This window comes from Viridibacillus sp. FSL R5-0888 (assembly GCF_038009105.1).
Classification (GTDB): Bacteria; Bacillota; Bacilli; order Bacillales_A; family Planococcaceae; genus Viridibacillus; species Viridibacillus arenosi.
The window spans coordinates 3979335-4037005 of sequence record NZ_JBBPAU010000001.1 but is presented as its reverse complement, the minus strand read 5'-3'; the positions used below and the strand labels follow the sequence as shown (position 1 = coordinate 4037005).

Below are 57671 nucleotides of genomic sequence, written 5' to 3'. Positions count from 1 at the left end.
GTCAAAGTATCGAATGATATAAGAAAGTCTTGCTTCTTCGATATGGGCGTTGAAGTTCATTAGATGAATGAATCCTTCATGACCAGATGTTTTTTCGGGTACTTCATCTGCAGGCATATAAGATTGGAATTTAATAGCCATTGTAATAGCGTTGACCATTTTATCTTTGGCAGAGCCTGGGTGTACACTTACGCCGAAAGTTTTAACTTTTACTCCAGCTGCGTTGAAGCTCTCATATTGTAATTCACCTAAAGGACCACCATCCATTGTATAAGCGAAATCAGCATTAAATGCTTCAACATCAAATTTATGTGGCCCACGGCCGATTTCTTCATCAGGTGTGAAGGCAACTCGGATTTTACCGTGTTTAATATCTGGATTAGAAATTAAATATTCCATAGCTGTCATGATTTCAACAATACCTGCTTTATCATCAGCACCAAGTAAAGTAGTACCATCAGTAGTAATCAATGTTTGCCCTACATAATTGGCAAGCTCTGGTGAATTTTTCGGAGATAGAACTGTATTTTCATTTAATTGAATATCTCCACCGTCGTAATTGTCATGACGCTGTGGTTTAACATTTGTACCAGTATAGTCTGTAGTAGTATCAACGTGCGCTAGAAAACCAATTGTTGGTAATTGTTTATCTGAATTAGCTGGTAGTGTAGCAAATAGGTAGCCATTTTCATCAAGAGAGATTTCAGTCATACCGATTTCGGCTAATTCTTTCTCAAGTACATGTAGTAAATCCCATTGTTTTTCAGTTGATGGAGTTGTTTCGCTTTCAGCATCAGATTGTGTATCAATTTGTGCATAACGTACTAGTCTTTCAATCACTGTTTCTTTCATATTGGAATATCCCCCTTATTGTAAAAGCATTGTCACTATTCTAACACTTTCTTTCGGATGACGGAATAATAAGAAATACTAATAGCAAACAATAGCTGTGCACCGTAATAGCTCATCATAATAAGTGCATGAGAAAAAGGTACATCAGTAATGAACATATTAATCGATAATATTGAATCTGAGAAAATAAATGATAGTGCCCCTATTGTAGCAAGCTTCGAGTTTGTCTGAATAGCTGTCCATCCCATTGTTAAAATAACAGTGATATATGCGATAACAGCAACACCTAATATGATGTCTCCAGATTTAAAGACAGTCCCAGCAATCCAAATAACCATAAACCCTCCATAAAGTAATAAAAGGGTAGCTGCAGGTCTAGCAATTATTTTTTCTTTAAGTTGTACAAATGCAACGATGTAGCAAATGTGACCGATTAAAAAACTAGTTAAACCAAATAAAAACCATTGGAGTGTTGCGTCACCAATCATACAAAAGAGTAATCCAAGTAGTAACCATTTTTTATAACTTGTATTAGGCGATGCTTTTTGAAACGAAGCTAACCAAATAATTAGAAGCATTGGAACTACTTTAAAGCTTAGTTTCACTGTAACAGGCTCAGCAGGTATAAAGAAAATATAAATGATGCCTAATAGAATGATTAAGCTAATGAGAATTTTTTGTTTCATATTCTCACCTCCCTTCATTAAAGAGTATTCTTGCTTAAAATAAATAAAACCTTTCTAATATAAAATATAACTGAAACTTTCTGAAGATTGTATCGTAAAATAGATATGTGAAAGGATGATCAAAATGATTGCTACATTAATAATGTCGGCGATAGTTGCAGCAGTAGCTGGACTATTAATCGTACCGATAACAAGTAAAACAAAAGATGGAGATTTGAAAGCTAAATTCAAAATCCAATTCTTTATTTTCGTATTCATAGTTGCATTTATAGCGACAGCAACAATTTACTATGTTCTAATAATTGATCAAAATTGGACGCTTTTATGGCCAGTGATAATTGTTTTAACAGCGCTTGGAGCTTGGTCTGCAAGTGGTATGGAGCGTAATTTAAAAGGTATTCTGTTTTTAGGAAGCTTAGGTTTTGGTGTATATATTTTGGCAGCGCCATTATTTAATGCGAATGAAAAATACACATCAGCTGAAATGACACAAAAAGTGGAACTGAAGGCATTTGATGAAACAAAAACACCTGCAAGCGTACCGCCAAAATTTGCTCGTAATAAAATGAAAAAGGCTTTTAGCCAAGTACCAAATACAAGCTACTATGAATTAGGTAGTTTGCAAATTCAGAAGGTTAACGGCGAATTTGTGTATATTGCGCCTGTTGAATTCTCAGGCTTCTTTAAATGGACGAAAGGGAAAGTGACACCAGGTTATTTTAAAATGAGTGCTACAGATTCTTCAGATAATCCAAAGTTCATCAAATCAGAAATGAAATATACGACTTCTTCATTTTTAAACAATAATGTTGAGCGTCATATTCGTTTAGAAAATCCAACGAAAATTTTCTACGGTGAGCCTCAACTTGAAGTTGATGATAATGGTAAACCATATTATATTCGTTCATATGGGAAATTCATCACAGCGCGTAACGGCTTTGATGCAGAAGGTATTATTATGGTTGATGCAAAAACAGGTAAATCTCAGACATTTGCTTTAAAAGATGTTCCAACATTTATCGACGGTGCAGTTTCACCGGAAGCAGTTAGCCTTCAAAATAGCTATTTTGGTAACTATGTTCACGGTTTCTGGAATAGTAAATTTGGAAAAAAAGATGTGAAATTACCTTCGGATGAAGGAACGGAAGCTAATGTTAGCCCAATCTTTGATGAAAATGGTGATATGTACTACTTCACAGATTTTACAAGTCCTAAAGAAGGTGTCGATTCAATGCTCGGTTATTCATTAACAAATGGCCGCACTGGAGAGGCAACGTATTACACGGGCAACCAAGAGGAAGCGTACATGGATTCTCAAGGAGCATTACAAATAATCGAAAAGAAATTTATCGAGAAAAAGTGGCATGGTCAAATGCCAATCATCTACAACTTCTATGGTGAAGCAAGCTGGTTAACACCAGTGCTCGATTCAAACGGTTTCTTACAAAATTATTTCATCGTCTCAGCTGCTAATCCTGAGCTTTCAGTTTCAGGAGCTACTCCAAATGAGGCATTAAGACAATATAAAGCTATCCTAAGTCGTGGAGGCAGTTCTGTAAATGGTAGCTCTAAACAAGAGCAAGCAACCATTAAAGGGAAAATTGTCCGCGTTTATAAAGAGAAAAGTGGCGACTTCACAACAGTATCGTTTATGTTAGATAACAAAGACAACTATAGCGTGAGCTCAGAAGTTGTACCATTAGCTATTTATCTACAAGAAGGTGACACAGTCGAAGTGAAATATATCAACTCAGGCGAAGTTTTCCTACCTGTAAAAGAGCTAGTAATCGAAGGTTTAGTCAAAGAATAAAATGAAATGCCTACCTGTCACTAAATAGTGGCAGGTTTTTTAATGGGATTATGAATAGTAATTTATCAAAGTGAAGGAGAAGAGGCGTAGTAAAACAACTTATAATAGGTTGAACTCATGCAAAAAAACTCTAAAACTAGGTATCCCTAATTTTAGAGTTTTCTTTATTACTTCCAAGTGAAGCCTTTCTGTGCTAAAAATTCATTGATATGTGGTCGACGCTGTTCTATTAAGAAATCCGCCATTTGTTTTGTCCAATTGGCCATTTTACGATTAGACCCGCGGCTTGCATAGTAGTCTTCCATTGTTGCATCATACTCATCTAACAATGTATCATATCGATCTACATCATAATTGTTTTCATGTAGTATAGCTTGAACTGGTAATCGAGGTTTTGTTTCATTACGCTTTGTAGGTACACCAATCGTCATAGCAAATAACGGGAATACATATTCAGGAAGACCAAATAATTCACTAATTTCTTTTGGATTATTACGCGCTCCACCAATATAACAGATACCGTAACCTTGGTCTTCAGCTGCAATAACGAAGTTTTGAGCGAAAAGAGCAACATCTGCTACACCTACAAGTACGTTCTCTGCAGAATCAGCAATAATTTCTACACCATTTTTTTGGCCCGCAACTTGCAGTCGTTTAAAATCTACACAAAATAAAAACGAAGCACCCGCTGTTCCAAATTGGAATTCATTATTCGAAAGTTCTCCAAGTTTTTTCTTTTTATCTTCATCTGTAACCCAAATGACACTATATGCTTGTACAAAATGAGAGCTCGCTGCCATTTGTGCTGTTTCAATTAAATCGACAACTACTTCTTTAGAAATAAGTTCTCCTGTATATTTACGCACAGAAGCGTGACTACGTAGTAATTCTCTTGTCATTATCCGAAACCCCTTTGCCAAATAATATATATTTACTGTCTATCTTTAGGCTAACATATTTTAAAGTCTACTTAAATTAAATTCATCTATCTAAAAATTGTATCTATTAAATTTAATGTTCAGAAAAAACAAATAAAAGTATTGACATTAGTTTGATTTATCTTCTATACTTGTCAACAAGATGGAACTGAATCAAATACTCTTATCAAGAGCGGCGGAGGGATAGGCCCTGCGATGCCCAGCAACCGGTGAGTGACGAACTCACAATGGTGCTAATTCCTACAGATTTTTAATCGGATCTGACAGATAAGGGGAGGAAAAATTGCTTATGCAACCCTCTTCTTAGCGAAGAGGGTTTTTATTTTTCCAAAAAATCCTCCTCACACCTCCGATTTGCCATCTCAAAAATACATTTAGGAGGAATGAATGATGACAAATTTACGTCCAGAAACTTTATTATTACACGGTGGCCAAGTAGCAGATCCAACAACAGGTGCTCGTGCTGTACCAATTTATCGTACAACTGCTTATGCTTTTAATAGTACGGAGCATGCTCAAAAACTATTTGCACTTGAAGAACCCGGTAATATTTATTCTCGTATTATGAACCCAACTGTCGATGTATTTGAAAAACGTGTTGCACTATTAGAAGGTGGAACAGCGGCAGTAGCACTATCTTCAGGAATGGCTGCTATTTCATTTTCAATTTTAAATATTGCACGCGCAGGCGATCATATTGTTGCTTCAGGTAGTTTATATGGCGGTACATATAATTTGTTAGCCAATACTTTACCACGCTATGGTATTACAGCCTCATTTGTAGATGAAAGAGATCCAGAAAACTTCCGTACAGCGATTCAAGAAAATACAAAAGCGATTTATGTGGAAACAATAGGTAATCCAAGTTTAACTGTAGTGGATATTGAAGCTTTGGCAAATATCGCACATGAAAATGAGATTCCACTAATTGTTGATAATACATTCCCATCACCATATGGTTCAAATCCAATAGAGTTCGGTGCTGATATTGTAGTGCACTCTGCAACAAAATGGATTGGTGGCCACGGTACAGTAATCGGTGGTGTCGCTGTCGATGCTGGTAAATTTGATTGGACGCAAGGGAAATTCCCTGACTATACAGAACCAGATGCATCTTACCATGGTATTCGCTACGGTGTTGATGCTGCAAGTGCTGCATTCGCAACTCGATTACGCGTTCAATTGCTACGTGATTTTGGTCCAACATTAAGTCCTGACAATGCATTCCAGTTAATTCAAGGTCTTGAAACATTACATTTACGTGTACCACGACATAATGAGAATGCTAAAAAAGTAGCTGAATACTTGCGTGGTCATGAAAATGTTGAGTGGGTTAGTTTCAATGGATTTGAAGACAGTGCAACTCACGAAAATGCGAAAAAGTATTTAAAAAATGGGTTCGGATCAGTATTAACATTCGGTATTAAAGGTGGCCGTGAAGCTGGTCGCCAGTTAATTGATAACATTGAGTTATTCTCGCATGTAGCAAATGTAGGTGATGCGCGTTCATTAATTATCCATCCAGCATCTACAACACACCAACAGTTAAGTGCAGTAGAATTAGTATTAGCGGGTGTTTCTGAAGAGCTTGTACGATTATCAATTGGTTTAGAAGCAATTGAGGATATTATAGAAGCACTAGATAACGCCTTCGCAAAAGTAACAGAAGCTGTTGTTACAAAGTAAGTATTTATTAATGAAGAAAAGGCTAATTCAAGGGATGACGAGGGGCATTATGTCGTCCTTTTTTCTTTTCAAATCGTTATTTTTAAACTAGTAACATTTAATCTGAAATTCCAAAATACAGTTAAAGTGTTGTTATTCTTGGCTTGTGTGACCTTCTGAGAAAAACAATTGTCCTTTCCGGAAAGATTTTTCTTGTAATCTGTTCATTTATAGTCTAGAATCATCAATAAGTAAAAAAATTGAAGTACAGTGTATTAGTAATTGATAAAATTGCTAAACGCTATTTGAAAAACTATTCGTAAGGGGATTATGGGGGATATACGCTGTAAAGGGGTTAAATACAGTTGTACAGCAACATAATTAGTAAATATCTTTTCTCTGAATTATTTAGAAGTCAATATCATATGGTGTTGTGCTAGAAAACAAACAGAATTGGAACTACAAAATGATGTTTAACATCTGGCTTTGAAGTCATCAATACTAGATGGAGTTTGAACACAATTTGGAGATTGAATGTAAGATTGCAATTTTATTTTTGGAGGCGATCGTATGGCGGCAGTAAAAGTAGCGATTCTAGGATTTGGTACTGTAGGGCAAGGTATTTATCATATCATTAATGAAAAGCGTGAACAGTTTAAAGAGACATTAGGAGTAGATATTGAAATCGCTAAAATTTTAGTACGTGACGTAACTAAACCACGTTCAAATGCACCACAAGATTTAATAACAGATAACTTTGAAGATATTTTAGCTATTCCAGATTTACAAGTTGTATTTGAAGCAATAGTTGGGGAAGAACCAGCATTTAAATATTCAGCACTTGCAATCGAAAATGGTTGTAACGTAATTACTGCTAACAAAGTAATGTTCTCTAAACATGGTTTAGCTTTGCAAGAAAAAGCGAAGCAATATGGCGTACAAGTGGGCTACGAAGCAACAACTGCTGGTGGCGTTCCTGTTATTAAAACGATGCAAAATATCTTACGTGTAAATGATGTACACCATATTCAAGGAATCTTGAATGGTACATCAAACTACATCTTAACTCAAATGCGTAGTGAAGGATTAGCGTTCGATGATGTATTAAAAGATGCACAAAGCCTAGGTTACGCTGAAGCGGATCCTTATAACGATATTTCTGGTCAAGATGCATTCCGAAAACTTATGATTCTTAGTGCGTTAGCATTTGGTAAACAGCCAAGGTGGGAAGATGTTGATGTAATTGGTATTACAGAAATCACATCTGAGCAAGTAGATGAAGCTTCTGCTAAAGGTTTACGTTACCGTCATGTAGCAGATGTACAGTTAGGTGAAAACGGAGAGTTAATTGCTAAAGTAGGACCTGAACTAGTTGGTCCAGAACATCCACTTTACTCAATCGAGGGTGTTAATAATGCTGTTGCTCTTGATACAAACTACATTGGGACCCTAACTCTTGTAGGGCCAGGAGCAGGAATGTTCCCAACTGCAAGTGTGATGGTTGAAGATTACGCAGACATGTTAGCTAAACAAACAGCACCTGTTACAATCTAAATATAAATTGGAGCTGCAATCAGTTGCTAGCTTCTACATATCGCAAACACCAGTGGCTATTGTAAAAGCCATTGGTGTTTTAATTTTCTTTCAATATAATGCAAAACAAAAAGACAGCTCTTGGCTGTCTTTTAGTCCTCATCTTTAATATCAATGTCTTCTGGAATCGGCGTGTTCTTCCAAATCTCAATTTCTTCTTTGATACGTTCAAGTTGTTCATGGAAACGCTCAAATTGGTCACTGCTGATTAAAAATTGTTCGCCATCGTGAACCGCATGAATGCGACCTTCTAGGATGTAACGCATCACTTGTTGCTCTGGCATTGAGATATCTTTCGCTGTATCTGTAACAGTTTTGTACATAGATCAATGCCTCCTTTTGCCTTCATTATAATAGAAGAAACCGTCTGCCTCAACTTTCAGAATTTATGGTATATTTATGAAAAGATACATAAGGAGTGAGCAGTTAAGTGAGTATATTACCCTATGCTTTTGTATTATTGGCAGCTGTTTTATGGGGGACAGTTGGTACTACACAGACATTTTTAACAGATGGTATTAATCCTCTTACTGTTGCTATGATGCGATCAGCAGTTGGTGGCGGCACTTTACTGATCATAGCTACTTTAATGAGAAAGATAAAATTTCGTCATTGGGCTTGGAAGTATACTTTTTTTGCAGCACTATCGATGGCTCTATTTCAACCGCTATTTTTTTCATCGGTACGTTTGACAGGTGTAGCCATTGGAACTGTCGTAACGATTGGAAGTTCGCCAGTATTTGCAGGTTTAATTGATTGGCTTTATTTCAAAAATAAGCCGACGCGCACATGGGGAGTAGCTACATTACTTGCTATAGTTGGATGTGTATTATTGTTTGTGAACAAAGGAGAGGCAACTATCAATCCGATTGGTATTGCCATGGCTCTATGTGCAGGAACAGCTTTTGCAATTTATACACATGTGAGCAAGGCATTAATGGAAAAAGAAGAAGCGATGCCAGCAGTGGCTATGACATTCTCAATCAGTGCGTTATTATTGTGTCCAATCTCATTAATATATGGAATTGAATGGGTCGGACAAGGCGCAAACTGGCTACCATTAGCATTCATGGGCGTTTTCGGTACTAGTATCGCGTATTTGTTATTCTTAACGGGCTTGCAAAAAATATCATCATCTTCAGCGGTGACACTGTCACTTGGAGAACCATTAACGGCTACTATACTCGGTGTATTTCTAGTAGGTGAGTATCTAAGTGTAACGTCATGGTTTGGTGTTGCGATGCTACTCGGTGGTATTTTAGTTATTACATTTGGTGGTCGTGTTAAAAAGGTTAATAAAATTTTAGCTACTTAGTTAAGGCTAAGTAGCTTTTTTGTGGGGAAAATGAAGTATAGATATGAGTAGCATGAGCTATTTTCGGTATTATGGTAGCGGATTAGGACGTGAATATTCTGCTAAATAACAAAGGGCCGAGTTAGCGCAACAAACAATCGAGTTAATGCAACAAACAGCTGAGTTAGTGCAACAAACAATCGAGTTAGTGCAACAAACAATCGAGATAGTACAACAAACAACTGAGTTAGTGCAACAAACAAGTGTTTATCAAGATATCCAGCTTCAGGCGCTAGCTGCTCGGGTCGTTTCAGTCGGGCGCTCAAAGTCTAAGAGCGACTTTGGCTTTCGCCTTCTAACGACCGCGCAGCTGAACGAGCGCCTTCAGCATTTAGATAGATATCCAGCTTCAGGCGCTAGCTGCTCGGGTCGTTTCAGTCGGGCGCTCAAAGTCTAAGAGCGACTTTGGCTTCCGCCTTCTAACGACCTCGCAGCTGAACGAGCGCCTTCAGCATTTAATATAAACCTTAAGAATTTCTTCATTTTTGTGATAAGGTGGTCTTAAGATTTGATGTGTATTATAAATGTTATAGAACTACGAGATTAATGAATGAGTAAAATATATCTTTGAATTTGTTGAGGGATGAGGTGCGAGAGATGGCTGAGTATACGGTACTTGTGACGGATGATGACCAGGATATTCGTGATGGGATTGAGATTTATTTGAAAAATGAGGGCTACAACGTAATAAAGGCAGCGGACGGACTTGAGGCGTTGGAGATACTTTCAGAAAATGAAGTACATTTAATAATTTTAGATATTATGATGCCTAAAATGGATGGGATAACTGCGACATTTAAAATTCGCGAGGAGCGTAACATTCCTATTATTATGTTGAGTGCAAAGGTGGAGGATTCGGATAAAATACATGGTTTGTCCGTCGGGGCCGATGATTATGTGACGAAGCCATTTCATCCGATGGAGCTTGTGGCGCGTGTGAAATCGCAAATGCGTCGTTATGTGAAACTTGGAACGTATAATGAGCAACAATCGAAAATTGCTGTGCAAGGTTTAGTGCTGGATCAGGAATCGAAAGAAGTAACACTTGATGGGGAGTCAGTAAAACTAACCCCAATTGAGTTTAAGATAACTGAACTATTAATGACGAATGCCGGTCGTGTATTTTCGATTCAGGAAATTTACGAGCGCGTTTGGAACGAGCCTGCATACAATGCGGAAAACATAGTGGCCGTGCATATTCGGAAGATAAGAGAAAAAATTGAAGTGGATCCAAAAAATCCGCGTTTTTTAAAGGTGGTGTGGGGCATTGGCTACAAAATCGAGAAATAATAATGCGTTTTTATGGTCAATCCTTGCAATATTTATAGCAGTCATTAGCTTGACGTATTGCTTATCATTTATTTTAGATTTAGTAGATTTAAGCTTTGCAAGAACGACAAGAACATTTGCTCAGCTAACAAGATGGATGGGAGGGGAGTAATAATGAAAAACAATTCTAGAAGGCTTTTTAGTTTGTTTCTACTAACAATTGTTGCGTTCAGTGTTTATTCATTAGTCCAGAAGGGTCAGGAGTATATAGGAAAGGATTATTTTGATTCTGAAACTTTCCAATCTAAGTTATATGAGTTTACAAACAATATCGGCCCTCTTTTGTTAAACCCTATTGATGCTGATGAGGCGAAAAAGGCAATTACTGTGACAGATAATGAAATCGAGGAACATCGCACAAGATATGGTAGTTTAAGCGAACAAATTGAGAATATTAATAGCCAATACGAAGACCGTATTTCTGCAGCAATCGATTCTAAGTCAACAAAAGTGAAAACAGCTTTGATTAAAGAACGCGATGCTAAAATAGATGATATTACGAAAAATTTTGAAGACGATGAGTATATTAAAGCTAAAATTATTGACAGTAAGAAAAGAGCCATAGATGATTACGTGGCAAATGTAAGTAATGAAAAAAGGGATTTATTGAATAACTATCGCTTTTTTGCTTTTAAATTTACTGATGTGGATACACAGAAAACAACTACATTTGGTGATGTAGATAGTCCTGCTGCATTTAGTATTAAATATGGAAAAGGAAGAGAATTACTTAAGTCGAATAGTATTAATAGCAATTATTCAAATTATGATGGAAATCCTTGGTATGATGATTCTGATATTGTATCGACAAGGCTAGAGCCAAGTGATATCGACCAAGCACTTATTGATAAAACGTACCAATACGAAGGGCTAATCACAATTCCAAAGAATGCACTACAATATGCAGAATTTGCTACAGACTATAAAGCATTTAAAACAAATCAAATTTGGTACTCTATTATTTGGGGATTAGGTTTAATAAGCTTAATACTATTAATAGCTTCTTGGAAATCACATAAGAAAGCTATTCTAGAAAGTAATAATGCAACTCACTGGATTCACAAATGGTCGATTGATGTACGAATTATAAGTCTACTTGTTACGATTTGGGCTCTGTTTATAGGTTTGTTATTAGTAGAAGATGGGATTGAATATAGTTATTATCGTATTAGCGTATATCAGTTACTCAGATTTGGCTTTGCTTTTGTAATTTTATATTTAATTATTTGGATATTCCTTGCACAGTTAGTATCTGTTTTAGAAGATCTAAATAGCGAAGAGAAACTTATGAAAGCATATCAGAATAGTTTAGCAAGAAAAACTTTTGAGAAGTTACAGGATTTATTTTTAAATCGTAGCATCGGTTTCCAATCAGTTATTCTACTAGGGATTATTTTCTTAGGGGGATTAGGTCTTGCTGGAGCATTAGTGGCGTGGCACCTATTCCTCATATACATCCCGCTGTTTCTATTCATCCTACTACCAGCGACGCTTCTATTCTTAACACGAATGAGCTATTTAAATCGTATTATGAAAGAAACAGAGCAAATGGCTGCGGGTCGCTTGAGCAATGAAATTAAAATACAAGGTAAGTCAGCACTTGCTTCACATGCCAAAAATTTGAATGATTTACGTGATGGTGTTCGCACGTCGATTTCTGAGCAGGCAAAAAGTGAGCGTCTAAAAACAGAACTAATTACTAATGTTAGTCATGATTTGCGTACACCATTAACATCGATTATTACGTACACTGATTTATTAAAAAAACCAAATGTCACAGAAGAAGAACGCAATTCATATATTGCAATTTTAGATAAAAAATCACAGCGTTTAAAAACACTTATCGAAGATTTGTTTGAAGTATCTAAAATGGCTTCAGGCAACATTGAGCTTCATAAACAACGGGTCGATTTGAATCAGTTGTTACAACAAGCTCTAGCTGAACATGAAGAGGATATAACAAAATCCGCGTTAGATTTCCGTGTGAATACGCCAGATGGGCCGTTACATGCGTACGTTGATGGTCAAAAGTGGTGGAGAGTACTGGATAATTTAATCGTCAACACATTGAAATATGCACTGGAAGGTACACGTGTTTATGTGACACTTCGTCAGCACAATGGAGAAGCAGAATTTGTTATAAAAAATGTAACGAAATATGAGATTGGTGAAAATGTTGAGGAATTATATGAACGATTCAAGCGAGCAGATGCTTCTCGTCATACAGATGGATCAGGTCTTGGCTTAGCTATTGCACAATCGATTGTAGATTTACACGGAGCTCGTATGAAAATTGAAGTAGATGGTGACTTATTTAAAGTTACAGTAAATGTAGTATCCGTTTATTAATAAGAAAACCCAGATTGCAACGACGCAATTTGGGTTTTTACTGTTATGTGAGGTCTTCCCACTTATTAATATACTTTAATTGATACATAGCTTCAGTTGATCTTTGGAAGTAGGAAGCAGCTTTTTTATATTCATGATGCTCATAGAGAATATTGCCTAAAAGAATGGCGTATTTTTGGACGTTTTTAATGTCATTGATTTTTTGGAAATGATCAATTGCATTGGCGATTAGCTTTTCGTCAAAGGAAATTAACTGATGTTTCATTTTAAAAATTTCAAAGTGATACAAATAGGTAGTTGTACTAGTGGTTAATTCATTCTCTTTAATAAGGTCTAGCCCTTTTTCGCACCATATTCGCACATAATCTTCTTGTTTTAATTTTGAGTATTCTTTAATGATTGAATGGATAGTAATGAGAATACTAAGAGGCTCTGTTTTAGCTTTATAACTTTTCTTGTAATAAGTAATAGCTTTTTTTGCATGGCCTTGTAGAGCAAAAATAAAGCCCATATTCTGCGACAGTAGACTATCAAATTGGTGAAGCTGGTGCCTATGGCAGAAGAGAGAAGTATCTTCTAAAATTTGCTCGGCACTAGCATAGTGACCGTTTTGAATGAATGTTGCGGCAATTAATGTTTTACAATCGACAGAGCGGGCAAAGTACCCTAGTGATTCGTAAATAGCACTAGACTTCTTTGCGTAATTAAGCGCGTTTAAGTTTTGGTTTAAGGAATAATAATTTAAAGCTAATGTATAATAATAATCTGCTCTTTCCCAATCTTCTAACTGGATATTAGGTAGTAAATTTATAGATGATTCCAAATAGGAAAGTGCCTTTATATAATTGCTCTTTCTAAAATGATAAATATTGGCATTGACGTTATAGATAAAACTTTGGCGTTCATCCAAATTTTCTTCCATGGCATAAAAGGCTGTTAAAAAGTGTTCTATTTCATTTAGAGGTTGCTTAGAGACTAAAAAAAGTCTAAACAAATACAGATTGTAGTAGTAAAAGTTTTTTGGTTCATCAAACCTAATTTCAAAATTCATATAATGGTTAACTTTTTCCTTAGCAGCTTGCTCGTTACGAGTTAGTACTATAGATTTATAATTTTCATAGAGATTATCCATAATTTGCTCTTCGTTTTCTTCTGAAAAGTAGTTTAAATCGAGCTGTAAGCGCTCAATTAAGCCATTCATTACTTCGGGAGAGGGAGATTTGTTACCATTTTCAATCTTACTTAAATAAGATGTAGAACAAATATCTTCAGCAAGTACTTTTTGTTTCATGTTTTGTTTTATACGTTCGGATTTAATAATTCGCCCAATATTTTGCATATATATACCTTCCATAAATTATACTATTTTGGATATTACACTAATAAAATAATTTTAGAATCGGTAAAAAGAGTGATTTTGTGTGACGAAAATTATGACTTGTAGAGACTATATTCATAAGCGTAGGAAAATTTAGATAATTCCACAAAAAACATAGTATTAAAATATCATATTCTTACTTATTTTCACAAAACAGGGTATTTATTAGATGGATTATTGTGGCCAATATCATTTACTTTACTAAATGATGTTGGAACGCGTATACGACTGCTTGAGTACGATCTTGTACTTCAAGTTTAGCTAATATATTACTGACATGTGTTTTTACTGTTTTTATAGCAATGAAAAGTTCATTTGCAATATCTTGATTTGCCTTTCCTTGAGCAATTAACAGAAGGATTTCGCGCTCACGTTCTGTTAAATCTTCATGAAGAGGACGATCGGTTTGACGTAAACGCTTCATCATTTTGCTCGTTACTTCAGGTTCTAAAACAGGGGTGCCACTTGCAGTTTGGCGGATGGCATCTGCGATTTGCTTTGCATTAGTAGTTTTGAGCAAGTAGCTAATGGCACCAGCTTCTAAAGCTGGGTATACTTTATCGTCATCTAAGAAGCTTGTCACTATCATGATTTTGGCTTGTGGCCACTCTTTAATAATTGCAGCAGTAGCTTCTGCACCTGTCATAATGGGCATGACCATATCCATTAAAATAATATCAGGACGATGTTTTAACGACAGGTCAAACGCCTCTTGACCATTTGTAGCTTCTGCAACTACCTCCATATCAGGTTGTGCTTGAAGATAGGCTGATACACCAATCCGTACCATTTCGTGGTCATCCGCTAATAATATTCGAATCATCTGGTTCATACTCCTTCTCTACTGGAATCTTAACTTCTATTACTGTTCCTTGATTTGGAACGGAAACAATTTTACAAGTACCACCAATTTCGATGGCACGTTCTTCAATGTTTTTTAAACCGTATGAGCCGGCTTTCTCATCAAACTCTTGGAAGCCAACCCCATTGTCTTGTACACGGAAAATAGCAAGATTATCACGTTCTACTAGTAGAATGTCAACTTCAGTTGCTTTTGCATGTCGTAAAGTGTTGGATAGGGTTTCTTGAGCAATTCTAAATAAATGGTCTTCTGCACCTTTTTGTAAAGAAACTTCTTCTAAACGATGATGTATGTTAAAGAAAACCTTTTGTTTTAATTCAAACAGTAAATCTTCAAGACCTTGAGCCAGTGATTTGTTATGCAGGGCGGCTGGTCGTAAATGTAATAATAATGCGCGCATTTCAAGTTGAGCTTGTTGTACAATTGTCTCTGTTTGTTTTAATGGTTTTGTGAAATGTAATGGTAAATCTTCAGGTGCTGTTTCATTGACCGTTGATAACAACATAGAGGCTGCAAATAATTGTTGAGATACAGAATCATGCAATTCCCGAGCAAGTCTTTGTCTTTCTTGGATGATCCGCTCTTGAATTAATTTATCTTCTGCCTCCGCACGTTCATTAGTAATACGCTGAAGACTTTTTCGTTGTGTAATAATTAGGTCTTCAACAGACACAATCGATTTACGAATAATTTTAGATAAATATTTTGTTGAGACAGGTGTTTTCTTCTCCGTTTGTATTAAGGTTTGTAGTACATCTGCTAATTCTTTATCTTTACTTTGAGTCAATGAAATTGACCAAATAGCAACACTAATACTGAATGCACCGAGTAGTGTTAAAATCCACAAACCAAGTGGTAATTCCAAGTAATATAACTTCCATAGAGGGGACCAAGTATCTATTTCAGGTAGCCCCCATAAAATGAAGAGAATAAAAAAAACAATCGCAATTTCGATAAGGAAAATGGATAGAAATCTTGGGAAAAGTGATCTCATTTACGAATCACCTCAACATCACCGAATAGAGTGGATACAGTAATAATCAGCTCAACAGTATGTTCAATCTCTTGATTATAGCCATCCTTCATCGAAATTGTTTTATTCCACAAACGTGGCATTCTGTTTCCGAAAAGCTGAACATCACCAACCATAGTATTAAAATGAATTCGAACGGGAACTTCATATGGTACGGCAATTCTCACTTTTCCAAAGCCTTGACGGACTGATATAAGTGAAGTACCTTTCGGCAAAAGTGTTTGTGTTGTATCAATTGTTAAATCTCCAACGATTCCTTGCACGTGTATATCTTGCCATTCATAAGCATTTGTTGGAGTCTTTTGAAAGGAAAATGCTTTATTTTGAATTATCGGTTGAGCTTCTACTGAATTATAATCAAATTGCTTTGGTAGTGATATTGTGATGGGAGAGCCTTTTTTTAGCTGCCATAAAATATAAATAAGTGTTGCTACGACAAGTAAGCGTAAACTCCACATAGAAAATAATGAAATGATACTAATAATGGTTCCCATCCAAAATAACCATTTTCGACGTTTACTAATACTCATATAAATCATTACGATGCCAAGAAGGGCGAAAATAATGCTGCCATTACCGAAAAACGTCACTTCGATAAAGACAAGCAATAGTGAAATGATAAGTAACATCGTCAGTTTATTTGTTGTAATTTGATTCATATTGTTCCTCCTTCTTCGCATCATAATGTTTATTTAATAGAAAAACTCAAAGGAGAAGGGCATCTGCCTTTCTCCTTTTTAGTATAACTGGCCTTCCAAAGAAGTCTAGTATTAGCTTAATTTTTCTTCATTAATTGCAATCGGTTGTGGCGCATTTTTTTCTAACATTGCTAGTCGTTGCTCCATAGATGAGATTTCGTGCTCTTGATCAATTTTTTGCCCTAGACGCTCAATATAAGCTTCCATAGATTCGAAAGTTTCTAAACGTTTACCGACTTGACCGTTTGTTTCTGGATTTAGAACACGATCCATCTGATTATGGGCACGCGTGACATTTTCTTTCCCCATTAATTGGAGCTGACGGACTTTCATATCTTTAATTTTATGTTTCATTTCTTCGTATTTGCGTTCCAAGCCAAATAATTCTTCAGTTGCTTTGTTAATGCTGTCTTTTAATACGATTTGTCGGTTTGCATAAGCAGACATTTCTTGTTCTGCAAAGCCGATTAAATCTTCTTCGCCACTTAGCTTCGCCAGTTCGGCTTGCTTTTGGCGCTTAATGAACATTTCGATTGCTACTGCTAGTTCGTTTTCAAGTTCTTTTTTTAGAGATGCTTGGCGTTCTAACCATTTACCAGTTTGCTCTGTTTGCTTTTCTGCTTCACGGATATACTGATTTAGCATAGCAATAGGGTTTTTAGCTTCCTTTTTATCAAATACTGAATGTAAGTCGGCCTCAAGAGTATATTTTAAACGTTGTAGTAAGTTTGCCATTTTTAATTTCCTCCTTATTTCGTTAATTCATCCCATTGGTTTTCAAAATTTGTGAATGGATCATCTGTTTTTGCAGTGATGATTTGTGTTGTTTCTTTACCGTCCCATTTTCGAATAATATACCAAAGTGCAACGATTGCGATTAAACCGATAAAGCTAGGGATATTCGCTACAGCTGTTAGTAAACCTGCGATTGCAACAAGAGCCCAGATGATTTTTGCGAATGTTGATTCACTCTTTAAGTAGAAGTGAATACCTGCATATAGGATGGCTGCTGAAATAGCCAATCCTGCCATAGCTCCAAGTGAACATAAAATGGTGATAGCGGCGATGACGCCGATGATAAATAACCCGACTTTTTTCATAAGTTAGTGCCTCCCTTCGTTTGTACCTTTATATTACGCTAGGATTGTTTTTGGACAAACGGCCTTGAAATGCATTTTCAACTAAGACCAGAGACGTAGAAATTACTAGTTATGCTTCTAACAAGTCGTTTCTAGAGTGAAATGCTATACTAACAGGAATAAGGAGGGGTTTTATGGGTAAAAGAATTGGGTTTGGCTTAATCGCGTTTCTACTATATAATTCAATAGTTTTTTATTTAGGCTGGAATGTCTATACATGGCTCCATGTGACTTTTTCTTTTGAGGGACCAGTCGTTTTTGGAGTGATTTGGGCAATAATGGCTTATAGCATTATGATTGAACGCATTCATCATAAACTACGTATATTTAAAATTATTGGGAGCTATTGGATGATTGTTATTCAGTATGGTTTGTTGTTATTCCCAATCGCGAATTTACTTGTATGGCTTTTGCCAGGCACACTAAAATGGGTGGGTTATGTTGTTGCCGTATTATTACTCATCATTGTAGCTTTCGGTAGCTATATGGCGTACTCACCAGTTGTAAGAAATCTTACGATTAAAATTCAAAAAGCTAATCCAGTACAAAAGCCATTAAGAATGGTTATAGGCTCAGACTTTCACTTAGGCATTTTATCGAATAAAACCCATTTAGAACGTTTTGTGAAATTGTCTAATGAAGCAAAACCAGATGTTGTCTTTCTAGTTGGAGATTTAGTTGATGATGATCCCATTTGGTATGTGGAGTATGGGATGAGTGAAGTGATGAAGCAATTGAAAAGTACATATGGTGTATATGGCGTTTTAGGTAATCATGAATATTATGGACGTAAAATTCCATTATTTGTTCATGAAATGGCTGAATCTGGCGTAAACATTTTACAAGATGAAACAATTCTAGTGGCAGATTCGTTTTATGTTACAGGAAGAGAAGACAAAACTAATGCGGATCGAGCTTCGCTAGAAACGTTAGCAACAACCGTTGATCACAAGTTACCTTGGATTGTAATGGACCATACGCCTACGGATATTGAAACACCAAGTAAGCTTGGTGTAGATGTACATTTATCTGGACATACACATTTAGGACAAATGTGGCCGAATCAATACATTACACGAAAAACATTCGAACACGATTATGGTTATAAACTGAAGGTAGCAACGCATACAATCGTGTCATCAGGGTTCGGATTTTGGGGACCACCAATTCGGACGAATAGTCGTTCAGAAATGTGGGTTGTAGACGTAGAGTTTTGTAAGTGATTTTTAACATAATGGTAAAAGTTAAACGAGGTATATTGTGGTATGATAGTTTAGCTAGAAATGGCGTGAGGATTCGGCATTTCAATTATTAAAAGAATAAGGAGATACTATGGACTTTATTGAATTATTAAAGGCTCTTATACTGGGCTTAGTAGAAGGTATGACGGAGTTTGCACCAGTGTCATCTACAGGACATATGATCATTGTAGATGATATGTGGTTAAAAACCGAAGAATTTTTAGGAATGTATTCTGCTAATACATTTAAAATCGTCGTACAGTTAGGCTCTATTTTAGCGGTCGTCGTAGTCATGTGGAAACGATTATTAAGTTTAGTAGGACTTTATAAAATTAAAGGTCAACCAGCAAATCGTAAATTTAACTTAATACATGTTATTGTAGGAATGTTACCTGCAGTTATTTTAGGATTTGCGTTCAAAGATTATATCGATGACTATCTATTTGGAGTAAAACCGGTTATTTTCAGCTTAGTAGCTGGCGCGATTTTAATGATTGTTGCAGATAAATTCGGGCCGAAAAGACCGACAGTTACTACTTTAGATAAAATTTCATATGGTCAAGCATTAAAGATTGGTTTAGTACAATGTTTATCATTATGGCCAGGATTTTCACGCTCAGGTGCGACCATTTCAGGTGGGGTATTATTAGGGTTAGATCATAAAACGGCAGCGGATTTTACATTTATCATGGCAGTGCCAATTATGGCAGGGGCTAGCTTAGTATCTGTTTTGAAAAACTGGGAGTACATGTCGATGGACCATATTGGATTTTACGCAGTAGGATTCGTTAGTGCCTTTGTTTTTGCACTATTATCGATTAAATTCTTCTTAAAACTTATCGACAAAATAAAATTAACACCATTTGCCATCTATCGAATTATTTTAGCGATTGTATTAGCAATTATCGTGTTTTAATGAAAAGTGAGTCTACCTTTTAAAAAAGGTAGGCTCTTTTTATTTGGGAAATTTGTATAACGTATAGTCCTTCTCATGGAATTTTCATAATGACATGATACTATGGAAATAAAAAACGGTTGGTGAGAATAATGGCTGAGCGCATATTAATCATAGAAGATGAGGAAAAAATTGCACGAGTGTTACAACTGGAATTAGAATTTGAAGGTTATGAAACGGGAATTGCCCATACAGGAACAGATGGACTTATTTTATACCGTGAACAGCAATGGGATCTCCTACTACTGGATATTATGCTTCCAGGTTTGAACGGGCTGGATGTATTGAAGCGAATTCGTGCAACAGAATTTAATACACCTGTTATTATGCTTACTGCAAAAGGTGATGTTGAAGATAAAGTGGCTGGACTGGATCTTGGCGCTAACGATTACATGACAAAACCTTTTGAAATAGATGAATTACTAGCACGAATTCGAGCGGCACTCCGTTTTAAACCTCAGCAAATGGAAGTTACTGTAGAACAAGATGAGTTTTTCCATGAGTATGCAGACTTGTCTATACATGAACAGACGCGTGAAGTAAAAAGAAATGGGAAATTAATTGATTTAACACCCAGGGAGTATGAATTACTACTCTATTTAATTAAAAATCCAAAACAAGTTCTTTCACGAGAGCAAATTTTAGATGCTGTATGGGGGTTTGATTATTACGGGGATACGAATGTCGTAGATGTTTATATTCGTTACATTCGTCAGAAGGTGGATAAAGGCAGTAAACAACCACTTATTCAAACAGTCCGTGGTGTCGGTTATGTATTAAAGGAGCAGGTGAATGAAGCTTAAGACTAAAATTCATGTTTTCTCGTCGCTTGTTATGTTGATTATCCTTGTACTTACGATGGTTGGAATTTACTTCTTATATGAAAAAATGGCCTATGACACAGAGTATAATCAACTATTATCTGAGTCAACAGAACTTGTAACGTCTATTAGCCAGACAAGTAAAGTAAATGACCCAGCTACTATATTACGCGCATATATCCCTCCAAGAGGTGCAATAAGAGCCGTTGATAATAATGGTAAATCACTCGTTACGGTACAATCTACTGAAGGTATTGAGGATTATCATCCCAATATTGATGGGCATAAACGATATTCAGTGGAAAAATACGAAGGTATCCCAGTGTTATCAATGAGTATGCCTGCAATTTGGGTTGACGGTTCTGTTGTACACATACAAATGCTACAGTCCATGAAGGATGTAGCGCGAAATTTAGAGTTGTTACGTCTTGTCTTACTTGGTGTAACAATTATTGCGACAATTCCTATTGTGCTCTCAAGTATGACGCTAGGGCGTATCGTTACTAAACCAATTCATCGGCTAATTGCAACGATGCAGGAAAGCCAAAAGTCAGGAACCTTCGAAAAAATAAATGTAGAAAATGAAGGCAGAGATGAAATGGCTGAAATGAGTCGTACATTTAATGAGATGATGTGCCAGTTGGAGCAAAACTTTCGTAAGCAAGAGCATTTCGTTTCGAATGCATCTCATGAATTAAAGACACCTTTAACTGTAGTTGAGAGTTATGCTCGTCTATTGAAGAGACGTGGTTTTGATAATAAAGAAGTTGCAAATGAAGCGGTACAAGCAATTTTAAGTGAATCCATTCGTATGAATGAAATGATTCAACAAATGCTTGAATTAGCCAAAAATAAAGAACAATCACCATTATCCATTGAATCAGTTGATATTTATAAAGTATTAGAGGATACATTACATCAAATGCATCAAGCTTATGGCAGAGAATTTAACTTACTAGGTAAAGGTCCAGTTATATCGAAAACGGATGAACAAAAAATTAAACAGCTATTCTTTATTTTCTTAGAAAATGCACGCCATTATAGTGAACGTGAAATTAATGTAAGCATAGCAAAAGAGGGATCGCAATTAGTCGTTCGCATTCAAGATTTTGGTCAAGGCATTGCCCAAGAGAATATTCCACATTTATTTGATCGTTTTTATCGTGTTAGTGAGGATCGCAATCGCAAAACCGGTGGTACGGGTTTAGGACTAGCTATTGCACATGAGCTTGCTGAGCGTTTAGCAATTAATATTACTGTATTAAGTACGCTAGGTGAAGGAACTACAATCGTCTTGCGATTTGAAAATAGTAATGAGGGGGAACGATGATATGCGCATTCGCGAAAAGCTATCAATACTATTCATTGTGACACTCATCATTATTGCGACGATTCTTAGTATCATGATTTGGAATAAACTAACGAAAGAAACACCTCTTACAACTGAGGAAATTTATAATAATATTGAAACGATGTATGGAGGGGAAATTATCTCTTTCCTTACTATAAACGATCAATATCGAGTGCAGCTTCAAAGAAATAGCAAGCTTTATCAACTCGAAGTTGATGCTGAATCAGGCAAAATCTTATTGATGAAGCAGAAAAAAACAGCTGTTAAAGAAAAAATAAAATATCTACCAGAAACTGAAATACGAAAAATTATAAAAGAACAATATGACGGGAATATAAAAAAAATCTCACTCAATACAAATAAGGAAGACCCCGTATTCCAAATAGAAGTAGTAAATGGTAAAGAGCATATTAACTTATTAATAGATGCAATTAATGGGGAAGTTTTATCAGAAATTCAAGCAGATGCAGAGCAAGATTCTTCACTTTTATCTAAGGAACAAGTGATTACTATTGCTAAGAAAAAACTGAATGGAACTGTAGAAGAAATTTCTTTTTACGATACGAGTGATGGCGGATATTATTTAGTGGAGATTGAAGGTAACGACAAAGATGCAGTATTTCAAATCCATGCTATTTCCGGCAAAGTGTTATCCATTACGTGGGATTAATAATTTCTCATCAAATTCTAATCTTATTCTCCTTATTCTTTCATTTTCATTGTGTAAAGTATAAGTATCAACAAAGAGGAGGAACTTAATTATGAAAAAAATGATTACAGCATTAGCAATTACGGGGTCACTTGCAGTATCTGGAGTAGTTGCGGCAGCGGGCATTCAAACTAACTCAGGTAAAATTTTATCGTCAGAAGAAATTACGAAAAAAGCACTTAGCTACGTAAAAGGTACAGTATACAAAGTAGAGTTGGACAAAGAAAAAGGTGTTCAAGTATATGAAATTGATGTGCGAGGCAAAAGTAAAGAATACGAATTAACATTAGATGCTAAAACGGGAAAGTTACTAGAGAAGAAAACAGAGACTACAAAAGTTTCTAATTCAGTAAATAATAAAAAAGTAATTGGTTTAGCAAAAGCGAAAGAAATAGCATTGAAATCGGTTAAGGGCTCTGTAAAAAAAGCGAAGTTAGATCGTGAAGATGGTATTTACGAAATTGAAATCATTAGAGCTGGATATGAATACGATTTTGATATCAATGCGTACACAGGGAAAATTGTGAAAAAAGAAAAAGAGAGAATTTCAAAAAAAGTAGTAACTGGAAAAGTGATTGGTTTAGAGAAAGCGAAGCAAATAGCTTTAAATAATGTTGGTGGTACTGTACAAAAAGCCAAACTAGATAAAAGTGATGGCGTATACGAAATCGAAATTATTAATGGTACAACAGAATATGATTTTGAAATCGATGCAAAAACAGGGAAAATCCTTAAAAAAGAATCAGAAGTAGCTGACGATGTAATCACAACTACTAAACCAAATACTCCTAACACTGGCGATTCAGCAAATCCTTCAACACCTGCAAAAGTAATAGGCATTACAAAAGCCAAAGAAATTGCTTTACAAAATGTTAATGGTACAGTAAAAAAAGCAGGATATGACCGTGAAGATGGCGTATATGAATTTGAGATTTTAACTGCTGATTATGAATATGATATCGATGTCGATGCAGTAACTGGGAAAGCTATGATTACAGATAAAGAAAGAATTACAAAAGTACCAAATCCAACAACAACTTTCATCGGTGAGCAAAAAGCTTCTCAAATTGCTTTAACAAAAGCAAAAGGAACAATTACTAAAATTGAATTAGATGAAGAAGATGGCGTTTATGAAATTGAAGTAAAAGATGGCATGTATGAATACGAATTAGAAATTGACGCTAAGACTGGTGCCATTCTTGATTTCGAAAAAGAGTATGAAGACGACTAATCTTTAATAAAATAGTTCTTTGGCTACCTAAAATATAATTTTGGGTAGTTTTTTATTATTTTCATACTTAAAAACAATCCTAACCTACTGTTTTGTAAAAATAAAATAGACTTTATAGGAAATTATAAAACATTTTTCGTAGGTCTTTTGCTTTCATTTACTTTAATTTTACGATTCTACTTGTCTGATAGGAACACAATATGTTAGATTAGATTAATCAATAAAACACAATATATAGTATGTGAGCGAAAAAAGGTACCATATACGGTTTAAAAGGGAATTCGGAAGAGAAACCGAAGCTGTCCCCGCAACTGTGAATGCGGACAACTGTCAATTAACCACTGAGCAATGCTTGGGAAGGATGACAATTGGATGATGCATGAGCCAGTAGACCTGCCTTTTTCGCATGACGACACTTTCTTCGGGGGTTGAGGAGTTGAAGCGAGAGACTTTACATTGAACAATTTACTTTTGATTACAAAAGTATTTTTTTGTTGTGATTTCGCCTGCTTCCAATTTTAAAACCTAGAGCGATGGCTCTGCCGAAGAAGGCAGATTCATCGCTTTTTATATTTGTAAAAAAGGAGACGACAATATGGTCCAATTAATGACATATGAAAGAGCAATATTATTATCTCAATTAGAGGAAGAGTTTGGTAGAGAAGAAATTAGCCAGCTTATTAGAAAGTCTGAACGCTGGGAAAATAAGAATCCAGAAGGAACTGACGCTGAATGGACAAAGGCGATGAGCTTAGAAGCGTTAAGCTTTTTAGATGAAGAAGACACATATTGGACATTCGTTGCAGCTCGCTTATTATTGGCGGGTGTTTATAGAGAAGCATCTACAGTACGCCAATTAGAAGTAGGACAGGTATACACAGCATTTGCTATACAAGTTGAGAAGCTTGTCGAAAAAGGTTTATATGATCCAGCTTTAACAAAATCATATACAAAACAGGAACTTGAAGAAATTGGTCTAATGCTTGAACCTAAACGAGATGAAATCTTTACATATATCGGATTGAAAACATTATTGGACCGTTATGTTACGCGAGATTATGACAAAACACCAATTGAATTGCCCCAAGAGCGTTGGATGATTATAGCGATGACACTTATGCAAAATGAAAAAACAGATCGCCTTGCGAAAATTAAAGAGTCTTACTGGGCAATGAGTAATTTATATATGACGACTGCTACTCCTACATTATCAAATGCAGGTAAAACGCATGGTCAATTATCAAGTTGCTTTATCGATACAGTAGATGACAGTTTACAAAGTATTTATGATTCAAATACTGATGTTGCGACACTTTCGAAATTTGGCGGTGGTATCGGTGTCTATATGGGGAAAGTACGTAGTCGTGGATCATCTATTCGTGGCTTCAAAGGAGCTTCAAGTGGTGTTGTTCCTTGGATTAAACAATTGAATAATACAGCAGTATCAGTAGATCAATTAGGTCAACGCCAAGGCGCGATTGCTATTTATCTTGATATTTGGCATAAAGATATATTCCCATTCCTTGATTTGAAATTAAATAACGGTGATGAACGTATGCGCGCACATGATATTTTCACAGGCGTTAGTTTACCTGATATTTTCATGGAGGCTGTTGAAGCACGTGAAGATTGGTACTTATTTGACCCGCATGAAATTCGCGAAGTAATGGGCTTTAATCTAGAAGATTACTATGACGAAAAACGTGGACAAGGATCATTCCGAGAGAAATACGAAGCTTGCTTAGCGAACCCAATATTAACGCGTGAAGCTGTACCAGCAATTGATATCATGAAACGTATTATGCGTAGCCAATTAGAAACTGGTGTGCCGTTCATGTTCTACCGTGATGAAGTAAACCGTAAAAACCCAAATAAGCATGAAGGTATGATTTACTCAAGTAATTTATGTACGGAAATTTTCCAAAACATGAGCGCTACTAAGTTCGAATCAATTACATTAGAAGATGATGTTATTGTAACGCGCCGCAAACCTGGAGATTTCGTTGTATGTAACTTATCATCTATCAATCTTGGACGAGCTGTACCTGCTGAAGCTTTAGAAAGATTAATCCCAATTCAAGTGCGTATGTTAGATAATGTTATCGACTTAAATCGTATTCCTGTTCCTCAGGCAGAACGTACAAATGCACGTTATCGTGGTATTGGTCTTGGTACATTCGGTTGGCATCACTTATTGGCACTGAAGAGTATTGCATGGGAATCTGAAGAGTCTGTAGAATTTGCGGACAAGCTTTACGAGCAAATTGCTTATTTAACAATACAAGCATCAATGGAATTAGCAAAAGAAAAAGGTCAATATCCATTATTTGAAGGTTCGGACTGGCAAACAGGAGAATACTTCACAAAGCGCCAATATAAAGGCGAAAAGTGGGCTACATTACAACAAGCAGTTGCTGAAAATGGTATGCGTAACGGCTATGTAATGGCTATTGCGCCGAACTCATCAACATCAATTATTGCAGGAAGTACGGCGAGTATCGATCCAATTTTCCAAAAATCGTATTCTGAAGAGAAAAAGGATTATAAGATCCCGGTAACTGTTCCTGATTTGAACCAAGAAACAACTTGGTATTACAAATCTGCTTACTTTATTGATCAAAATTGGACTTTAAAACAAAACGCAGCACGTGCTCGTCATATTGACCAAGGTATTTCGTTGAATATATATGTACAAAACACGGTAAAGGCTAAAGAATTATTAGAATTGCACTTAAATGCTTGGAAACTAGGCATTAAAACGACATACTACGTTCGCTCAACGTCGGTTGAATTATTAGAATGTGAATCATGTGCAAGCTAGGAGGAACTAACGATGACAAAACTAGAAAAACGAAAATTAATGGATAAAACAGCTCCAAACCGTTCGACAGGTATTGTAAACGGGAGCTCTTCAAATATATTAAACTGGGATGATGTTCGTTTTAGCTGGGCATATCCAAAATATAAAAAGATGCTAGGTAACTTTTGGACTCCTTTCGAAATCAATATGGGGAACGACATTAAAGAGTTCCCAACATTAACAGCGAATGAAAAAGAAGCATTTATGAAAACAATTGGATTACTTGCAATGTTAGACAGCGTTCAAACAGACTATGCAGGAAAAGTGGCAGATTATTTAACAGATTCTAGCTTAAATGCTTTAATGATTATCCTTGCACAGCAGGAAGTAATTCATAATCATTCTTATTCATATATTCTTTCAAGTTTAGTATCAAAAGATGAGCAAGATAAAGTATTTGATTTCTGGCGTACAGAACCAGTCCTTGAAAAACGAAATGACTTTGTTATTAAAGGATATAAAACATTTTCTGAAGAGCCTAATATCGACCATATGTTAAATTCCATCGTCTATGACGTCATTTTAGAAGGTTTATTCTTCTATTCTGGCTTTGCATTCTTCTATCATTTAGCACGAAACCAAAAGATGGTAGCAACGAGTACGATGATTAATTATATAAACCGTGACGAACAACTTCATGTTGACCTATTCGTTAAAATCTATAAAGAATTGTTGGAAGAATATCCTGAATACGATACGCCAGAGCGTGCTAAGCAAGTGGAAGATATTTTCCGTGAAGCAGCTGCACTTGAAATTGAATGGGCACATGAAGTCATTGGAGACAAAATTGATGGCTTAGATGTAGATGATGTAGAAGATTATATTTATTTTTATACGAATGTACGCTGTTCACAATTAGGCTATGAAAGACCTTTCGAAGGCTACCGCAAAAATCCAATGAAATGGATCAAAGCTTATGAAGATGTTGATTTAGGGAAAACTGACTTCTTCGAACAACGTTCTCGTCAATATGTGAAGGTAAATGTTCAAGATAATGGTTTTGATGAACTATAAAAAGTGAAATAATAATATGAAGATGGGCGCTTTAGACAGCGCTCATTTTTTTGTTGTACACATAGTCTTTAGACCTATCTATAATTATGATAGAAAAAACTTATTAAATAAATATCGTAATAATAGATATAAAGGTGTGTTTTTTGATATAGTTTAGTAAAAAGTATAGATATTTTAGGGGTGGGCTAAGTTTATGTTGTCGTTCAAACGTAATAAGGTAAATAAGATGATTCTTCCGGAAGTGGACATAACGAAAACTGGGGTTTTTATAAGCGATCAGGAACGTCTACACCAAATAGATTTATTAAACTTAACAAATGAAGATTTACGTATCGCACGTCAATTGAAACCTACAGTGGAGAAACATATAGTCGAAGTTGTAGAGCAATTCTATGCATCAATTGAAACCGTCGCTTCTATGAAGGAACTTATTCAGCAACATAGCTCTGGTGAAAGGTTACGTCAAACATTACGACAACATGTAATTGAAATGTTCGATGGGATTATTGATGATACATTTATCGAAAAACGCACTCGTGTAGCGAAAGTGCATGTTCGAATTGGATTATATCCAAAATGGTATTTAGCTGCATTCCAAAAATTAGAACATAATTTAATCGAGAAAATATATGGCTTAGAGTTGGAGACTACCTTAGAACGTAATGTTATTGATTCTGTGAAAAAATTAATTAGCTTTGAACAACAAATCGTCCTTGAAGAATACGATCAATTTTCAAATCAATTATTAGAACAACAACAAGAAAAAACGCGTATGTATGTAAAAAATGTTATGGGTAGTATTTCTAGTAACTTAGAATCGCATTCTTTACATACTTCAGAGTCTGTTGAGACATTAATTGCAAGTACTAGTGAAGTGAATAAACATGTGAAGAGCAGTATTCAAGATGCAAAAGGTACTCGAGAAGCATCCGAAAAAGGATACGAGCAAATGCTTCTACTAAAAAAACATACAAATGAAATTAATGAAAAAACGAATGAAATGTCAAAAATGATTCATGCGCTAGACGCATCTTCATCTGAAATTCAAGCAGTAATCGAGATTGTAAAAAATATTGCAGGACAAACAAATTTGCTGGCATTAAATTCAGCTATTGAAGCTGCTAGAGCTGGTGAGCATGGTAAAGGATTTGCTGTTGTGGCTGATGAAGTACGTAAACTTGCAGATCAAACGAAGAAATCTGTCGAACAAATTGCAAGTTTAATCGGTGTATCCAGTGGTGTAACCAGTCAAGTAGTTACAGCTATTCAAGATATACAAAACCTTGTAACTAATGGTATTGAAGAAAATGAAAGATCGATGCAAGAATTTGAGAACATCGGTAAGGCTGTAAATATAACCATCCAAGATTTTCAAGAGGTAGAACAACGAATGGATATTCTATCGAATGTCGTAACAACTATAGGTGAAACTTCAGAACAATTAAAACAAGCTGCTACAGAATTAGAAACAACGGTGAGAAAGTTTTAATGAATATTACTGTATTAATAGAAATGTTAAATTTATCTATTAAGATAGTTTTTTTATGCTTTTTAATCGGAGCACTTTGAGAATATGATAAGCTTTCACTAAGTTCTTTAAAGGAGGCAATTTAGATGAAACCGTTAGTTTGGATTACTAGACAATTACCAGAGGAGAGCATATCACCACTCCGTGAAATAGCTGAAGTGAAGATGTGGTCATCTGCGGATCAACCGATGCCCGCTGAAGAATTGAAACAAGCAGCTGGTGAAGCGGATGCAATGTGGGTCATGATATCTGATCAAATAACGCGTGAAGTTATTGAAGTGGCGCCAAAGTTAAAAATAATCGCTAACCTAGCAGTTGGCTATAATAATATTGATATTAAAGCTGCAAAGGAAAAAGGTGTTATTGTAACGAATACACCCGATGTCTTAACAGGAACTACAGCGGATTTAGCATTTGCTCTAATGCTAGCAACAGCTCGTAGAATCCCAGAAGCAGAGCGTGAAGTACGAAATGGTAAATGGACAGGTTGGTCTGTTAACCAATTAACAGGGATGGACATTCATGGTGCAACTTTAGGTGTCGTAGGAATGGGGCGTATCGGAGAGGCGGTAGCAAGACGCGGAATGGGTTTTGATATGAGAATTTTATATCATAATCGTACAAGAAAGCCTGAAGCTGAAGAGAAGTATGGTTTTGAGTATGCGGAGCTAGATACATTACTGAAAGAATCGGATTTTGTTGTGCTATTAACTCCGTTAACACCTGAAACAAAGGGCTTAATCGGTAAAAGTGAAATAGCATTGATGAAAAACAGCGCAATTCTTATTAATGTTGCACGTGGTGGAGTTGTAGATGAGCAAGCGTTATATGAGGCGTTATTAAATAAAGAAATTTGGGCAGCAGGACTTGATGTTTTTGAAACAGAGCCTGTCCCAACTGATCATCCTTTATTAACATTACCAAATGTTGTAGTGCTTCCTCATATAGGTAGTGCTTCAATTCGTACTAGAAATAATATGATGGCAAAAAATACAGAGTCAATTGCAGCCTGTTTACAAGGAAAAGAAATAAAGAATCCAGTGAAATAAAGCAAAAATGTGCCTAGAAGGATATTGGAATCCTCGGCACATTTTTTTGCGAAAAACATCTAACTAAAATTGTTAATCTTTCTTTGCATCAGTACTAAGAAGAATAAAATCGGTAAAATAAATACCACAGTAGATGCGATACCACTAGCGATTGTTGTATAAAGTGCTAATAGTCCAATAATAGGTCCCCCAGCAATTTGTCCAATAGCATCAAGTTGTCCGAACATAGATAAAGCAGTTGCTCGACCCTTTGCTTCCAATCTTTCATTCGTCATTACACTCATTAACGGATAGTTAACATCACGTAGCGTACCTGCTATCCAGAAAGTTATAAGAGCCAGCAAAAAGTTTGAACTAAAGGCAAATGCAAGCATTGCAAAAATTAATAAACCATTGCTAATCAAAAGAATTACAGGGTAATTTTTATTAAAACGACGCTCTACAAATCTTAAAACAACAATGTTTAATAAAAATGCTACTGCATAGAAAGCACCAAACCAGTAGATAGATTCAGCCTCAGGTATATGGAAGTCTTCAATAAAATGAGCACCCCATAGTCGATCGAATCCTTCACTCGCCAATCCCAAAAGTATAGTTATAATCGCGATACTCACGAGCATTGTATTTCCTTTAATTTGACGCGCACCATGTCGAATTGTTGTTATTAGATGATGTATGGCGGAAATATCTTTTTTTCGTGAGATTTTGACGAACTTTGTCTCCGGCATTGTGAATAATGCACCAAAAGCTAGTAGTACTAATAAAATTCCAGCAATAATTATTGTTACTTGCACTGAAAATAAAGTAGCAATACAAACACTAAGCAAAATACCAAAAAATCGACCTAAAGATCTAAATTGAGCGCCCTTAAGAAATACTGAATCTAAATTTCTACCTTCTAATTCATCAGCAATCCAAGCCTCTTCAGCACCGCTAATAAATGTCCAGCCTAACCCCCACAAACCCGAAGCGATGGCAATTGACCAAAATGCTGGGAAAATTCCTTCAAGTAAGTGTGCTATGCCAATTATAAAAGTCCCGATGAATAGAGAACGTTTTCGTCCAAAATGATCGGCAACTAAACCAGTAGGCATTTCACAAAGAAATACAGCTACCTCCATAATCGTTCCAATAAGTACTAGCTGTAATGGATTTAATCCTGCATTTATAACGTAATAAATTGCGTTCAGTGTGAATACCATTTGTATAAGCAATGAGCGTGAACTAGTGATTGCATAATAAGTATTTTGTATTTTCATTTTTTTCCCTCCGCGTTAGTAAAATAACGGAGGCCAAACTCTCGTTATTAAGACAGCATGCCCTCCGAGTTGTCTTTGAAAGTCATTAAAGTGCTTTTCATATTCGTTCACTCCTTTTTTGAAATTATTGTAAGTTTATCATAAGGGAAAGAGGAAAAGAAGAATTTTTAAATAGAGTAATAGAAGTGAAGAGTGACTAATAGATTATTAGGTACAGTATTGATGGAGAGCTGTAATATGGTAAAAAACACTGCGTTAAAGAAAAAACCTACTCTTAGAAAGAGTAGGTTGAGTTATAAGAATTGGATACGAGTAATAAAGATGGACGAGCGCTTAAAGTAAAATGTCGACTCTAGCTTCTGTCCTGCAAAGTGTTTCGTAATTAGTTTGCCGTCCTTATTTGTTGAAAATATCAAATAGGCCGCCGATTCCGCCTTCGCCTACGGATTTGTTACCTGGTACTTGAGGCGCTGCTGCGAATACACGACTCGCTAAACGGCTGAATGGAAGTGATTGGATCCATACTGTTCCTGGTCCTCGTAGAGTAGCGAAGAATAGACCTTCGCCACCAAATAGGGCAGTTTTTACACCTTTGACCATTTCAATATTGTAATCAACGTCTGCTGTCATAGCTACAAGACAACCTGTATCTACACGTAATGTCTCACCGACTTGTAGATTCTTTTGAATAATTGTACCGCCTGCGTGAACGAACGCCATGCCATCACCTTCTAGTTTTTGCATGATGAAACCTTCACCACCGAAAAATCCCGTTCCTAATTTACGTTGGAATTCGATGCCGATCGAAACCCCCTTAGCAGCTGCTAAGAATGCGTCTTTTTGGCAAATGATTTTTCCGTTATATCTACTTAGATCCATAGGAATGATTTTCCCAGGGTAGGGAGAAGCAAAAGAAACATGTTTTTTTCCATAACCTTCATTTGTGAATGTTGTGATGAATAAACTTTCACCTGTTACAAGTCGTTTACCAGCGCCCATTAATTTACCCATGAAACCGCCACCGCCGCTTGAAGTATCACCAAAAACAGTTTCCATGCGAATGCCGTCTTCCATCATCATTAATGCACCAGCTTCTGCAATGACTGTTTCTTGTGGATCTAATTCTACCTCTACAAACTGCATGTCATCGCCGAATAATTTGTAATCAATTTCATGATTATTCATCTTTTTTCCTCCCAATTGTTATAGCCTAGTATTTAATATTAATACGATTTGAGATTTTAAAAGGTTTCGTCAATTTTCAGGAAAAAATAAATTGACTGCAATTTTAATAAAAATAAAGGATATTTAGGTATTTTGTAGAAAATATATACAGAGAAAGCGTTTTCATTTAAAAGGGGGAGTAGCAGTGAAGTTGCAAAATTTTATCGGAGGTCAATGGGGAACCTCTGAAGATTTGAAATTCGTACCCGTTATTAATCCTGCAAATGGTGAGGAATTAGCTCAAGTACCTATGTCTTCAACAGGAGCTGTGGAGCAAGCAGTAGCTGTTGCAAAAAAGGCACAAAAAAGTTGGGCACTAGTACCAGCACCAAAACGCGCAGATTATTTGTATGCAATTGGCTTAAGAATGAAAGAAAAGAAAGAACATTTAGCTCAGGTACTTACGAAAGAGATGGGAAAAGTTATTGAAGAAGGTCGAGGCGAGGTACAAGAGGGCATTGATATGGCATTTTATATGGCTGGAGAAGGGCGACGTTTGTTTGGGGAAACAACTCCGTCAGAGTTAGCCAATAAATTTGCTATGAGTGTCCGTGCTCCAATTGGTGTCGTCGGACTAATTACACCTTGGAATTTCCCTGTAGCAATCGCAACTTGGAAATCCTTCCCTGCAATTGTTGCTGGGAACACATTCATTTGGAAACCTGCTACAGAAACGCCGATGATGGCTTATGAAATGGCGAAAATTTTTGAAGAAGTAGGTTTACCAGAAGGCGTCGCTAATGTTGTCTTTGGTTCAGGTTCAGAAGTAGGAACAGCATTAATCGAGCATCCAGATGTCAAAGTCATTTCGTTCACAGGTTCAACTGCTACAGGTAGCAAGGTAGCAGAGTTGGGCGGCCGTCATTTAAAGAAAGTTTCTTTAGAAATGGGTGGCAAAAATGCAGTGATAGTAATGGATGATGCTGATTTAGAACTCGCTGTTGAAGGTATTTTGTGGAGTGCATTTGGTACAGCGGGTCAACGTTGTACGGCATGTAGTCGAGTAATTGTGCATAAAGATGTAAAAGCAGAGCTGGAAGAACGCCTCCTAACAGCTATGCAACTATTAACAATAGGTGATGGTTTAGATGAGTCGGTAAAAATTGGTCCTGTTATTAATAAAACTGCATTACACAAGATTAATAGCTATGTAGAAATAGGCCGTCAGGAAGGTGCGAAGTTACTTGCAGGAGGCAATATACTAACGGGATCTCCTTTCGATCAAGGTTTTTATTACGCACCAACATTATTTACCGATGTGAAATGGGATGCTCGTATTGCACAAGAAGAGATTTTCGGACCAGTTGTCTCATTGATAGAAGTAGAAAGTTTAGAAGAAGCTATTGAAGTTAATAACAGTGTGCAGTTTGGACTTTCAAGTTCTATCTTTACACAGGATATTAATCGAGCATTCCAAGCGCAGCGTGATTTAGATACGGGTATTGTATACGTCAATGCTGGTACAACTGGAGCAGAAATTCATCTACCGTTTGGTGGCACAAAAGGAACAGGAAATGGTCATCGTGATTCTGGTGTTGCAGCACTGGATGTCTATACGGAATGGAAGAGTATTTACATTGATTACAGTGGCAAGTTGCAACGGGCACAAATTGATACGGAATAATAACAAAGAAAGGGGACATTCAGATGAAAGTAGCAGTATTAGGTGCAGGTTTAATGGGGAAAGAGGTTGCGCGTGATTTAGTTAAAAGTGACAAAGTTGAAAAAGTGTACTTAGCAGACTTAGATGTCGGTCAAACAACATTATTCGCTGAGTTATTGAAGTCAGATAAATTAGAAGTGCTACATCTAGATGCCAACGATGATGCGGAGTTAAAATGGATTATGGCAAAAGCAGATGTTGTGATTAACGCTCTATTTTATACATTTAACGAAAAAGTTGCACGTATGGCAATTGAAGTGGGTGTGCATTCAGTCGATCTTGGTGGTCACATTGGCGGTGCAACAAATGCTGTTTTAGAGCTATCTGAGGATGCTAAGGAAAAAGGCGTTACATTAATTCCTGACCTAGGTGTTGCACCTGGAATGATCAATATTTTAACGGGCTATGGTGCATCAAAATTAAATAGCGTCAAATCGATTAAAATCTTTGTTGGAGGAATTCCGGTAGAAAAAGAACCACCGTTGGATTATAACATTGTGTTTTCTCTAGAAGGGGTATTCGATCACTATACTGATTCTTCTCATGTTATTCGTGGTGGGAAATTGCAGGAAATTGCTTCATTGTCAGAGATTGAAAAGGTTTATTTTGATGGCTTTACCGGGCTAGAGGCTTTCCATACTTCAGGTGGATTATCTACTTTAGCACAGACCTTCCCAAATGTGAACACGTTGGAATATAAAACAATTCGCTATCAAGGTCATGCAGAAAAATTCCAGTTACTTGTAGATCTAGGTTTAACAAATAAAGAGACAACGGTTAATCTAGATGGTCAAGTTATCAAAGCGCGTGATGTTTTACGTGAAGTGCTACAAACTAAAATGTCCCTTGGTAATAAATCAGATGCGGTATTATTACGGGTGATTGTTTCAGGCGAAAAAAGTGAGGAACTAGTTTCGTACGAATACGAATTGATTATTAAGAAAGACAAAGAAACCAATGAAACAGCAATGGCTCTAGCAACTGCAAATACAATTTCAGTAGTTGCTCAGTTAGTAGGCGATGGTACGATTTCAAAACGTGGAGTATATCCACCAGAGAAAGTAGTTCCAGGTGAAAAATACATGGAAGAAATGAAAAAACGTGGAGTATCCATTAAAGAAACTATGCATCGTTCAACTAATATTGTAAAAGGATAGAAGAGGACTATGGAGATGGTTTTTATAACATAAACAAAGTCTAACGAGTAATCTCGTAAAGTAATTTATAAAATCGATGATTAATAGTTTGAATATTTGTAATTCATAGACGATAATATGTATTAAGGGTAAGTGTTGAAGGTAGCCCTAAAATATAAATAGTAAAGTGCTTGAGTTTACAAATATGACTGCCTAATCTGTTAAAAGCCAAAACCAGGTTTTTCGTCGCAGATATAAGCCAGTTCAATTTGACTCACAGATATCTATCTGTAGTCTTTTTGAATTGGCTTTTTTTATGCAGTTAAGAAGGGAGGTTAACATTCCTTTAGCAAAAACAAGACATCATTCAGTACATCATGTGTAGTTTACGGTTATGCCATCACTTCAATAAAAGATATTTAAAAACAGGAGGAATACAGATGACAACTTTAAACGAATGGGACAAAAAGCATTTTATTCATCCAACCTCATCAATTCAAGAGCAACAAGCGAATGGACCAAAAGTGATTTTCGATAAGGGTGAAGGGATATATCTAACAAGTAAAGATGGTACGAGATATATAGATGCTATGTCGTCGCTTTGGAATGTTAACATTGGGCACGGTCGCAAAGAAATAGCAGAAGCGGCAAAAGACCAGATGGAACAATTAGCATACAGTTCATGTTTTTCGAATTTTAGTAATGAGCCAGCAATTCGTCTAGCAAAGAAAATTGCTGATTTAGCTCCACCTAGTTTAAATGCGGTGTTCTTTACATCAGGTGGTTCAGAGTCAAATGACTCAGCGATAAAAATTGTACGTCATTATTGGCGTATTCAAGGTCAACCCGAGCGAAATAAAATCGTTGCATTACGACGAGGATATCATGGCGTCTCAGCAGGCGCTACAAGTGCAACAGGTATACCTGAGTTTTGGGACATGGCAGGAAGTTTGATGCAAGGATTTATACATGCAAAATCTCCATATGAAATTGGTACTGAGTCATCGATTCAATCCATTCGCGAAGTAATTGAAGCTGAAGGACCAGAAAAGATTGCGGCATTCATGGCAGAACCTGTCCAAGGGGCAGGTGGAGTATTGATCCCACCGAAGGATTACTACAAGGAAGTACGTAAGATATGCAATGAATATGGCATTTTATATATAGCAGATGAGGTTATTACAGGATTTGGACGCACAGGGAAAATGTTCGGTGTTGAAAATTATGGAGTAGAGCCGGATGTATTATCATTTGCAAAAGGTGTAACAAGTGGCTATTTTCCGCTAGGTGGTGTCATTGTTTCCGACCACGTGCATAATGTGCTGAAGGAAAAATCAGAAGGAGTATTATTCCATGGTTTTACCTATAGTGGTCATCCAACAGGTGCGGCTGTAGCACTAAGAAACCTTGAAATTTTAGAACGTGAAAATCTAGTAGATAACTCCTCTAAAATGGGTGGAGAATTACAAAAAGGATTTAAATCCATTAAAGGGGAATCAACGATTGTAGGTGATATTCGTACGTTAGGTTTACTCGGAGCGATGGAATTTGTACAAGATCCATTAACGAATAAACGCTTCCCTGCCGAGTTGAAAGTGGCTCCAAGAATTATTGCGGCCTTACATGAACGTGGTGTTATATGTCGTGCAGTTACTTATGACAATACAGATATCGTATGTTTCTCACCACCATTGATTATTACAAAAACACAGATAGATGACCTAATTGCTATACTACGTGAAGCTGTACTAAGTGTTCAACAAGAGGTTGAAGAGCAGCTAGCAGCACTTTAAAAACTAATGAAAAATTATTCAAGGCTAGATAGATCGAGAGTAATTCCATTAATAGAGTCTATTGTATTTCAATAGACTCTTATCCGGGGGTGTAAGATGGAAGATCAAAAGCTATTGAAAATTTTAGGGAATAGAGACGTTATGGCACTTGCTTTTGGAGCAATGATTGGTTGGGGTTGGGTGGTAACAGCTGGTTTATGGATTACAGAAGCAGGTTCACTAGGTGCAATCATAGCATTTTTAATAGGCGGTTTACTTGTTATTTTTATAGGTTTAACATACGCAGAGTTGTCCTCGGCTATGCCGTTATCTGGTGGAGAACTATTCTTCACATATAGGGCGACTGGACGGCTCACCTCGTTTATAGCAACATGGGCAATGATTCTTGGATATGTTTCAGTTGTAGCTTTTGAAGCTGTAGCTTTACCGACTGTTTTTGAATATGTCGTTCCTGGCTATAGCGTCGGTTACATGTATACAATTGCAGGTTGGGATGTAAATTTCACATGGGTAGCCGTAGGAATTCTTGGGTCGATTATTATTGCATGGATTAACTATAGGGGAATGAAGATTACAAGTGTTGTGATGTCAATTTTGACATTACTCATATTAATCTCAGGTGTATTGCTTGTTACGGGAAGTTCTATTGCAGGAAGCCCAGAGCATATGCAACCTTTATTTGAAAAAGGATGGGGTGGCATCATGGCTGTATTGATTATGACGCCATTCATGTTTGTTGGATTCGATGTGATACCTCAAGCAGCAGAAGAAATTAATCTGCCACGTAAGCGAATTGGACAACTGCTAATCATTTCGGTGTTTTTAGCTATTACTTGGTATGTAGCAATTATCTTCGGCGTTTCATACGTGTTGACACCATCAGAAATTGCTAGTTCATCACTTGTCACAGCAGATGCGATGGCAAAAGCATTTGGTGGTAGTAAGATGATGGGGAATGTTTTAGTACTAGGTGGAATCGGTGGGATATTAACGAGCTGGATTGGCTTCTATGTTGGCGGTAGTCGGGCCATTTTTGCATTGGCGAGAGCGGGAATGCTACCTAAGGCATTAGGCGAGCTACATCCTAAATATAGAACGCCACATAAAGCAATTTTACTCATTGCAGTTTTGACTACTTTAGCACCATTATTCGGTCGCCCAGCACTTGTCTGGTTAGTAGATGCAGGAGGGTTTGCTCTTGTTATTGCATGGGTTTTAGTAGCAATTGCCTTTATTATTTTGCGCAAAAGAGAGCCTGATTTAAAAAGACCGTTTATATTGCCAGGGGGTACATTAATTGGTTGGTTAGCTGTTCTAATGTCAATTGGCGTATGTATTTTATATCTACCAGGTATGCCTTCCGCGTTAGTTTGGCCGTATGAGTGGGTAATCATATTAGCTTGGGCTCTGTTTGGGACAGTGTTATACAAAATCTCTATGGCCAAATATGGCGCTAAAAATGCCAACAAACTAATGGACCAGGAAATAGAACGTGTGTTATCCGAAGAAGATATTGAAGAAACTTCATCACGAAAAGATGTGAATGGAGTTTTGGAGAGAGTTTAATATTCATATGAATAAAAATGAGACTTGAGCATAAAAAAGACCTCTTGTTATGAAGTATCCCAAGCACGCCAGTGAAAAGGATAGCTATATCATGAACAGGAGGCCTATCATAAATTATAAGAAAAACAAGGGAATCGCTCAATATTTTAAAATCAAACGGTACAATTAATGGGTCGTCCCACCTACTATATGAATATCCGAATCGTATTTAGCAGCTGTGACAGCTGCTATTTTTACGCCATTAACAATTGTCTCAAGACTTAAGCTAGGTGCTTCTTTATTAATGGTTTGCTCCGGAATGAAAGGAATATGGATAAATCCACCCCGAATGCTTGATGAGGTTCGGGCGATATAGTCCATTAATCCATAAAAGATATGGTTGCATACAAATGTTCCAGCGGTATGGGATACCGATGCAGGAATATTGCTCTCCTTCATGTTTTCGACGATTCTCTTGATGGGGATTGTAGACCAATAGGCTACCGGACCTTTGTCTACAATCGGCTCATCAATGGGCTGGTTTCCCTGATTGTCTGGGATTCTAGCATCATCCAAATTGATTGCCACTCGTTCAGGTGTGATGTGAAGCCGACCCCCGGCTTGTCCTATACAGATAACGATGTCAGGATTATGCTGTTGAACAAGAGTCTCCAAAACTGCAACTGATTTCCCGAACACAGTTGGAATTTGTTCAGCAACTAGAGTCACATCATCAATAACTTCTCCATGTAACTGTTTTACTGCTTCCCAGGAAGGGTTTATTCTTTCTCCCCCAAAAGGCTCAAAGCCGGTTAACAACACTTTTTTCTTCATGCCGATCCCTCCTATATTCCTAATGAGACAAGAAAATACATAAGTACGATATTGAAAACTAATACTGCTAAAGCTGTTGGGACTTGAACTTTTATGACATGGTTTTTATCTTTCAAGTCCAACAAGGCTGCCGGTACAATATTAAAGTTAGCGGCCATTGGTGTCATTAATGTTCCACAATAACCAGCAAACATAGATATGGCAGCTATATGATTTGGATTAGCGTCAAATTGTTTAATCAGAAAAGGAATGGCAATACCTGCAGCCATAATCGGGAAAGCAGCAAAGGCATTCCCCATGATCATAGTGAATAGAGCCATGCCAAGACAGAAAATGACCACAATCCAAAATAGCGAACCTTCTGGGATGATCGCTGTTACAGCGTCGGAAACGACTGTACCAACCCCTGCATTTGTGTAAATAGTTCCTAATGTTGCAAGTAACTGTGGCAGCAATACAGCCCAACCAATAGATTCTAGCAGACGACGTGATTCTTTCACAGCTCCTGTAGGTGTTCCGCGTGTCATCCACATTGCAACGATAATGGCAGTCAAACACGCCAGACCTAAAGCAACCATCGTTACATTAGATGGATCAAGCAATGCCTTTCCTCCAATTTTAACACCATCTAGCAGCTTAGAACCAGCCAAGGTTAAAATAGGAATCAAGATAGCGGGTAGGAAAAGGCGACCGCCAAGGCGTTTTCTTCGCTCTTCCTTAATAGTAATGCTTTCTTCAACATGTTCACCTTTCTTTAACCCACCACTTGCAATGATTAAAACCATAAGAATAACCATAAGCCCAATGTAAAAAGGAGGAATAATTTGGCCGAACATTAATGTAACTGAATAAATCAAGTAAAAGCATCCCGAAGATAACCGCCGGCTGTTTGTCCGATCAGTGAAAATATATAGGGAGCAGCCTAGAACAATGATGCCCATTAATACGTAAATCATTTCAACTGAGAATATCATAATAGACTCTCACTTTCTCTTTAGATTGTTTTGCGTTATTTACCATTATTACCCAAACGTTTATCCAGCCTTTTATCAAACATACGAAGACGAATGGCGTGTACGATAAAAGCAAAGATGGCAGTAGGAATTCCCCATAACGCCATTGATATTGGATCGGCAGGTATATTATTCTGTTCAAAAAATCCGTTCATCAAAAGAATTGCACCAACCGCCACGAAAATATCTTCACCGAAAAACAAACCGATATTATCGGTTGCAGCTGCGTGTGCACGGATTTCCTGTTGCTCTTTCTCAGGTAGTTTTCCATATTTCGATAGAGCAGCGCCTTCTGCCATTGGAGCAATCAGCGGACGTACAGTCTGCGGATGTCCCCCAAGACTGTTTAAACCAAGAGCAGCTCCGGCTTCCCTAATCAATAAATACATAGTCAATACCCGACCAACAGTGATGGCTTTAATTTTTGATACAATCTTTGCAGCTTGTTGCTGTAGACCATTTTTTTCAAGCAGCCCAATAACAGGAAGCGTGACTATGAGAATAGACATGTACCTGTTAGTTGTAAATGCTTCTCCAAATTGCGTAATAATACTGGTAATGGGAATACCGGCAATCATCCCCGTAACGAGTGCTGAAATAGTTACTACAACTGCTGAATTGATTCTAAGTACAAATCCAATCATGATTAAAAGAACACCAATTAGAACCATACATATCCCCTTTCTTCTTATTAAATTATTCTTCAATAATATAAACTAAATGTTATTGTATATCAAAGTAAGAATTTTTTAAATATTTTTTTCGATTCAAGTGCCTAATTATGTAATATCCAAAGTCTTTTATAAGGCGCGGGTATGAAATAAAATCACGATTTTTGGCATTTTTATAATGAAGGAAACTTATCGAAGAATAAGATTACGGAATTGTAGGTTGGAATGATGACGTAGGAGGTGAAGGAAATGAATGGATTATTAGAATCCTAATATTAATCAATTGGCATTGATTAATCTATTAATAGAATTGGCACTGTTCTAAATTGGATAGTGCTTCTTTTTTTACTCTGGAAAATTGCCATTTTTGTTGGTAATAGGGCATTTGCGTTTATTGAAAAGACTTTCAAATTAACAATAAGTATTGTATGATTTTTATATAAATTGGAAATTTTTATAAATAAATGTGCTGAAGGAGTTGAACCATTATGAACACAATTTTTATAGCAGGACATGCGAGGCTGCCATCTGGTATGGCCGCACAAAACATTTATGAGACTCTAACAATCACTGCGGAAATTGATAAGAAATATGGGGTAATCGTTGCAGCAAGTTGTACGTTAGCAACGCAGCATGGGAAATCATTTGTTGAGCAATTGCTAAGAGGGCATAGTTTGCAAGATGGTATTACACAACCGGTCGAAGCCGTGAAAGTCCATTACTTAGGTAAAGCAGGAAACGCATTAATGTCGGCATTGAAAGATTTATATAAACAATATGAATCTTACAAATCGTCAAAATAATTCAGAATTTTCAGGTAGTTATAAATTTACAAAAAAAGAATAGTATAGTAAAGTAAAGTTAAAGATAATAAATCATGCAAAAACGTTCAAATCGTTCATTACGCGTGATGAGGTAACAAGGGTAATAGTAAGCCAATACTGTCTAATCTGTTTGAAGCCTAGCCGGGTTTTATGACACAGATAAGAGCCAGTTCAATTTGACACTCAGTATATTCACTGGAGTCTTTTTGAATTGGCTTTTTTATTGACCTATGAAAAGAGGTGACAGGATGTCTGGTGCTTTAGAAAATATTCGTATAATCGATTTATCTCGAGTACTTGCAGGACCATACTGCACAATGATTTTAGGTGATTTAGGAGCTGAGGTCATTAAAGTAGAGGCCCTTGATAGTGGTGATGAGACGCGAAAATGGGGTCCTCCATTCCAAGATGATGTAAGTGCTTATTATTTAACAGCAAATCGTAATAAAAAAGCTATCACTCTCAATTTGAAGGAAGATGAGGGACGCGAAGTTATTAAAAGGTTAGTACAAGATAGCGATGTCATCATTAATAACTTTAAAACCGGTACTATGGAGCGCTTTGGTTTAGGGTACGAAACATTAGTTGAGATCAACCCGGGTATTGTCTATTGCTCTATTACTGGCTTTGGTGAGACAGGACCAGATCGCTATTTACCGGGATATGATTTTATTATTCAAGGTATGAGTGGCCTTATGAGCATTACAGGGACAGCAGAATCTGGCCCACAAAAAACGGGCGTAGCAATCACTGATGTACTTACGGGAATGTACGCATGTATTGGTATTCAATCTGCATTACTAGAACGTAGTCGCTCAGGAATCGGTCAAAAAGTTGATATCGCATTATATGATGCGGCTGTGAGCGCATTAGTCAATGTGGGAAGCAGTTATTTAATGTCAGGCAATATTCCAACTGGACTTGGAAATGCGCATGCCAATATCGTACCATACCAGACATTTAAAACGGCCGATAGTGAAATGGTCATAGCAGTTGGAAATGATCATCAGTTTGCAACGCTTTGTGAAGTGTTGAAGGTACCTCAATATGCACAGGATTCACGTTTTCTTACTAATCCAGATCGCGTAAAGAAACGTGATGTGCTGATACCTTTATTGCAAACAGCTTTTTTACAAGAGTCTACAGCACATTGGTATGAAGCATGCAGAAAAAAGAACATACCAGCTGGTCCGATTCAAAATATACAAGAGGTTGAACAAGATAAGCAGTTACAGGCACGTAATATGTTCATCACTTATGATCACCCTACAATAGGTCCAATCAAAATGATCGGGAGCCCGTTGAAATTATCAAGAACACCTGTGACAGTCAGACATCATCCACCAAATATAGGAGAGCACAACGATGAAATTTTACAGCCTTTGTATGAAAAAATGACACATAAGGGAGAGAATTAATATGAATTTTGAATTTACCGAAGAGCAAAAAATGTTGAGAAATACAGTACGTGCTTTTGTTGATAAAGAAATCATGCCTCATATTACTGAATGGGATAGTCAAGGTAAGTTCGATCCAGAAATTTTTTCTAAGTTATCAGATGTAGGTTTAATGGGTGTGTGTATTCCAGAAGCTTATGGTGGTAGTGGAATGGACTATAATTCATTAGCCATTGTTTGCGAGGAATTAGAGCGCGGTGATACAGCGTTCCGTACAGCTGTGTCTGTCCATACGGGACTAAATAGTATGACTCTATTGCAATGGGGCAATGAAGAACAAAAGAAAAAGTACCTCATCCCTCAAGCTAAGGGGGCAAAGTTAGGCGCTTTCGGCTTAACTGAACCTGGAGCAGGATCTGATGTGGCCGCTATGTCTACACATGCAGTACTTGATGGTGATCACTATATTTTAAATGGTCAAAAAACGTGGATTTCTTTATGTGATGTTGCCGATTATTTCATCGTATTTGCATACACAGGAGATCGTTCATTAAAACATAAAGGAATTTCCGCCTTTATAGTAGATCGTACGTGGGAAGGCTTTTCTTCGAAAGCAATAAAAGGGAAGTATGGCATACGTGCTGGTAATACGGGTGAACTTTTCTTCGAAGATGTCAAAGTCCCAAAAGAAAATTTATTAGGTGAAGAAGGCGAAGGATTTAAAATTGCGATGGCAGCTTTAGATAATGGTCGTTTTACTGTAGCAGCAGGAGCAGTTGGTTTATCAATGGCATGTATTGAAGAAAGCGTAAAATACTGCCATCAACGTTACACATTCGGCAAACCAATAGGACAGCACCAGCTTGTAAAACAAATGATTGCGAAAATGGAAGCAGGCTATCAGATGAGTCGTTTGTTAGTCTATCGTGTAGGAGAATTAAAAAATCAAGGCGTACGTAATACACGCGAAACGTCATTAGCAAAGTGGCAGGCATGTGATTTCGCCAACAAAGCAGCAGATGATGCAGTGCAAATACATGGTGCTTACGGATATTCAGATGAATACCCAGTAGCTCGTTTCCTTCGCAACTCAAAAGCACCTGTAATTTATGAAGGAACACGTGAAATCCATACGTTAATGCAAGCAGATTATGTATTGGGGGAACGTGAAGATAAACCATTGAATCATATGTTACCTAAATGGCCATTTGAAATTGACCATCAATTATGTTAGACTATTCATAATTATTTGAAACGGAGGTGAGGAAAGAATGAGAAATGCTGTGGATGCATATGTTTATACTTTGGAATTTTTGCCAATTACATGTGCGATTTCTTTCGATTTTGCGGTCAACGGGATAAGTGCGCCCTTTTTTCAACAAAATCAAATGATCCACAGCTGATTAGCCATTCTTTCCAAGCCGAATTTTAAGGCGTAAAAGACTGTCTGTTAATCAGGCAGTCTTTTTGTTTTGGCAAAAATCGGGTGCTTTCAGCTGTGTCAAACGGAAGGAAGTAATCAATCATGATTTGTACAGTTCAACATATAAGCAAAATGCTCGGTGGGAATAGTATTTTTGAAGACTTAGTATTAGATATTAAAACAGGAGACCGTTTAGGAATCGTTGGACGTAATGGTTCTGGAAAGACAACTTTATTTAAACTGATTGCAGGAGTAGAATCGCCAGACCAAGGGAAAATTCATTTTAAGAAAGGGACTAAAATTGGGTATTTAGCTCAAATTCCATTATTTTCAGAAGAAATTACAGGTCAGGACATATTAGCCCAAGCATTTAATCATTTACTTGTTTTACAGAGTCAAATGCAAGAGCTTGAAAATAGTATGGCCAATGCAACATCGGAGCAATTAGAAAGATGCTTAGTTCAATATGGAGATGTGCAAGAACGCTTCACACTAGCAGATGGTTATAGTATGCAAGCACAAATTGAGATGGTCATTAATGGACTTCAATTAAATGATTTTGTAGAACAGCCCTTTAACAGTCTTAGTGGTGGGGAAAAGACGAAAATTATGCTTGGTCAATTGCTTTTGACGAAGCCAGATTTACTACTATTAGATGAACCGACGAATCATTTGGATTTGTTTGCTGTAGAATGGTTAGAGCAATATTTAGTCGACTACACAGGGACAGTTGTGATAATATCGCATGATCGCTATTTTTTAGATAAAGTTGTGACGAAAATTGTAGATTTAGAGCAAGGTGAGCTGCAAGTTTATCATTGTAGTTATTCAGACTTTTGTGTTGAAAAGGAAGCGCGTCTTATGCGGGAGTTTCAACAATACGAAGAACAACAAAAGAAGATGAAGAAGATGCGTGAAGCAATCAAACGTATGAGACAATGGGCGAATGAAGCCACTCCACCGAATGAGGCAATGCATCGACGTGCGCGTAATATGGAGCGAGCTCTAGAACGTATTGAAAAACTTCGCAAGCCAATTATTGATCCTAAAAAAATGAATCTATCGTTTGAAGCGGCGCCTCGCAGTGGGAAGGAAGTTGCCATACTAGAAAATGTCACAAAAGCTTTTGGAGATAAAGTATTACTCAGAAATGTAAATTTACAACTTCTATGGCAAGAACATATGGCAATCGTAGGGCGCAATGGTACAGGAAAATCTACTATCTTGAATATGTTACTGAATAAGACAACGATAGACACGGGAACATGTAAGTTAGGTAGCCAAGTGAAAATTGGCTATCTATCACAGCATTTTCAAATTGATAAGCCTAAAGCGCGTCTCATTGATGTTTTCCGTGATGAAGTTTCTGTCACTGAAGTTGATGCTCGTCATATTTTAGCTAAATTTATGTTTTACGGAGTAGATGTTTTTAAGAGAATTGCAGATTTAAGTGGTGGTGAACGTATGCGACTTAGATTGGCACAGCTCATGCATCAAGACGTCAATTTACTGATCTTAGATGAACCGACAAATCATTTAGATATAGAATCAAGGGAAGTACTAGAAGACGCGTTAGAAGACTTTAAAGGTACTATTTTAGCTATTTCTCATGATCGCTTCTTTTTAAATAAATTGTTTACAAGAACAGTGTGGCTTGAGAATCGGAAGTTAATAACATATGAGGGTCCGTACGACTGGGCACGACAAAAGTTTAATGAGAAACAAGCTCTTAACTCACCACAGTCTATAAAACAAGAGAAAAAAACATCTCCAAAAGTAAAAGTAATAAAAAATGATACAAATAAAGAACAAGAAATTGCAAAGATTGAAGCTACTATAAAACAACTGAATCAGAAAATTCATCAAGAGCAGGATTGGAGTTTATATGAACAACTAATAGCTGAGAAAGAAAGAGCAGAGCAGCAACTAGAAGTTTTATTGGAGCAATGGATGGAAGAATTAGAATGAGCATAAAAATAGCCCTTGATTACATAATGTAATCGAGGGCTAAAATCATTAGTCTTGGGCTATACAATTATCTTCTTAACTCAGATATGGTTACAAATTCATAACCTTGTTTTTGTAAGTAAGCTAAAACAGAGTCTAAACCTTGAGCTGTTGTAGGTTGAATATCATGCATTAAAATAATAGCGCCATCATGACTATACTGTTTGACCATAGTCAATAGTGTTTTAGGATTACGATGTTTCCAATCAAGTGTATCAACATCCCATAAGATAACTGGTAGTTTATTTTGTGAACGCACTCTCTCGTTGATTGAACCATAAGGTGGACGGAATAACGTTGGTTTTTCTCCCGTAGCTCTTTTAATTTCCTCATTGGTGCGGTTGATTTCAGCTTTAATCTTCTTATTTGAAAGAGTGACTAAATTTGTATGTGAAAATGAGTGATTGCCAATTTCATGTCCAGCACTCGCAACTTTTTTAGCAAGCTTTTGATTGTACATTGCTTGGCTTCCAAGCATGAAGAACGTTGCCTTTGCATTGTATTTCTTAAGCGTTTTTAAGATTTTCGGTGTTACTTTTGCGTTAGGCCCATCATCAAATGTTAATGCAATTTGTTTCTTTCTTGTACCATCTGGATTTATTCCTGCCATTTTGAACGGTTTAGCCAGTATACTATTTACAGAAGAAAGTGGTATCTTAATCTTAGAGATAGCATTACTATTATCGGACAGTTTCGCTCCGTCAAAATAAATGTATAAAGAGCTATCAGTTAAAGAAAAATGCTTATAATTTGAATACGTAGGTGCTATAGCATTTTTTAACTTTGTTGTATTGATATATGTTTTAAACTGGTCATCACTTTTTATCTGTTTTTCAACAAAAGGTATAAGTTTTGACAGATTATTTTCGTTTTTAATAACGTTGTTTAAAAACAACTGTTTCTTATTTTTTTTATCATACATAAAGGTTTGGATTGTTTTTTCTTTACTTCCTGTGCCTTTATATGTATTTTGAGTTAAAACAAACGAGTAGTAATTCTTTTTATGATACAAAGTTTTAAATGTTATTGTTAACTTACCAACTTTATTTGCATCATTTTGGAGTACTTCCTCCATGCTAGCTAAGTAGGTATCGCGCGTCTTATAAACGGCATCTTTCATAACTTTGTTGAATTCTTTATCTTCAGTTTGAGGATATTCAATTGAATAGGGCATACGATGGTCTTCTGAAATAATAGAGGCAATTTTTATACCGGTATATTTCGAATCCTTTGTTTGATGCTCAGGTGGTGCTGCTAAAGCGACCCCATTTGTTACTGAAGATTCTTTGTCGTTTTTTGGTACTAAAAAAAAGAAAAGCAAAACAGCAGATAGTGCTAAAACACTACAAATTAATATTGTGTCAATCCAAAGCCCTCTTTTTTTAGGGCGTGATGTGGTCATTTCCCCAAGACCTCCTTTAAAACTATTATGTGTTCTATTCTATACGATTAGACGGCGAAGTGGCGCGAAAAGTTTTGAATTTATGTTAAAAAATCATCTTTTGTTGAAAAATAAGTAAAAATGACGCAAAAGAGGCATTTTGCCATGCAAGATATTACATTTTTTTACTAATAATTGGTCTTACATAACGTATTTTTGGTGAATTTTGTTTATGAAGGGCAGGAGAAAGCCGTGATTGAAATGGAAGAAGAGGAACTTGCGATAGATTGTTTTCTTCTAGCTGGAAGATTACTTATGCAAAGTGGAGCAGAAACGTATCGTGCTGAAGATACGATGTTACGTATGGCGAATTCCCAAGGATTAACATCCGCGCAGAGTTTTGTGACACCTACAGGAATAATATTTTCAGCTGGTCATAAAAGGCCAACAAGAATTGTTCAAATACCAAGACGCTCGACAGATTTAGAGAAAATTGCGCTTGTAAATGGTGTATCACGTCGATTAACTGCAGAGCAAATTACTTTGTCAGAGGCGTTTGAGGAATTACAACGAATAGATCGTTCAAATTTATATTTCCCGACATGGCTTCAAATAGTCGCTTCGGCTATTGCAAGTGGATGTTTTTTGATATTATTTGAAGGTGTTTGGAAGGATGTTCCTGCAGCGATTTTAGCTGGCGGAATTGGTTTTTTGCTTTTTGTTTTAATGCATGAGTTAACAAAGGTAAAGTTTTTTGCAGAATTCACAGCTGCATTGTTTGTAGGTATTACAGCGTTTATAACAGTAAAATTGGGAATAGGTATCCAAATAGATAAAATTATTATTGCTTCTGTGATGCCGTTAGTACCAGGCTTACTTATTGCAAATGCAGTGCGGGACTTGATGGCAGGACATTTTGTATCCGGAGTAGCTAAAGGAACGGAAGCTTTTTTAACGGCATTTGCGATCGGTGCGGGTGTTGCACTAGTATTGTCATTTTAGGAGGAATACTATGTTTTGGGTCACCCAAGGAGTTCTTAGTTTTTTAGCAACAGCTGGTTTTGGAATTATTTTTAATGCACCTAAAAAAACTCTATTCCATTGTGGGTTAGTGGGAGCCATCGGATGGCTAATATACTATTCTCTATTGAAGCATGGTATGGATGCTGTATTAGCTTCATTTGCGGGTTCGTTTGTTATTTCGATTGTGGCACATATGTTGGCAAGACGTTTTAAAATGCCGATGATTATCTTTAGCGTTGCTGGTATTATTCCTCTCGTACCTGGGGGAATGGCTTACAATGCAATGAGACATGTCGTTGAAAATGAATATCTTGAAAGCATTCAATATGCAGCAAGGGCATTCATTATTACAGGTGCCATTGTTATGGGGCTTGTCTTCGCAGAGGTGTTTATGCAACTCATTTTCAATGTAATACGCAAACGTAAGGCAAAAGCGTTACAAAATGAAATTTAAAGAGATAAATGGCCATCGCTAATTTGAGCGATGGCCATCTTTTATTTACGAACTGTATTTATTGAAATAAATATAAGAAATTATTTTAAAAGGTTTTCAACCTCTTTAGGTGTAATAGGATGGCTAATATGATAGCCTTGTGCTGCATCACAGCCAAATGATGTAAGTAATTCGAGTTGCTCTGCTGTTTCAACCCCCTCAGCTAAAACACGCATATTGATAGATTTTCCAAATTGGATCATACCTTGTATTAATTTTTGCGCTTTCTTCTGATATTGAAGTGTTGAAATAAATGTTTGGTCAATTTTAATTTCAGCTAATGGTAAGAGTTGCATGAATCGGAAAGATGCATATCCTGTACCAAAGTCATCAAGGACGAAGACAATACCGTCAGCTTCTAATTGCTTCATCTGTTGAATTATAGAAGTTTCGGCTTCAGCTTCTAAAGCAAATTTTTCTGTAATTTCAATTTGCAATAGTTTAGCAGGACAATTTGTTTTCTCTAATACTTTTCTAATATGTTGTACCATGTTTTTATCACGGAATTCTCGTACAGATGAGTTAATACTTACTTTTAAATCTAAGCCTTTTTTGTGCCAAGCTACTGCTTGTAAACAAGCTTGTTCAAGCATAAAAGCGCCAATATCATTAATCAAACCAGTTTCTTCGGCGATTGGGATTAAGACATCTGGTGTAACGATACCAATTTCCTCGTCTTCCCAACGTACGAGGGCTTCTACACCAGTAATATTACCTGTCTCTAAATTTAACTGGGGTTGATAGAGTACTTTTAAGTTCTTTTTATCCAGAGCGATTAGTAGGCGCTTTTCAATAATGGCCTTTGTACTAAGTGCTTTATGATCAGCTTTTGTTAAACTAATAATATTGCCCCCACCATCAGAACGCACTTTAGAAATTGCTGCATGTGAAGCTTTCACTAAATGTGAGAATGATGACTGATCTTCAGGGTATTTTGTAATACCTCCGCTAATTGAAAGTGGTAGTGCACGATTGTTTACATAAATAGGGTGTTGTTTTAGATAGGCAAGGAAACCTTGGATAAACCATTCACCAAGTGGAGTTAATACGACAAATTCATCTATACCGACTCGAGCCATTGTGCTATCTTGGAAATATATCTTCATACGGTTTGTGAATTCCTGTAAAAGGACGATTTCTGTTTGTTCATCATAAATTTCCTTCAAAGAGTAAAATTTATCAATGCTTAGGTAAACAAATGTAAAGTGATTCTTTTCTTGAATCATGTCAGTGACAATTTGTTCTAAACGATAGCGATTCATTAAACCAGTCTCTTGATCGATATAAGCGATTTTTTCTAAGCGGTTTTGTAGCAATTTTTTTTCTGTAATATCATTTTCGAGCAGTATAAAGTAGGAAGGGTTTTTGCATGTCACGAAAATCGGGATAGCCGTTAAATCGACCCAATAGGATAAACCGTCTTTCGACATTTTTTCAACTTCGCCCTTCCAAGCCTTGCCGTTTTTAAGGGATGTCCAAATGTTATTTGCATCAGCAGTTCCGTCATCTGTTTGAGGGAACATTTGCCAAAATGTTTTGCCTATAATTCGTTTTGGTGTCCATTTGCTCCGTTTTAAGAAATTGTTGTTTGCGAAATTGATTAAACCTTCTTGATCCATCGTTAACATCATAAAGGAGGATTCCAATCCTGATTTCAAGCTAATTAATTCTTGATAAGGTGATGGGTCTTTTTGAATCTCATCTGTCATTTCAAAATGGAAAAATACATAACGCTCGTTTTCGATAGTAAATGCTTTTGCTAAAGCAGACGAAAAGATAGCTTCTTTATTTTTTGCTATGAATGCCATTTTATCGAAATGGAAAGGTTCAGGAGAACGTAAAAGCTTTGTCCATCCTTCTTTATGTAGGCCTGATTTCTCTGCTTCAATGAAGGGGGTAAATTTACCAAGGACTTCATCCGCAGAATAGCCGAAAGTTTTTTCGGCTTGGCGATTCCATGCTGCTACGATTCCTTCATGATTAACAATCATCATTGGAAATGGCATTTGGTTCAAAACTGAATTGGCTGTACTAAAAATTGTTTGAGTTTCATTCATGCATGCGACGACTCCTTGAAATTACTATATCTATCATTATAGTGAAAAGATTGTCATCCGTCATTAGTAATAGGTAATGTATATAAAAGAAATTCAGAATTATATATTAATATTAGTGATATATAAAGGATAAAATGGGTAGAAATATGCAAAAAAATATTCAAAATACAGTAAAATATAATCACTATGGAGGGGTTCGGTAATGAATCATCAGTCACATAGATTAAGAGGGATAATTCTGATTATTTCTGGAGCGATGCTTTGGGGTGCTACTGGGCCGCTTATGGAGTGGGTATTATCTAATAGTGAGTTAACTGTACCGTTTATGCTAACAGTCCGCCTCGTTTTGGCAGGTATAATACTATTGTCCTTTTTATTGATAACTAAAAAAGATGTAACAAGTATTTGGAGATATCCTGTTTGGTGGAGGAAATTAGTCATATTTGGCGTTTTAGGAATGCTTGGAGTGCAATATTCATTCGTAGCAGCTATTGATGCTAGTAATGCAGTTGTAGCCACATTACTACAATTTTTGGCACCTATTTTCATTATTATTTTTGTTTCAATCTCATATCGCAAATGGCCACCAAAATACCAAGTATTAGGTATTCTAGGGACGCTTGTTGGTTTGTTTTTATTACTCACTAATGCTTCCTTTGAGACATTGCTCGTAAGTTCTGAAGCTCTTTTATGGGGAGTTGTGGTTGGGTTAACATTTGCTTTTTATACTTTATATCCTGCAGCTATTATGAAGGAATGGGGTGTACTTATTGTAGTAGGATGGGGAATGCTAATCGGTGGTATTGTACTAGGTGTAATTTCGCGAGTCTGGAGTTCAGATGAATGGAGCCTATTGTTAGACCCGAAAATTGCATTAATGCTAACTGCTATTATTTTCTTTGGAACAGCTGCCTTTGTATTGTTTTTAAGTAGTATGAAATATATAACAGCTGTAGAAACAAGTGTGTTGTCGAGTATGGAACCATTAACAGCTATGATCATTTCTGTTATTTGGTTAGGAAGAACACTAGCAATATGGCAAATTGTAGGAATCGTAATTATGCTTGTTTGTGTGACATGGCTTTCCATTGAAGGGGATAAGCAACAAGCAGATGAATAAATTTGGATAAAAAATAAATACCACTGTGTTTTTAAAGAGGTTTTTTATTAGATACTAAATTAGTGTGAAAAATTGTATTATCTATTTCGAAGCTCATTACTTATAAATTGCCTCTTTCACTTTTGGAGTGAAGGGGTTTTTTTTAGATATTTATGAGTAAAAAAAATTTATCATATTATCATTCAAAATATTTCGAGTTTTTATAGCACAAGTTATGTCTATTTTGTGGCATAATAAGGAATAATTAAATAAATTTCGAGAGACGAAATGAATGTGGGGGTTATACCATGAAGACAATGTTTTCATACATAAAACCATACAAATGGTTCGCTGTTATTGCTATTTCGCTCATGCTTGTAGAGCTTGCTGTTGAATTAATGCAACCATTAATTATCAAGAAAATTATTGATGATGGAATCGTTTTACAAGATTCTGCAACTGTTTGGTTATGGGGTAGCATAATGATGTTGATAGCTTTCCTTGGCTTTATTGCAGGTATTACGAATTCATTTTTTTCAGCACATGCATCACAAAGCTTTGCCTTTGATTTGCGAAATGCATTGTTTAAAAAAGTACAATCATTTACAATGACGACGTTTTTGAGGTTTCCAACGGCTGGACTTATTACGCGCTTAACAAGTGATGTATCTCAAGTACAACAGGTCTTATTTATGAGTCTAAGAGTCATGCTACGTACGCCTCTTGTTGTGATTGGTAGTTTAATAATGGCGTTTTATGTGAAGCCATCATTAGCCGTATATCTTGTAATAGGTGCACCGTTTTTAGCTATTTTCTTATTATTAATGGTTCGGAAAGGTATTACATATTTCTCATCCGTTCAAAAGCGTGTTGACCGAGTCAATCGTGTTATTCAAGAGAATTTACAAGCGATGCGTTTAGTAAAAGCCTATTTGCGTGGTATGTACGAAGCGAGTAGGTTTGAAAAAGTAGCGAATGCTTTGAAGGTAGATACCTCTAAAGCATTACGAACGATGGAGTATATTCAGCCCATATTGCTGTTTGTTATGAACGTTAGCTTGCTTGTGGTTCTTTGGTTTGGAGCGGGAAAAATTGAGCAAGGAGAAACACAGATCGGTGAGCTTGTAGCGATAGTCAACTATGCATTACGTATGACAGGGGCATTTTCAATGTTTTCATTTATTATCGTATTTATTTCACGAGCGAAAGCATCAGCGGATCGCATGGAGGAAGTATTGTTAATTGAAGAAGGCTTAGAAGATGATGAGATGGATAAAGGATTACTGGAAGTTCGACAACGTGGGACTCTACGTTTTGACAACGTTTCTTTTAAATATCCACAGACAGATGATTTCGTGTTGCGTAATATCTCTTTTAAATGTGAGCAAGGTGAAAAGTTAGCTATTATGGGTGCGACTGGCTCAGGTAAATCGACATTGCTACAGCTATTACCTCGTTTTTACGATACGACGTCTGGGGATATCTTTGTGGATGGAGAGAATGTGAAAAACTGGTCTTTAGAAAAGTTGCGTGAAGAGATTGGTTATGTACCACAGCGGGCATTGTTATTCACAGGTTCTATCCACGATAACGTAACATGGGGCAATACAGCTGCTTCAATTGAACAAGTGCAAGAGGCAACAATACAGGCACAAATCCATGATTCAATTCAGCATTTTCCAAATGACTACGAAACTAGAGTTGGTCAAAAGGGAGTAAACTTATCAGGTGGTCAAAAACAACGATTATCAATTGCTAGGGCATTAATACGTAAACCAGAATTTTTGATTTTAGATGATAGTACGAGTGCACTAGATGTCAAAACAGAATCGGCATTATGGAGTGCTCTAGAGGGTGAAGATGCAACAATGCTAGTGGTGACACAGAAAATTCGCACAGCAAAAGGAGCAGACCGAATTTTGCTTCTAGAAGACGGATTAGTTTCAGCATTTGGTACTCATGAAGAATTGATGGAAAGTTCTATATTATATCGGAAAATTGCGACTTCACAACAAGAGCAGGGGGTGGATGATAATGCTTAAAGCAATTCGAGAACCTTTTGGCTATAAAAATATTTTGACGAAAGAAGATATACAAAAGAAGCGCAATAAAAAGGTGGATCGTGCAACAAATTGGGGTTCAACGCTAGGACATATTTGGCGTATTGTGGATGAACAACGTGCGCTATTAATTATTGTTCTATTCATGGTAGTAGCGAGCTCGGTATTCTCATTACTAGGTCCTTATTTGATTGGGAAAATTATTGATAACCACATTATGAAGGCTCAGTTTGCAGGTTTGTCTAAGCTAATATTTGGTTTGATAGCCATTTATATAGGTTTGTCATTATCATTGTTTCTCCAAAACTATTGGATGATTGGTATTGCACAACAAACGATTTATCGCATGCGTACAGGTCTATTCACTAAGCTGCAGAAGTTACCAATTTCCTTTTTTGATAAGCGACAACATGGCGAGTTAATGAGTCGTATGACAAATGATATTGAGAATGTTAGTTCGACCTTGAATAGTACATTTATTCAAGTATTTTCAAGTGTTTTAACATTAGTTGGGACATTAGTTGTTATGTTGTCAATGAGTCCATTATTAACACTTTTGACGATGATCATTATTCCAGTAATGTTCGTAGCTACAAGATGGATTACACGCCGTACTGGCAAATTATTTAAAGAACAGCAGCGTGCATTAGGGGCATTAAATGGGATGATTGAGGAGTCGATTTCAGGACAACGAATTGTTAAGGCTTTTTCTCAAGAGCCGCGTATGATTGAAGAGTTTGCAGAGAAAAGCACTAAGTTACGACAAATTGGCTTTTGGTCTAACGTATACTCAGGTGGCATTCCAAAGGTCATGAACCTATTAAATAATGCAAGCTTTGCCATTGTTGCGGGAGTCGGTGGTTTATTAGCGTTGAAGGGTCAAGTTACAATTGGGACGATTGTGATATTTTCAGAATATGCGCGTCAGTTTACACGTCCTCTAAACGATTTGGCGAATCAGTTTAATAATGTTTTGTCTGCAATTGCAGGAGCAGAACGCGTTTTTGGGATTATGAACGAAGAGGAAGAGAAGGATTTAGCCTCAGATAAAGTAATCCATCAACTACAAGGTGATGTAAAGTTCAACAACGTCTCTTTCAAATATGAACAAACAGATGCAACGCATACGATAAAAAATGTTAGCTTTCACGTAGAGGCAGGACAAACAGCTGCTTTAGTCGGTGCTACGGGGGCTGGTAAAACAACAATTTTACAGTTACTCGCACGTTACTATGAAGTAAATAATGGTGAAATTACTATTGACGATACACCTATTCAAGCAATATCACGTCAAAATTTGCGCAGTCAAATGGCATTTGTTTTACAAGATCCGTTTTTATTTGAAGAAACAGTTAGAGAAAATATTCGATATGGTCAATTAAATGCAACAGATGAAGAAGTGGAGGAAGCCGCACGTAAGGCTAATGCTCATGATTTCATTATGAAATTGAAGAATGGTTACGATACATTTCTGACTGCTGATGGTGCTGAAATAAGCCAAGGTCAAAAGCAGTTATTGTCTATAGCAAGAGCGCTTGTTGCAGACCCTGTAATCCTATTGTTAGATGAGGCAACGAGTAGCATTGATACTGTAACAGAGTTGAAAATTCAAGAAGCTCTAGAACGTTTAATGAAAGGGCGCACAAGCTTTGTAATTGCTCATCGATTGAATACAGTACGCCAAGCTGACATCGTCTTTGTCATGCAACAAGGCGAGCTTGTTGAAGCAGGTACCCAGCAAGAGTTAACTGAAAAACAAGGGATTTATTATAAAATGTTAGAAGAATCAAATGCATAACTGTTTGGTAGATAGAAAAGGCATTCATCCATTTCAAATGGACGAATGCCTTTTTTGTTTATGTGGTAAATAGCTTGCCCTTAAAAAGAAGTGGGCGTTTTGCACGAATATCTCCGATAAAGAATAATCCGTAAGGGATGAATTTCTTTATAACTAAAGAGCCTATAATAGATACTCCCAGACATAGAACAGTATATCCAACGAGATCGTAGTCAAAGAAATTATTCATCTGTTTATCTACCGAAATATGCATATACATAATAGTGATTGACTGCATTTCGATAAAATTCAACGATTTCAATGGTGTGAAGCGCGTAATAAATTGGAATATACCGAAAATGGTAATGATAAAGATGAAAGGGATGACAAGGTCCAATAAGGCGTGATTGTAACGAATAAACTTCAAGCTTAAATGATAGTCAAATTGATCTATCCAAGCTAGACGCATTACCAAGAGAGAACTAACTGTACAAACTGTCCATAAGGGCAAACGTATGTGTAAGAACAAATCCTTTGCATAATAGCC

49 protein-coding genes and 2 riboswitches (2 of these 51 cut by a window edge) are annotated in these 57671 nt (G+C 36.6%); of the genes, 31 read left to right on the top strand and 18 right to left on the bottom strand.

What is annotated here, in order from left to right:
* Positions 1–852: the 5' portion of a peptidase T gene (pepT, locus tag MKY02_RS19925; RefSeq protein WP_038180415.1), read on the bottom strand. Its footprint begins 375 nt before the window's first position; only the first 852 of its 1227 coding nucleotides appear in the window; the start codon lies at positions 850–852; the stop codon falls past the left edge of the window.
* Positions 853–887: 35 nt separating this feature from the next.
* Positions 888–1538 carry a lysoplasmalogenase gene (locus MKY02_RS19920; protein WP_340711637.1) on the bottom strand — a complete coding sequence of 217 codons (651 nt, stop codon included), beginning with the start codon at positions 1536–1538 and terminating at the stop codon, positions 888–890.
* A 124-nt stretch (positions 1539–1662) separates the two neighbouring features.
* Between MKY02_RS19920 and MKY02_RS19915 the strand changes: the two genes are divergently transcribed.
* The gene (locus tag MKY02_RS19915) at positions 1663–3348 is read left to right on the top strand and encodes a hypothetical protein (protein WP_340711636.1); all 1686 of its coding nucleotides are present in this window, start codon (positions 1663–1665) and stop codon (positions 3346–3348) included.
* A gap of 167 nt (positions 3349–3515) precedes the next feature.
* Here MKY02_RS19915 and MKY02_RS19910 read toward each other — a convergent pair whose 3' ends face one another.
* Positions 3516–4247: an NADPH-dependent oxidoreductase gene (locus MKY02_RS19910; RefSeq protein WP_076034258.1), complete on the bottom strand. Its 732-nt coding sequence runs from the start codon at positions 4245–4247 to the stop codon at positions 3516–3518.
* Between the two features lie 199 nt (positions 4248–4446).
* Positions 4447–4560, top strand: a riboswitch (SAM riboswitch).
* A gap of 116 nt (positions 4561–4676) precedes the next feature.
* Here MKY02_RS19910 and MKY02_RS19905 point away from each other — a divergent pair.
* Together MKY02_RS19905 and MKY02_RS19900 are read left to right on the top strand one after the other, a co-directional pair.
* Positions 4677–5972, top strand: coding sequence for an O-acetylhomoserine aminocarboxypropyltransferase/cysteine synthase family protein (locus MKY02_RS19905; protein WP_038180408.1), 1296 nt, complete (start codon positions 4677–4679; stop codon positions 5970–5972).
* A 549-nt stretch (positions 5973–6521) separates the two neighbouring features.
* Positions 6522–7505 carry a homoserine dehydrogenase gene (locus MKY02_RS19900; RefSeq protein ID WP_076034260.1) on the top strand — a complete coding sequence of 328 codons (984 nt, stop codon included), beginning with the start codon at positions 6522–6524 and terminating at the stop codon, positions 7503–7505.
* Between the two features lie 131 nt (positions 7506–7636).
* Here the strand turns inward: MKY02_RS19900 and MKY02_RS19895 are convergent, their stop codons facing one another.
* Positions 7637–7867, bottom strand: a complete 231-nt coding sequence (locus MKY02_RS19895; RefSeq protein ID WP_038180403.1) for a hypothetical protein — start codon at positions 7865–7867, stop codon at positions 7637–7639.
* Positions 7868–7980: 113 nt separating this feature from the next.
* On the opposite strand from MKY02_RS19895, the gene MKY02_RS19890 reads away from it, so the two are divergent.
* From MKY02_RS19890 to MKY02_RS19875, 4 genes are all read left to right on the top strand, one after another.
* Entirely contained in the window at positions 7981–8859 is an 879-nt protein-coding gene (locus MKY02_RS19890) for an EamA family transporter (protein ID WP_179078265.1), read from the top strand.
* Between the two features lie 636 nt (positions 8860–9495).
* Positions 9496–10188 carry a response regulator transcription factor gene (locus MKY02_RS19885; protein WP_038180399.1) on the top strand — a complete coding sequence of 231 codons (693 nt, stop codon included), beginning with the start codon at positions 9496–9498 and terminating at the stop codon, positions 10186–10188.
* Positions 10166–10339: a hypothetical protein gene (locus MKY02_RS19880; protein ID WP_155981161.1), complete on the top strand. Its 174-nt coding sequence runs from the start codon at positions 10166–10168 to the stop codon at positions 10337–10339. Before MKY02_RS19885 ends, MKY02_RS19880 begins: the two co-directional genes overlap by 23 nt.
* Positions 10340–10341: 2 nt before the next feature.
* A complete protein-coding gene (locus MKY02_RS19875; RefSeq protein WP_038180397.1) occupies positions 10342–12576 on the top strand; it encodes a HAMP domain-containing sensor histidine kinase in 2235 nt (744 codons plus the stop codon).
* Positions 12577–12619: 43 nt separating this feature from the next.
* On the opposite strand, the gene MKY02_RS19870 is transcribed toward MKY02_RS19875, so the two are convergent.
* From MKY02_RS19870 to MKY02_RS19845, 6 genes are all read right to left on the bottom strand, one after another.
* Positions 12620–13915 carry a helix-turn-helix transcriptional regulator gene (locus MKY02_RS19870; protein WP_340711635.1) on the bottom strand — a complete coding sequence of 432 codons (1296 nt, stop codon included), beginning with the start codon at positions 13913–13915 and terminating at the stop codon, positions 12620–12622.
* Positions 13916–14147: 232 nt separating this feature from the next.
* The gene (locus tag MKY02_RS19865; protein WP_038180393.1) at positions 14148–14777 is read right to left on the bottom strand and encodes a response regulator; all 630 of its coding nucleotides are present in this window, start codon (positions 14775–14777) and stop codon (positions 14148–14150) included.
* Complete coding sequence (locus MKY02_RS19860; RefSeq protein WP_038180392.1) at positions 14752–15810, bottom strand: sensor histidine kinase; 1059 nt, start codon at positions 15808–15810, stop codon at positions 14752–14754. The genes MKY02_RS19865 and MKY02_RS19860 overlap by 26 nt, the downstream gene beginning before the upstream one ends.
* Positions 15807–16508 (bottom strand): cell wall-active antibiotics response protein LiaF, encoded by a 702-nt coding sequence (liaF, locus tag MKY02_RS19855; RefSeq protein WP_038180390.1) that lies wholly within the window; start codon positions 16506–16508, stop codon positions 15807–15809. The genes MKY02_RS19860 and liaF overlap by 4 nt, the downstream gene beginning before the upstream one ends.
* Positions 16509–16619: 111 nt before the next feature.
* Positions 16620–17282, bottom strand: a complete 663-nt coding sequence (locus MKY02_RS19850; RefSeq protein ID WP_076065524.1) for a PspA/IM30 family protein — start codon at positions 17280–17282, stop codon at positions 16620–16622.
* 14 nt (positions 17283–17296) lie between these two features.
* Positions 17297–17647 (bottom strand): lmo0954 family membrane protein, encoded by a 351-nt coding sequence (locus tag MKY02_RS19845; RefSeq protein ID WP_038180386.1) that lies wholly within the window; start codon positions 17645–17647, stop codon positions 17297–17299.
* Between the two features lie 173 nt (positions 17648–17820).
* On the opposite strand from MKY02_RS19845, the gene MKY02_RS19840 reads away from it, so the two are divergent.
* The 10 genes from MKY02_RS19840 to MKY02_RS19795 all read left to right on the top strand — a co-directional run bounded on the left by MKY02_RS19840 (position 17821) and on the right by MKY02_RS19795 (position 30445).
* Positions 17821–18909: a metallophosphoesterase gene (locus tag MKY02_RS19840; RefSeq protein ID WP_038180383.1), complete on the top strand. Its 1089-nt coding sequence runs from the start codon at positions 17821–17823 to the stop codon at positions 18907–18909.
* Positions 18910–19018: 109 nt separating this feature from the next.
* Positions 19019–19843, top strand: coding sequence for an undecaprenyl-diphosphate phosphatase (locus tag MKY02_RS19835; protein ID WP_038180380.1), 825 nt, complete (start codon positions 19019–19021; stop codon positions 19841–19843).
* Between the two features lie 131 nt (positions 19844–19974).
* On the top strand, positions 19975–20685 hold the full coding sequence (locus MKY02_RS19830; RefSeq protein WP_038180378.1) for a response regulator transcription factor: 711 nt from the start codon (positions 19975–19977) through the stop codon (positions 20683–20685).
* Positions 20675–22033: an ATP-binding protein gene (locus tag MKY02_RS19825; protein WP_038180375.1), complete on the top strand. Its 1359-nt coding sequence runs from the start codon at positions 20675–20677 to the stop codon at positions 22031–22033. Before MKY02_RS19830 ends, MKY02_RS19825 begins: the two co-directional genes overlap by 11 nt.
* A gap of 1 nt (position 22034) precedes the next feature.
* A complete protein-coding gene (locus MKY02_RS19820; RefSeq protein ID WP_051448585.1) occupies positions 22035–22724 on the top strand; it encodes a PepSY domain-containing protein in 690 nt (229 codons plus the stop codon).
* A gap of 91 nt (positions 22725–22815) precedes the next feature.
* Complete coding sequence (locus tag MKY02_RS19815; RefSeq protein ID WP_051448584.1) at positions 22816–23994, top strand: PepSY domain-containing protein; 1179 nt, start codon at positions 22816–22818, stop codon at positions 23992–23994.
* A 236-nt stretch (positions 23995–24230) separates the two neighbouring features.
* A riboswitch (cobalamin riboswitch) is annotated at positions 24231–24409 on the top strand.
* Between the two features lie 180 nt (positions 24410–24589).
* Entirely contained in the window at positions 24590–26815 is a 2226-nt protein-coding gene (locus MKY02_RS19810) for a ribonucleoside-diphosphate reductase subunit alpha (RefSeq protein ID WP_038180374.1), read from the top strand.
* A gap of 12 nt (positions 26816–26827) precedes the next feature.
* Positions 26828–27868: a ribonucleotide-diphosphate reductase subunit beta gene (locus MKY02_RS19805; RefSeq protein WP_038180371.1), complete on the top strand. Its 1041-nt coding sequence runs from the start codon at positions 26828–26830 to the stop codon at positions 27866–27868.
* A gap of 193 nt (positions 27869–28061) precedes the next feature.
* A complete protein-coding gene (locus MKY02_RS19800) occupies positions 28062–29357 on the top strand; it encodes a globin-coupled sensor protein (protein ID WP_143691039.1) in 1296 nt (431 codons plus the stop codon).
* Between the two features lie 125 nt (positions 29358–29482).
* Positions 29483–30445 carry a 2-hydroxyacid dehydrogenase gene (locus MKY02_RS19795; protein ID WP_038180369.1) on the top strand — a complete coding sequence of 321 codons (963 nt, stop codon included), beginning with the start codon at positions 29483–29485 and terminating at the stop codon, positions 30443–30445.
* A gap of 59 nt (positions 30446–30504) precedes the next feature.
* Here the strand turns inward: MKY02_RS19795 and MKY02_RS19790 are convergent, their stop codons facing one another.
* The gene (locus tag MKY02_RS19790; protein ID WP_038180367.1) at positions 30505–31704 is read right to left on the bottom strand and encodes an MFS transporter; all 1200 of its coding nucleotides are present in this window, start codon (positions 31702–31704) and stop codon (positions 30505–30507) included.
* A 396-nt stretch (positions 31705–32100) separates the two neighbouring features.
* Entirely contained in the window at positions 32101–32889 is a 789-nt protein-coding gene (locus tag MKY02_RS19785; RefSeq protein WP_038180366.1) for a TIGR00266 family protein, read from the bottom strand.
* A 184-nt stretch (positions 32890–33073) separates the two neighbouring features.
* Between MKY02_RS19785 and MKY02_RS19780 the strand changes: the two genes are divergently transcribed.
* The 4 genes from MKY02_RS19780 (at position 33074) to MKY02_RS19765 (ending at position 39086) form a co-directional block, all read left to right on the top strand.
* Positions 33074–34552 (top strand): aldehyde dehydrogenase family protein, encoded by a 1479-nt coding sequence (locus tag MKY02_RS19780; RefSeq protein WP_038180365.1) that lies wholly within the window; start codon positions 33074–33076, stop codon positions 34550–34552.
* Between the two features lie 23 nt (positions 34553–34575).
* Complete coding sequence (locus tag MKY02_RS19775; protein ID WP_038180358.1) at positions 34576–35748, top strand: saccharopine dehydrogenase family protein; 1173 nt, start codon at positions 34576–34578, stop codon at positions 35746–35748.
* 419 nt (positions 35749–36167) lie between these two features.
* Positions 36168–37520 carry an aminotransferase family protein gene (locus MKY02_RS19770; protein ID WP_038180357.1) on the top strand — a complete coding sequence of 451 codons (1353 nt, stop codon included), beginning with the start codon at positions 36168–36170 and terminating at the stop codon, positions 37518–37520.
* A gap of 96 nt (positions 37521–37616) precedes the next feature.
* A complete protein-coding gene (locus MKY02_RS19765) occupies positions 37617–39086 on the top strand; it encodes an APC family permease (protein WP_038180354.1) in 1470 nt (489 codons plus the stop codon).
* A gap of 165 nt (positions 39087–39251) precedes the next feature.
* Here the strand turns inward: MKY02_RS19765 and pcp are convergent, their stop codons facing one another.
* From pcp to MKY02_RS19750, 3 genes are read right to left on the bottom strand one after another with little or no spacing between them, the layout of a single operon-like run.
* Positions 39252–39899, bottom strand: coding sequence for a pyroglutamyl-peptidase I (gene pcp, locus MKY02_RS19760; protein ID WP_038180352.1), 648 nt, complete (start codon positions 39897–39899; stop codon positions 39252–39254).
* 11 nt (positions 39900–39910) lie between these two features.
* Positions 39911–40873 carry a DUF979 domain-containing protein gene (locus tag MKY02_RS19755; RefSeq protein WP_038180351.1) on the bottom strand — a complete coding sequence of 321 codons (963 nt, stop codon included), beginning with the start codon at positions 40871–40873 and terminating at the stop codon, positions 39911–39913.
* Between the two features lie 35 nt (positions 40874–40908).
* Positions 40909–41583: a DUF969 domain-containing protein gene (locus tag MKY02_RS19750; RefSeq protein WP_038180350.1), complete on the bottom strand. Its 675-nt coding sequence runs from the start codon at positions 41581–41583 to the stop codon at positions 40909–40911.
* Positions 41584–42071: 488 nt separating this feature from the next.
* Between MKY02_RS19750 and MKY02_RS19745 the strand changes: the two genes are divergently transcribed.
* The 5 genes from MKY02_RS19745 (at position 42072) to abc-f (ending at position 47195) form a co-directional block, all read left to right on the top strand.
* Entirely contained in the window at positions 42072–42386 is a 315-nt protein-coding gene (locus tag MKY02_RS19745; protein ID WP_038180349.1) for a DUF3870 domain-containing protein, read from the top strand.
* A 269-nt stretch (positions 42387–42655) separates the two neighbouring features.
* Complete coding sequence (locus tag MKY02_RS19740; protein WP_038180348.1) at positions 42656–43825, top strand: CaiB/BaiF CoA transferase family protein; 1170 nt, start codon at positions 42656–42658, stop codon at positions 43823–43825.
* Between the two features lies 1 nt (position 43826).
* Positions 43827–45038 carry an acyl-CoA dehydrogenase family protein gene (locus MKY02_RS19735; protein ID WP_038180347.1) on the top strand — a complete coding sequence of 404 codons (1212 nt, stop codon included), beginning with the start codon at positions 43827–43829 and terminating at the stop codon, positions 45036–45038.
* A 37-nt stretch (positions 45039–45075) separates the two neighbouring features.
* Positions 45076–45207, top strand: a complete 132-nt coding sequence (locus MKY02_RS22110) for an RAxF-45 family protein (RefSeq protein ID WP_412104675.1) — start codon at positions 45076–45078, stop codon at positions 45205–45207.
* Positions 45208–45329: 122 nt separating this feature from the next.
* The gene (gene abc-f / locus MKY02_RS19730) at positions 45330–47195 is read left to right on the top strand and encodes a ribosomal protection-like ABC-F family protein (RefSeq protein WP_340711634.1); all 1866 of its coding nucleotides are present in this window, start codon (positions 45330–45332) and stop codon (positions 47193–47195) included.
* Between the two features lie 67 nt (positions 47196–47262).
* On the opposite strand, the gene MKY02_RS19725 is transcribed toward abc-f, so the two are convergent.
* Entirely contained in the window at positions 47263–48636 is a 1374-nt protein-coding gene (locus MKY02_RS19725) for a polysaccharide deacetylase family protein (protein WP_038180338.1), read from the bottom strand.
* A 240-nt stretch (positions 48637–48876) separates the two neighbouring features.
* Between MKY02_RS19725 and MKY02_RS19720 the strand changes: the two genes are divergently transcribed.
* Entirely contained in the window at positions 48877–49617 is a 741-nt protein-coding gene (locus MKY02_RS19720) for a threonine/serine exporter family protein (RefSeq protein ID WP_038180892.1), read from the top strand.
* A gap of 10 nt (positions 49618–49627) precedes the next feature.
* Positions 49628–50092: a threonine/serine exporter family protein gene (locus MKY02_RS19715; protein WP_038180337.1), complete on the top strand. Its 465-nt coding sequence runs from the start codon at positions 49628–49630 to the stop codon at positions 50090–50092.
* Between the two features lie 80 nt (positions 50093–50172).
* On the opposite strand, the gene MKY02_RS19710 is transcribed toward MKY02_RS19715, so the two are convergent.
* Positions 50173–52188 (bottom strand): sensor domain-containing protein, encoded by a 2016-nt coding sequence (locus MKY02_RS19710; protein WP_038180336.1) that lies wholly within the window; start codon positions 52186–52188, stop codon positions 50173–50175.
* A gap of 202 nt (positions 52189–52390) precedes the next feature.
* Here MKY02_RS19710 and MKY02_RS19705 point away from each other — a divergent pair, with 202 nt between their 5' ends.
* The 3 genes from MKY02_RS19705 to MKY02_RS19695 all read left to right on the top strand — a co-directional run bounded on the left by MKY02_RS19705 (position 52391) and on the right by MKY02_RS19695 (position 57145).
* The gene (locus MKY02_RS19705; RefSeq protein ID WP_038180334.1) at positions 52391–53308 is read left to right on the top strand and encodes a DMT family transporter; all 918 of its coding nucleotides are present in this window, start codon (positions 52391–52393) and stop codon (positions 53306–53308) included.
* Positions 53309–53595: 287 nt separating this feature from the next.
* Positions 53596–55329, top strand: a complete 1734-nt coding sequence (locus MKY02_RS19700) for an ABC transporter ATP-binding protein (RefSeq protein ID WP_038180331.1) — start codon at positions 53596–53598, stop codon at positions 55327–55329.
* On the top strand, positions 55322–57145 hold the full coding sequence (locus MKY02_RS19695; RefSeq protein ID WP_038180330.1) for an ABC transporter ATP-binding protein: 1824 nt from the start codon (positions 55322–55324) through the stop codon (positions 57143–57145). Before MKY02_RS19700 ends, MKY02_RS19695 begins: the two co-directional genes overlap by 8 nt.
* Before the next feature lie 58 nt (positions 57146–57203).
* Here the strand turns inward: MKY02_RS19695 and MKY02_RS19690 are convergent, their stop codons facing one another.
* Positions 57204–57671, bottom strand: partial view of an acyltransferase family protein gene (locus tag MKY02_RS19690; RefSeq protein ID WP_076034263.1) — the 3' portion only. It continues 600 nt past the right edge of the window; only the last 468 of its 1068 coding nucleotides appear in the window; the start codon falls outside the window, past its right edge — the gene reads right to left on this strand; it ends in the stop codon at positions 57204–57206.

Bases quoted from the DNA above. Each gene is read 5' to 3' on its own strand.
- MKY02_RS19830 (WP_038180378.1), top strand. From the start codon at position 19,975: ATGGCTGAGCGCATATTAATCATAGAAGATGAGGAAAAAATTGCACGA.
- MKY02_RS19840 (WP_038180383.1), top strand. From the start codon at position 17,821: ATGGGTAAAAGAATTGGGTTTGGCTTAATCGCGTTTCTACTATATAAT.
- MKY02_RS19850 (WP_076065524.1), bottom strand. From the start codon at position 17,282: ATGGCAAACTTACTACAACGTTTAAAATATACTCTTGAGGCCGACTTA.
- liaF (WP_038180390.1), bottom strand. From the start codon at position 16,508: ATGAATCAAATTACAACAAATAAACTGACGATGTTACTTATCATTTCA.
- abc-f (WP_340711634.1), top strand. From the start codon at position 45,330: ATGATTTGTACAGTTCAACATATAAGCAAAATGCTCGGTGGGAATAGT.
- MKY02_RS19815 (WP_051448584.1), top strand. From the start codon at position 22,816: ATGAAAAAAATGATTACAGCATTAGCAATTACGGGGTCACTTGCAGTA.
- MKY02_RS19795 (WP_038180369.1), top strand. From the start codon at position 29,483: ATGAAACCGTTAGTTTGGATTACTAGACAATTACCAGAGGAGAGCATA.
- MKY02_RS19735 (WP_038180347.1), top strand. From the start codon at position 43,827: ATGAATTTTGAATTTACCGAAGAGCAAAAAATGTTGAGAAATACAGTA.
- MKY02_RS19895 (WP_038180403.1), bottom strand. From the start codon at position 7,867: ATGTACAAAACTGTTACAGATACAGCGAAAGATATCTCAATGCCAGAG.
- MKY02_RS19705 (WP_038180334.1), top strand. From the start codon at position 52,391: ATGAATCATCAGTCACATAGATTAAGAGGGATAATTCTGATTATTTCT.
- MKY02_RS19740 (WP_038180348.1), top strand. From the start codon at position 42,656: ATGTCTGGTGCTTTAGAAAATATTCGTATAATCGATTTATCTCGAGTA.
- MKY02_RS19800 (WP_143691039.1), top strand. From the start codon at position 28,062: ATGTTGTCGTTCAAACGTAATAAGGTAAATAAGATGATTCTTCCGGAA.
- MKY02_RS19845 (WP_038180386.1), bottom strand. From the start codon at position 17,647: ATGAAAAAAGTCGGGTTATTTATCATCGGCGTCATCGCCGCTATCACC.
- MKY02_RS19785 (WP_038180366.1), bottom strand. From the start codon at position 32,889: ATGAATAATCATGAAATTGATTACAAATTATTCGGCGATGACATGCAG.
- MKY02_RS19715 (WP_038180337.1), top strand. From the start codon at position 49,628: ATGTTTTGGGTCACCCAAGGAGTTCTTAGTTTTTTAGCAACAGCTGGT.
- MKY02_RS19810 (WP_038180374.1), top strand. From the start codon at position 24,590: ATGGTCCAATTAATGACATATGAAAGAGCAATATTATTATCTCAATTA.
- MKY02_RS19865 (WP_038180393.1), bottom strand. From the start codon at position 14,777: ATGATTCGAATATTATTAGCGGATGACCACGAAATGGTACGGATTGGT.
- MKY02_RS19875 (WP_038180397.1), top strand. From the start codon at position 10,342: ATGAAAAACAATTCTAGAAGGCTTTTTAGTTTGTTTCTACTAACAATT.
- MKY02_RS19905 (WP_038180408.1), top strand. From the start codon at position 4,677: ATGACAAATTTACGTCCAGAAACTTTATTATTACACGGTGGCCAAGTA.
- MKY02_RS19870 (WP_340711635.1), bottom strand. From the start codon at position 13,915: ATGCAAAATATTGGGCGAATTATTAAATCCGAACGTATAAAACAAAAC.
- MKY02_RS19820 (WP_051448585.1), top strand. From the start codon at position 22,035: ATGCGCATTCGCGAAAAGCTATCAATACTATTCATTGTGACACTCATC.
- MKY02_RS19745 (WP_038180349.1), top strand. From the start codon at position 42,072: ATGAACACAATTTTTATAGCAGGACATGCGAGGCTGCCATCTGGTATG.
- MKY02_RS19750 (WP_038180350.1), bottom strand. From the start codon at position 41,583: ATGGTTCTAATTGGTGTTCTTTTAATCATGATTGGATTTGTACTTAGA.
- MKY02_RS19910 (WP_076034258.1), bottom strand. From the start codon at position 4,247: ATGACAAGAGAATTACTACGTAGTCACGCTTCTGTGCGTAAATATACA.
- MKY02_RS19710 (WP_038180336.1), bottom strand. From the start codon at position 52,188: ATGAATGAAACTCAAACAATTTTTAGTACAGCCAATTCAGTTTTGAAC.
- MKY02_RS19725 (WP_038180338.1), bottom strand. From the start codon at position 48,636: ATGACCACATCACGCCCTAAAAAAAGAGGGCTTTGGATTGACACAATA.
- MKY02_RS19765 (WP_038180354.1), top strand. From the start codon at position 37,617: ATGGAAGATCAAAAGCTATTGAAAATTTTAGGGAATAGAGACGTTATG.
- MKY02_RS19755 (WP_038180351.1), bottom strand. From the start codon at position 40,873: ATGATATTCTCAGTTGAAATGATTTACGTATTAATGGGCATCATTGTT.
- MKY02_RS19915 (WP_340711636.1), top strand. From the start codon at position 1,663: ATGATTGCTACATTAATAATGTCGGCGATAGTTGCAGCAGTAGCTGGA.
- MKY02_RS19720 (WP_038180892.1), top strand. From the start codon at position 48,877: ATGGAAGAAGAGGAACTTGCGATAGATTGTTTTCTTCTAGCTGGAAGA.
- MKY02_RS19825 (WP_038180375.1), top strand. From the start codon at position 20,675: ATGAAGCTTAAGACTAAAATTCATGTTTTCTCGTCGCTTGTTATGTTG.
- MKY02_RS19700 (WP_038180331.1), top strand. From the start codon at position 53,596: ATGAAGACAATGTTTTCATACATAAAACCATACAAATGGTTCGCTGTT.
- MKY02_RS22110 (WP_412104675.1), top strand. From the start codon at position 45,076: ATGAGAAATGCTGTGGATGCATATGTTTATACTTTGGAATTTTTGCCA.
- MKY02_RS19695 (WP_038180330.1), top strand. From the start codon at position 55,322: ATGCTTAAAGCAATTCGAGAACCTTTTGGCTATAAAAATATTTTGACG.
- pcp (WP_038180352.1), bottom strand. From the start codon at position 39,899: ATGAAGAAAAAAGTGTTGTTAACCGGCTTTGAGCCTTTTGGGGGAGAA.
- MKY02_RS19920 (WP_340711637.1), bottom strand. From the start codon at position 1,538: ATGAAACAAAAAATTCTCATTAGCTTAATCATTCTATTAGGCATCATT.
- MKY02_RS19790 (WP_038180367.1), bottom strand. From the start codon at position 31,704: ATGAAAATACAAAATACTTATTATGCAATCACTAGTTCACGCTCATTG.
- MKY02_RS19860 (WP_038180392.1), bottom strand. From the start codon at position 15,810: ATGAGATCACTTTTCCCAAGATTTCTATCCATTTTCCTTATCGAAATT.
- MKY02_RS19770 (WP_038180357.1), top strand. From the start codon at position 36,168: ATGACAACTTTAAACGAATGGGACAAAAAGCATTTTATTCATCCAACC.
- MKY02_RS19805 (WP_038180371.1), top strand. From the start codon at position 26,828: ATGACAAAACTAGAAAAACGAAAATTAATGGATAAAACAGCTCCAAAC.
- MKY02_RS19885 (WP_038180399.1), top strand. From the start codon at position 9,496: ATGGCTGAGTATACGGTACTTGTGACGGATGATGACCAGGATATTCGT.
- MKY02_RS19900 (WP_076034260.1), top strand. From the start codon at position 6,522: ATGGCGGCAGTAAAAGTAGCGATTCTAGGATTTGGTACTGTAGGGCAA.
- MKY02_RS19835 (WP_038180380.1), top strand. From the start codon at position 19,019: ATGGACTTTATTGAATTATTAAAGGCTCTTATACTGGGCTTAGTAGAA.
- MKY02_RS19775 (WP_038180358.1), top strand. From the start codon at position 34,576: ATGAAAGTAGCAGTATTAGGTGCAGGTTTAATGGGGAAAGAGGTTGCG.